Annotated in this window: 52 protein-coding genes (2 of these 52 running past the window's edge); 25 read left to right on the top strand and 27 right to left on the bottom strand. The window is 59.6% G+C overall.

The features are described 5' to 3' along the window. The 4 genes from WHX55_RS28335 to rpsU all read right to left on the bottom strand — a co-directional run. Positions 1-795, bottom strand: partial view of an EAL domain-containing protein gene (locus WHX55_RS28335; protein WP_353741684.1) — the 5' end (the start) only. It extends 2,952 nt beyond the left edge of the window; 795 of the gene's 3,747 nt are visible here — the first part of the coding sequence; the start codon lies at positions 793-795; its stop codon lies beyond the left edge, outside the window. Between the two features lie 122 nt (positions 796-917). After that, entirely contained in the window at positions 918-2,765 is a 1,848-nt protein-coding gene (gene rpoD, locus WHX55_RS28330) for an RNA polymerase sigma factor RpoD (protein WP_150725191.1), read from the bottom strand. Between the two features lie 67 nt (positions 2,766-2,832). After that, positions 2,833-4,800 (bottom strand): DNA primase, encoded by a 1,968-nt coding sequence (dnaG, locus tag WHX55_RS28325; protein ID WP_150725193.1) that lies wholly within the window; start codon positions 4,798-4,800, stop codon positions 2,833-2,835. 480 nt (positions 4,801-5,280) lie between these two features. Then, entirely contained in the window at positions 5,281-5,496 is a 216-nt protein-coding gene (gene rpsU, locus WHX55_RS28320) for a 30S ribosomal protein S21 (protein WP_002551877.1), read from the bottom strand. Between the two features lie 199 nt (positions 5,497-5,695). Here rpsU and tsaD point away from each other — a divergent pair, with 199 nt between their 5' ends. Next, complete coding sequence (tsaD, locus tag WHX55_RS28315; RefSeq protein ID WP_150756412.1) at positions 5,696-6,721, top strand: tRNA (adenosine(37)-N6)-threonylcarbamoyltransferase complex transferase subunit TsaD; 1,026 nt, start codon at positions 5,696-5,698, stop codon at positions 6,719-6,721. A gap of 23 nt (positions 6,722-6,744) precedes the next feature. Here tsaD and plsY read toward each other — a convergent pair whose 3' ends face one another. Next, a complete protein-coding gene (gene plsY, locus WHX55_RS28310; RefSeq protein ID WP_008051600.1) occupies positions 6,745-7,314 on the bottom strand; it encodes a glycerol-3-phosphate 1-O-acyltransferase PlsY in 570 nt (189 codons plus the stop codon). 74 nt (positions 7,315-7,388) lie between these two features. Here plsY and folB point away from each other — a divergent pair, with 74 nt between their 5' ends. Continuing rightward, the gene (gene folB, locus WHX55_RS28305) at positions 7,389-7,745 is read left to right on the top strand and encodes a dihydroneopterin aldolase (RefSeq protein WP_008051601.1); all 357 of its coding nucleotides are present in this window, start codon (positions 7,389-7,391) and stop codon (positions 7,743-7,745) included. Continuing rightward, entirely contained in the window at positions 7,736-8,254 is a 519-nt protein-coding gene (gene folK / locus WHX55_RS28300) for a 2-amino-4-hydroxy-6-hydroxymethyldihydropteridine diphosphokinase (RefSeq protein ID WP_150725195.1), read from the top strand. Before folB ends, folK begins: the two co-directional genes overlap by 10 nt. Positions 8,255-8,335: 81 nt before the next feature. On the opposite strand, the gene WHX55_RS28295 is transcribed toward folK, so the two are convergent. The 11 genes from WHX55_RS28295 to WHX55_RS28245 all read right to left on the bottom strand — a co-directional run bounded on the left by WHX55_RS28295 (position 8,336) and on the right by WHX55_RS28245 (position 22,520). After that, positions 8,336-9,565 carry a multifunctional CCA addition/repair protein gene (locus WHX55_RS28295; RefSeq protein WP_353741683.1) on the bottom strand — a complete coding sequence of 410 codons (1,230 nt, stop codon included), beginning with the start codon at positions 9,563-9,565 and terminating at the stop codon, positions 8,336-8,338. A gap of 63 nt (positions 9,566-9,628) precedes the next feature. After that, complete coding sequence (locus tag WHX55_RS28290) at positions 9,629-11,191, bottom strand: SpoVR family protein (protein ID WP_150756413.1); 1,563 nt, start codon at positions 11,189-11,191, stop codon at positions 9,629-9,631. Beyond that, entirely contained in the window at positions 11,188-12,459 is a 1,272-nt protein-coding gene (locus WHX55_RS28285; protein ID WP_007993202.1) for a YeaH/YhbH family protein, read from the bottom strand. Before WHX55_RS28285 ends, WHX55_RS28290 begins: the two co-directional genes overlap by 4 nt. Positions 12,460-12,663: 204 nt before the next feature. After that, complete coding sequence (locus WHX55_RS28280; RefSeq protein WP_007982655.1) at positions 12,664-14,586, bottom strand: PrkA family serine protein kinase; 1,923 nt, start codon at positions 14,584-14,586, stop codon at positions 12,664-12,666. Between the two features lie 297 nt (positions 14,587-14,883). Further along, a complete protein-coding gene (gene glpE, locus WHX55_RS28275; RefSeq protein WP_008051614.1) occupies positions 14,884-15,213 on the bottom strand; it encodes a thiosulfate sulfurtransferase GlpE in 330 nt (109 codons plus the stop codon). 33 nt (positions 15,214-15,246) lie between these two features. Then, positions 15,247-16,128 carry a symmetrical bis(5'-nucleosyl)-tetraphosphatase gene (locus WHX55_RS28270; protein ID WP_150725198.1) on the bottom strand — a complete coding sequence of 294 codons (882 nt, stop codon included), beginning with the start codon at positions 16,126-16,128 and terminating at the stop codon, positions 15,247-15,249. Then, the gene (gene apaG, locus WHX55_RS28265) at positions 16,128-16,508 is read right to left on the bottom strand and encodes a Co2+/Mg2+ efflux protein ApaG (RefSeq protein WP_353741682.1); all 381 of its coding nucleotides are present in this window, start codon (positions 16,506-16,508) and stop codon (positions 16,128-16,130) included. The genes WHX55_RS28270 and apaG overlap by 1 nt, the downstream gene beginning before the upstream one ends. A 115-nt stretch (positions 16,509-16,623) precedes the next feature. Then, positions 16,624-17,442, bottom strand: a complete 819-nt coding sequence (gene rsmA, locus WHX55_RS28260) for a 16S rRNA (adenine(1518)-N(6)/adenine(1519)-N(6))-dimethyltransferase RsmA (protein ID WP_353741681.1) — start codon at positions 17,440-17,442, stop codon at positions 16,624-16,626. After that, positions 17,439-18,428 carry a 4-hydroxythreonine-4-phosphate dehydrogenase PdxA gene (pdxA, locus tag WHX55_RS28255; protein WP_150756416.1) on the bottom strand — a complete coding sequence of 330 codons (990 nt, stop codon included), beginning with the start codon at positions 18,426-18,428 and terminating at the stop codon, positions 17,439-17,441. The genes rsmA and pdxA overlap by 4 nt, the downstream gene beginning before the upstream one ends. Beyond that, entirely contained in the window at positions 18,425-19,741 is a 1,317-nt protein-coding gene (gene surA, locus WHX55_RS28250; RefSeq protein WP_150725202.1) for a peptidylprolyl isomerase SurA, read from the bottom strand. The genes pdxA and surA overlap by 4 nt, the downstream gene beginning before the upstream one ends. Next, positions 19,722-22,520 carry an LPS-assembly protein LptD gene (locus tag WHX55_RS28245; RefSeq protein WP_353741680.1) on the bottom strand — a complete coding sequence of 933 codons (2,799 nt, stop codon included), beginning with the start codon at positions 22,518-22,520 and terminating at the stop codon, positions 19,722-19,724. The genes surA and WHX55_RS28245 overlap by 20 nt, the downstream gene beginning before the upstream one ends. A gap of 130 nt (positions 22,521-22,650) precedes the next feature. Between WHX55_RS28245 and WHX55_RS28240 the strand changes: the two genes are divergently transcribed. The 3 genes from WHX55_RS28240 to WHX55_RS28230 are packed head-to-tail and all read left to right on the top strand — an operon-like array spanning position 22,651 to position 25,107. Further along, entirely contained in the window at positions 22,651-23,670 is a 1,020-nt protein-coding gene (locus WHX55_RS28240; protein WP_353741679.1) for a phosphotransferase, read from the top strand. Further along, entirely contained in the window at positions 23,667-24,338 is a 672-nt protein-coding gene (gene murU, locus WHX55_RS28235) for an N-acetylmuramate alpha-1-phosphate uridylyltransferase MurU (protein ID WP_150756419.1), read from the top strand. Before WHX55_RS28240 ends, murU begins: the two co-directional genes overlap by 4 nt. Before the next feature lies 1 nt (position 24,339). Beyond that, positions 24,340-25,107: a TerB family tellurite resistance protein gene (locus tag WHX55_RS28230; protein WP_150756420.1), complete on the top strand. Its 768-nt coding sequence runs from the start codon at positions 24,340-24,342 to the stop codon at positions 25,105-25,107. A 138-nt stretch (positions 25,108-25,245) separates the two neighbouring features. On the opposite strand, the gene WHX55_RS28225 is transcribed toward WHX55_RS28230, so the two are convergent. Further along, positions 25,246-26,235, bottom strand: coding sequence for an alpha/beta hydrolase family protein (locus WHX55_RS28225; RefSeq protein ID WP_150756421.1), 990 nt, complete (start codon positions 26,233-26,235; stop codon positions 25,246-25,248). A 73-nt stretch (positions 26,236-26,308) separates the two neighbouring features. Here WHX55_RS28225 and WHX55_RS28220 point away from each other — a divergent pair, with 73 nt between their 5' ends. The 10 genes from WHX55_RS28220 to trpE all read left to right on the top strand — a co-directional run bounded on the left by WHX55_RS28220 (position 26,309) and on the right by trpE (position 38,821). Further along, complete coding sequence (locus WHX55_RS28220; RefSeq protein ID WP_353741678.1) at positions 26,309-28,705, top strand: transporter substrate-binding domain-containing protein; 2,397 nt, start codon at positions 26,309-26,311, stop codon at positions 28,703-28,705. 101 nt (positions 28,706-28,806) lie between these two features. Then, complete coding sequence (locus WHX55_RS28215; RefSeq protein WP_007993216.1) at positions 28,807-29,460, top strand: response regulator transcription factor; 654 nt, start codon at positions 28,807-28,809, stop codon at positions 29,458-29,460. Positions 29,461-29,818: 358 nt separating this feature from the next. Beyond that, positions 29,819-30,943: an ABC transporter ATP-binding protein gene (locus WHX55_RS28210; RefSeq protein ID WP_056726651.1), complete on the top strand. Its 1,125-nt coding sequence runs from the start codon at positions 29,819-29,821 to the stop codon at positions 30,941-30,943. 48 nt (positions 30,944-30,991) lie between these two features. After that, complete coding sequence (locus tag WHX55_RS28205) at positions 30,992-32,035, top strand: ABC transporter substrate-binding protein (RefSeq protein ID WP_150725209.1); 1,044 nt, start codon at positions 30,992-30,994, stop codon at positions 32,033-32,035. Between the two features lie 182 nt (positions 32,036-32,217). Further along, positions 32,218-33,465: an ABC transporter permease gene (locus WHX55_RS28200; RefSeq protein WP_353741677.1), complete on the top strand. Its 1,248-nt coding sequence runs from the start codon at positions 32,218-32,220 to the stop codon at positions 33,463-33,465. A gap of 12 nt (positions 33,466-33,477) precedes the next feature. Continuing rightward, positions 33,478-34,302, top strand: a complete 825-nt coding sequence (locus WHX55_RS28195; protein WP_007980200.1) for an ABC transporter permease — start codon at positions 33,478-33,480, stop codon at positions 34,300-34,302. Between the two features lie 214 nt (positions 34,303-34,516). Next, positions 34,517-35,665, top strand: a complete 1,149-nt coding sequence (locus WHX55_RS28190) for an iron-containing alcohol dehydrogenase (RefSeq protein ID WP_353741676.1) — start codon at positions 34,517-34,519, stop codon at positions 35,663-35,665. A gap of 115 nt (positions 35,666-35,780) precedes the next feature. Further along, positions 35,781-36,455 (top strand): ribulose-phosphate 3-epimerase, encoded by a 675-nt coding sequence (rpe, locus tag WHX55_RS28185; protein ID WP_150725211.1) that lies wholly within the window; start codon positions 35,781-35,783, stop codon positions 36,453-36,455. Further along, positions 36,452-37,270, top strand: a complete 819-nt coding sequence (locus tag WHX55_RS28180) for a phosphoglycolate phosphatase (protein ID WP_151214073.1) — start codon at positions 36,452-36,454, stop codon at positions 37,268-37,270. The genes rpe and WHX55_RS28180 overlap by 4 nt, the downstream gene beginning before the upstream one ends. Positions 37,271-37,339: 69 nt before the next feature. Beyond that, positions 37,340-38,821 (top strand): anthranilate synthase component I, encoded by a 1,482-nt coding sequence (gene trpE, locus WHX55_RS28175; RefSeq protein ID WP_353741675.1) that lies wholly within the window; start codon positions 37,340-37,342, stop codon positions 38,819-38,821. A gap of 168 nt (positions 38,822-38,989) precedes the next feature. On the opposite strand, the gene estP is transcribed toward trpE, so the two are convergent. Beyond that, positions 38,990-40,900: an esterase EstP gene (estP, locus tag WHX55_RS28170; protein WP_353741674.1), complete on the bottom strand. Its 1,911-nt coding sequence runs from the start codon at positions 40,898-40,900 to the stop codon at positions 38,990-38,992. Positions 40,901-41,308: 408 nt separating this feature from the next. Here estP and WHX55_RS28165 point away from each other — a divergent pair, with 408 nt between their 5' ends. From WHX55_RS28165 to WHX55_RS28150, 4 genes are all read left to right on the top strand, one after another. Further along, positions 41,309-41,902, top strand: a complete 594-nt coding sequence (locus tag WHX55_RS28165; protein ID WP_007906885.1) for an aminodeoxychorismate/anthranilate synthase component II — start codon at positions 41,309-41,311, stop codon at positions 41,900-41,902. A 9-nt stretch (positions 41,903-41,911) separates the two neighbouring features. After that, positions 41,912-42,961: an anthranilate phosphoribosyltransferase gene (gene trpD, locus WHX55_RS28160; protein WP_151214070.1), complete on the top strand. Its 1,050-nt coding sequence runs from the start codon at positions 41,912-41,914 to the stop codon at positions 42,959-42,961. After that, positions 42,958-43,794, top strand: coding sequence for an indole-3-glycerol phosphate synthase TrpC (gene trpC, locus WHX55_RS28155; protein ID WP_353741673.1), 837 nt, complete (start codon positions 42,958-42,960; stop codon positions 43,792-43,794). Before trpD ends, trpC begins: the two co-directional genes overlap by 4 nt. Positions 43,795-43,939: 145 nt before the next feature. Next, complete coding sequence (locus WHX55_RS28150) at positions 43,940-44,638, top strand: lipoate--protein ligase family protein (protein WP_151214068.1); 699 nt, start codon at positions 43,940-43,942, stop codon at positions 44,636-44,638. Here WHX55_RS28150 and crp read toward each other — a convergent pair. Next, positions 44,635-45,279, bottom strand: a complete 645-nt coding sequence (gene crp, locus WHX55_RS28145; protein WP_150756616.1) for a cAMP-activated global transcriptional regulator CRP — start codon at positions 45,277-45,279, stop codon at positions 44,635-44,637. The genes WHX55_RS28150 and crp overlap by 4 nt on opposite strands. Positions 45,280-45,508: 229 nt before the next feature. On the opposite strand from crp, the gene WHX55_RS28140 reads away from it, so the two are divergent. After that, positions 45,509-45,931, top strand: a complete 423-nt coding sequence (locus tag WHX55_RS28140) for an OsmC family protein (RefSeq protein ID WP_150725219.1) — start codon at positions 45,509-45,511, stop codon at positions 45,929-45,931. Positions 45,932-46,170: 239 nt separating this feature from the next. Continuing rightward, complete coding sequence (gene speD / locus WHX55_RS28135; RefSeq protein ID WP_007986012.1) at positions 46,171-46,962, top strand: adenosylmethionine decarboxylase; 792 nt, start codon at positions 46,171-46,173, stop codon at positions 46,960-46,962. 129 nt (positions 46,963-47,091) lie between these two features. Here the strand turns inward: speD and coq7 are convergent, their stop codons facing one another. The 6 genes from coq7 to hemJ all read right to left on the bottom strand — a co-directional run bounded on the left by coq7 (position 47,092) and on the right by hemJ (position 51,724). Further along, positions 47,092-47,739 (bottom strand): 2-polyprenyl-3-methyl-6-methoxy-1,4-benzoquinone monooxygenase, encoded by a 648-nt coding sequence (gene coq7, locus WHX55_RS28130; RefSeq protein WP_150725220.1) that lies wholly within the window; start codon positions 47,737-47,739, stop codon positions 47,092-47,094. Positions 47,740-47,965: 226 nt separating this feature from the next. Next, positions 47,966-48,304 carry a histidine triad nucleotide-binding protein gene (locus WHX55_RS28125; RefSeq protein ID WP_007986008.1) on the bottom strand — a complete coding sequence of 113 codons (339 nt, stop codon included), beginning with the start codon at positions 48,302-48,304 and terminating at the stop codon, positions 47,966-47,968. A gap of 80 nt (positions 48,305-48,384) precedes the next feature. Beyond that, positions 48,385-49,173, bottom strand: a complete 789-nt coding sequence (locus tag WHX55_RS28120; protein WP_353741672.1) for an SDR family oxidoreductase — start codon at positions 49,171-49,173, stop codon at positions 48,385-48,387. Between the two features lie 61 nt (positions 49,174-49,234). Then, positions 49,235-50,200 (bottom strand): DUF805 domain-containing protein, encoded by a 966-nt coding sequence (locus WHX55_RS28115; protein WP_150756618.1) that lies wholly within the window; start codon positions 50,198-50,200, stop codon positions 49,235-49,237. A 93-nt stretch (positions 50,201-50,293) separates the two neighbouring features. Then, complete coding sequence (locus WHX55_RS28110; RefSeq protein WP_353741671.1) at positions 50,294-51,262, bottom strand: nitronate monooxygenase family protein; 969 nt, start codon at positions 51,260-51,262, stop codon at positions 50,294-50,296. A 33-nt stretch (positions 51,263-51,295) separates the two neighbouring features. Then, positions 51,296-51,724: a protoporphyrinogen oxidase HemJ gene (hemJ, locus tag WHX55_RS28105; protein WP_353741670.1), complete on the bottom strand. Its 429-nt coding sequence runs from the start codon at positions 51,722-51,724 to the stop codon at positions 51,296-51,298. 135 nt (positions 51,725-51,859) lie between these two features. Between hemJ and argC the strand changes: the two genes are divergently transcribed. Both argC and erpA read left to right on the top strand, forming a co-directional pair. Next, the gene (gene argC, locus WHX55_RS28100) at positions 51,860-52,894 is read left to right on the top strand and encodes an N-acetyl-gamma-glutamyl-phosphate reductase (RefSeq protein WP_007980174.1); all 1,035 of its coding nucleotides are present in this window, start codon (positions 51,860-51,862) and stop codon (positions 52,892-52,894) included. Between the two features lie 167 nt (positions 52,895-53,061). Next, positions 53,062-53,412 (top strand): iron-sulfur cluster insertion protein ErpA, encoded by a 351-nt coding sequence (gene erpA / locus WHX55_RS28095; RefSeq protein WP_007906865.1) that lies wholly within the window; start codon positions 53,062-53,064, stop codon positions 53,410-53,412. Positions 53,413-53,480: 68 nt separating this feature from the next. Here erpA and WHX55_RS28090 read toward each other — a convergent pair whose 3' ends face one another. Together WHX55_RS28090 and WHX55_RS28085 are read right to left on the bottom strand one after the other, a co-directional pair. Further along, positions 53,481-54,572, bottom strand: a complete 1,092-nt coding sequence (locus WHX55_RS28090; RefSeq protein ID WP_353741669.1) for an anhydro-N-acetylmuramic acid kinase — start codon at positions 54,570-54,572, stop codon at positions 53,481-53,483. Between the two features lie 3 nt (positions 54,573-54,575). After that, positions 54,576-56,012 (bottom strand): peptidoglycan DD-metalloendopeptidase family protein, encoded by a 1,437-nt coding sequence (locus WHX55_RS28085; RefSeq protein ID WP_150725224.1) that lies wholly within the window; start codon positions 56,010-56,012, stop codon positions 54,576-54,578. Between the two features lie 213 nt (positions 56,013-56,225). Here WHX55_RS28085 and tyrS point away from each other — a divergent pair, with 213 nt between their 5' ends. Then, on the top strand, positions 56,226-56,827 hold the 5' portion of the coding sequence (gene tyrS, locus WHX55_RS28080) for a tyrosine--tRNA ligase (protein WP_110662979.1). It continues 598 nt past the right edge of the window; the window shows 602 of its 1,200 coding nt (coding positions 1-602); it begins with the start codon at positions 56,226-56,228; the stop codon falls past the right edge of the window.

Raw genomic sequence — 56,827 nt, 5'->3', positions numbered from 1 at the left:
CCAGAAAGTTCGATGATCGAGGACGTTGCCGACCCAATGCTCCTGAATGGCGCTGATTTCAGCGGGGCTCATGTCCGCCAGGACTTTGTCGAGAATGCCGACCAGCATCTTGTTGCCGCGGGGTACACCCATGGCCAGTTGATAGCGATAGGGGGTTTCACCGCTGACATACAACCCATCGAGCTTGAGTTGGCGCAGGCTCCAGACGCTGGAAGCCAGATCGCCTACCACGGCGTCTACTTCGTCGGTGGCCAGCGCCTGCAGCGCCGAACTGACGTTGGGCATCGCCACCAGGTTCAAGTCGGGATGGTGGGTGCGCAGCAGTTCGTGGGGGGCGTAGTTTTCCACCACGGCGATTTTCAGGCCGTACAGGTCTTTCAGGTTATGTGGCTGGGGGCCCCCGACATGGGCCAGGATGACAATCGGAAAATCCAGATAGGGGCGAGTGAACGACAGGTATTTCTGGCGTTCAGGGGTCGACATGATGCCCGGCAGCAGGTCCAGCTTGCCCTTTTTGGCTTGTTCCAGGACGGCGGTCCAGCTCACCGGCTCGATGGGCGTGAGCCGGGTTGCCAGCCTTTTGCGGATGACCTCGATGTAATCCGCGGCAAGGCCCTGGTAGCGGCCCTCATCGTCACGAAACTCGAAGGGCGGCCACGAAGCATCGACACCCAGGCGCAATTCCGGGTGAGCCGCCAGCCAGCTACGTTCATCGTCAGTGAGAGTCAGAGCGCCAGCCGTTGCGGTCCAGGTCATCAGCGACAGCAAAAAAAGCACGGTCGGCAGTCTGGGCATAACGGTCTCGTTATGGCTCGGGGGAATGTTTCGAGTGTAGACGGCTACTGGGCGGAGGGGGGAAACGGGGGGATTTAATCTGTACAAAGCAAAACCCCCGGCCTGGGCCGGGGGTTCTGTGATCACTCGTCGAGGAAGGAGCGCAGGTGCTCGCTTCTCGTCGGGTGGCGCAGCTTGCGCAGCGCCTTGGCTTCAATCTGACGAATCCGCTCACGGGTCACGTCGAACTGCTTACCAACCTCTTCGAGGGTGTGGTCGGTATTCATGTCGATACCGAAGCGCATGCGCAGTACCTTGGCTTCACGGGCAGTGAGGCCGGACAGTACTTCGCGAGTCGCTTCTTTAAGGCTCTCAACGGTTGCAACATCGATTGGCGACTGCATGGTCGAGTCTTCGATGAAGTCACCCAGGTGGGAGTCTTCGTCATCACCGATCGGGGTTTCCATGGAGATCGGCTCTTTAGCGATCTTCAATACCTTGCGGATCTTGTCCTCAGGCATTTCCATGCGTTCGCCCAGCTCTTCCGGGGTCGGTTCGCGACCCATTTCCTGCAGCATCTGGCGGGAAATGCGGTTGAGCTTGTTGATCGTCTCGATCATGTGCACCGGAATACGGATGGTGCGGGCCTGGTCGGCGATCGAGCGAGTGATCGCCTGACGGATCCACCAGGTGGCATAAGTCGAGAACTTGTAGCCGCGACGGTATTCGAACTTGTCTACCGCTTTCATCAAGCCGATGTTGCCTTCCTGGATCAGATCGAGGAATTGCAGGCCACGGTTGGTGTACTTCTTGGCGATCGAGATCACCAGACGCAAGTTGGCTTCAACCATCTCTTTCTTCGCGCGGCGGGCCTTGGCCTCACCGATCGACATGCGACGGTTGATGTCCTTGATTTCAGCGATGGTCAAGCCGGTTTCGGTTTCCAGCGCGGTCAGCTTCTGCTGGCAACGGATGATGTCCGGCTGCAGACGACCAATGGCTTCAGCGTATTTGCCTTTGCCTTTGGCCAGGGCGTCACTCCAGCTTTCGTCGACTTCGTTGCCCGGGAACTGGCGCAGGAAGTCGGCACGCGGCATGCGTGCATCACGAACGCAGAGCTGCATGATTGCGCGCTCTTGCTGACGCAGGCGATCCAGGGCACTGCGAACACGCTCGACCAGGCCTTCGAATTGCTTCGGCACCAGTTTGATCGGCATGAACAGCTCGGCCAGGGCCAACAGCTCGGCAATTGTTGCCTTGTTGTTGCGACCGTGCTTTTTCAGCGCCTTGCGGGTGATTTCCATCTGATCGGCGACAGCGCCGAAACGCTGGGCGGCGATGATCGGATCCGGACCGCTTTCGGCTTCTTCCTCGTCATCGGAGGCTTCGGCGTCATCGTCCTCGGAGTCGTCATCCGCTTTAGCGGCTTTCGCGTCGATCGGCGGCGGCACTTCTGCCGCAGGCGGCGCGATGCCGTCGTCCGGGTCGATATAACCGCTCAGGACGTCAGACAGGCGACCACCTTCGGTGGTGACGCGGGTGTACTCGGAGAGAATATGATCAACCGTGCCAGGGAAGTGCGCGATTGCGCTCATCACTTCACGGATGCCCTCTTCAATACGCTTGGCGATTTCAATTTCGCCTTCACGTGTGAGGAGCTCTACGGTTCCCATTTCGCGCATGTACATGCGCACCGGGTCGGTAGTGCGACCAATGTCGGTCTCGACCGCTGCCAACGCAGCAGCTGCCTCTTCGGCCGCGGCTTCGTCGGTATCGGCGTCGGCCAGCATAAGGGAATCCTTATCTGGCGCAACCTCGAATACGTTGATCCCCATGTCGTTAATCATGCGGATGATGTCTTCCACCTGTTCCGGATCTGAAATATCCTCCGGCAGGTGGTCGTTGACCTCCGCGTAAGTCAGGTAGCCCTGCTCACGACCAAGTGTGATCAACTCTTTGATACGAGACTGCTGTTGCGCTTTTCCGGACATAACACCCTATCCACTGAAGGTCTTGGCGGGCAAAAAACAAGCCGAGGATTATACCTGAGCTATGACCTCACGCGCCAGTTGAGGTCGGGTTTGATGCGGAAACATTGCGACTTAATAGGTCGCGCAGTTGATTTTTCTCGTCACTGCTCAGTTCGCTTTGACGTGCTTTCCTGAGAAGTTGTTCCAGGTTTCGCTCGCGTTGGCGCGCTGACAAGCTAGTTATGGTGTCGAAAAACTGTTGTTCAAGGTTGTCTCCCTCTATCAGCCATTCCTTTTCCGCCAGGGCCTTGAGCAAGCGACCTTGCTCCGTGCCATGCCAGCGCGCGATCAACTGAATTGAGTTTAGCTTGGGATTCTTTTGCACGGCTTCGAGCAGCGCCACCAGCAATTGCGTGTTGGTGTGATCCTCGGCGGCAAAGTGCCCGGCATCCTCGACTTTTTCGGCCAGCTGCGGGTGATGCAGCAGCGTGCGCAAAGCGGCGAGGGTTGGCGGCTCTACAGCGGCAGGCACCCGCGGGGCGCGAGGTTGATCGCGATCACCGCCACGTTTGCCATTTTTGTCCCAAGGTTTCTTGTCCCATTTCTTGCCTCCTGCACCGGGCTTCTTCGGCGTCCATTCCTGCTGCGGCACATACATTTCCTGCGCCTGCGGCTGATGATAGTCGCTGTAATCAGGCATCGCGTCGTAATCGATGCCCGGATCGTAGGCCGGTGGGGCTTCCTGTGGGGCGCTTTGGACCAGCTGACTCACGGCTTCGCCGCTCAGGCCGGTGATTTCGCTCAGGCGCTGACGCATCAGGATGCGCAGGTTGGCCCCGGGGACTTTATCGATCAACGGTGCGGCGAGGGTAGCCATGTGGGCCTTGCCTTCGAGCGAGCGCGGATCGGCTTCCTCGGTCAGCTGCTGGAAGAAATAATCCGCCAATGGCTGCGCGTGCTGGTTGATTCGGGCACGAAAGGCGTCGGTGCCTTCGGAGCGGACCAGAGTGTCCGGGTCCTCGCCTTCGGGCAGGAACAGAAAGCGTGCGCGACGACCGTCCTGCAGGCTCGAGAGTGTCGCCTCCAGTGCTCGCCATGCCGCATTGCGGCCAGCCTGGTCGCCGTCGAAGCAGAACAGCACGCTGGGCACGACGCGAAACAGCCGCTTGAGGTGTTCCTCGCTGGTAGCGGTGCCCAGGGTCGCGACGGCGTTGCGCAGGCCTTGCTGGGCCAGGGCAATGACGTCCATGTAACCCTCGACGACGATGATCTCGTCGAGGTTGCGGTTGGTTTTGCGCGCTTCGTACAGGCCGTAGAGTTCCTGGCCTTTATGGAAAACCGGAGTTTCCGGGGAGTTCAGGTATTTCGGCTTGTCGTCGCCCAATACCCGGCCGCCGAAGGCGATGACGCGCCCGCGACTGTCGCGGATCGGAAACATCACGCGGTCGCGGAAGCGGTCGTAGCGTTTACCGCTTTCGGCGTTTTCGATCAGCAGGCCGGCATCGATCATGGCTTTTTGTTGCAGGGTATCGCTGCTCAAGTGCTTGAACAGGTTGTCCCAGCCAGGCGGAGCGAAACCCAGGCCGAAGTCCCGGGCGATTTCGCCGGTCAGCCCGCGACCTTTCAGGTATTCCACGGCGGCCTTGCGCGATGGGTGGCTTTTCAGGGCCTGGCGATAAAAGTCGGCAGCGGCGCTGAGTAGCGGATACAGCGGCGAATCGGTTGGCTGTCGCGGTTTGTGCGGGCGGCCGCTTTCTTCGCGGGGGATTTCCATGCCCGCGGCTTTGGCCAGTTCTTCGACAGCCTGGACGAAATCCAGGTTGTCGTGGTCCATGATGAAGCCGAGGGCGTTGCCGCCAGCGCCGCAGCCGAAGCAGTAATAGAACTGCTTGTCGGGGCTGACGCTGAACGACGGAGTCTTTTCCTTGTGGAACGGGCAGCAGGCGGTGTGGTTCTTGCCGGCCTTTTTCAATTGCAAGCGCGAGCTGACCACATCGACGATGTCGGTGCGGTTCAGAAGGTCGTCAATGAAGCTCTGGGGAATTAGCCCGGCCATGGCGTTCTCGTCATCTGCGCTGAAAGGATCCCGTAACGTACGGTGATCGAACGCGGTCATTGTTTGAGGCGCGCAAAGTGTGCGGCTCGACCAGTGTCGTCTGCGTAATCGCTGTCGGGAAGTGTATCTGCCGAAAATCCACTGACGTTAATGCCAATCAGTATTCGGCTGTTTGAATGTGTTGCGCTGAATCCGCTATGGCCAATCATAGGCCCCGGATAGCTCATCATCTGGCACGCAAGCAGGTGCCTTGGGCTGATCGTCGTGAGAGGAATCAGTGGGTGTGCTCGTCAGTAGCCTTGAAAGGCTCGTCAGAAAAGACGTGCACCGCTGGCAAAAGAGCCAGGTCTGACGCGGTGAAGCAGATTTGTCTCGGTCGCGTCTGCGGCTTTGACAGTGAAGCATCAAGCGTTTTACGCAAATGCCATAAGCCCGGCTGAGGGCCGGGCTTGGCAGAAGCTTGCTACGATCGTCTGTGTATTAGTACAGACGAACGGCGCGGCGCTGTTCGCGCTGAACTTTCTTGGCGTGACGCTTAACAGCGGCTGCTGCTTTGCGCTTACGCTCAGAAGTTGGCTTCTCGTAAAATTCGCGGCTACGAACTTCAGCCAGTACACCGGCTTTTTCGCAGGAGCGCTTGAAACGACGCAGAGCTACGTCGAAGGGTTCGTTCTCTTTTACTTTGACGGCTGGCATCCAGAGCTACCTTCATTCATTACCGGGGTCAACATCCTCGCGGCAAAAGAGCACTTGAAGACGTCGGTTTTTAAGGGTTGCGGATGTTAACCCCTCAACGCTCGGAATGCAAAGCCTCTGATCGAAAACCGCTGGTCGGGGCATCACGCGACGACTATTATGCGCGCCTTCGAATTCAGCCTAAACAAGGCGCAAACCCATGCTAGTACTGGGATTAGAAACCTCCTGCGACGAAACCGGTGTCGCATTATATGACAGTGAACGCGGCCTGCTGGCCGACGCATTGTTCAGTCAGATCGACCTGCACCGTGCCTATGGTGGCGTGGTGCCGGAGCTGGCTTCGCGCGATCATGTCAAACGCATGCTGCCCTTGATTCGTCAGGTGTTGGCCGAGGCCGACTGCGTGCCGACCGAGATCGATGCGATCGCCTACACCGCGGGTCCTGGCCTGGTCGGTGCCTTGCTGGTAGGGGCTTCCTGCGCTCAGGCGCTGGCCTTTGCCTGGGGCATTCCGGCCCTCGGCGTGCATCACATGGAAGGCCATTTGCTGGCGCCGATGCTGGAGCCGCAACCGCCGGAATTTCCGTTCGTCGCTTTGTTGGTGTCGGGTGGTCATACGCAACTGGTTCAGGTCGACGGAATCGGTCAGTACACGCTCCTGGGCGAGACCCTGGATGACGCCGCTGGCGAGGCTTTCGACAAGACGGCCAAGATGATGGGCCTCAATTATCCGGGCGGACCGGAGATCGCTCGCCTTGCAGAACAGGGCGTTGCAGGGCGTTTCGTCTTCCCGCGTCCGATGTGCGACCGTCCGGGCCTGGATTTCAGCTTCAGTGGCCTGAAAACCTTTGCGTTGAACACCTGGCAGCAGTGCGTCAGCGCCGGGGACGACGGCGAACAAGCCCGTTGCGACATCGCGCTGGCGTTCCAGCAGGCCGTGGTGGAGACTTTGACCATCAAGTGCAAGCGTGCCCTCAAGCAGGCAGGAATGAGGCGCCTGGTGATCGCTGGAGGCGTCAGCGCCAACAAGGCGTTGCGCTCTTCTTTGGAGAAGATGCTCGGCGACATGAAGGGCGACGTGTTTTATGCGCGCCCTGAGTTCTGCACCGATAATGGCGCAATGATCGCCTTTGCCGGCTGCCAGCGATTGCAGGCCGGTCAGCAGGAAAGCCTGGCGATCAGCGTGCAGGCGCGCTGGCCGATGGAGCAGTTGTCGGCATTGTGATGAGCGGTGCTCATGTCCGGCTGCTAGAAATGCCGTTCGCGCCCGGCAAACAGGTCGCGTAGATTGCCTCGATGACGCCAGACGATCAGCCCGGTGAGTGCGCTCATGGGCAGCAGGGCGGCCGGTTCTTGCCAGGCCAGCAAAGGCAGGGTCAGCGGTGTGGCGATGAGGGCGGCCAGGGAGCTGGTGCGGGTCAGGTAGAACGTCAAGAGCCAGGCGCAGACCGCCAGAAGGGCTGCGGGCGGGTACAGTCCCAGCAACATGCCGGCAGCGGTGGCGACACCCTTGCCGCCGCGAAAGCGGAAATACAACGGAAACAGATGGCCGATGACGGCATAGACTCCGATCCAGGCCTGTTCCTGCTGCGAAAGGCCCGCAAGGCGCGCAATCAGTACCGGCAGCAGGCCTTTGCAAAGGTCGCCGAGCAGGGTCAGGATGGCGAGTTTCTTGCCGGCCAGGCGCAACATGTTGGTGGCACCGGCATTGCCCGAACCACTCATTCGCGGATCGGGGTTACCGGTCAGGCGGCTGAGCAAAATGGCAAAGGACAGAGAGCCGAGCAGGTAGGCGAGGATCGCCAATAACCAAAACATGCTAACTATTCCGGGCGAGGAAGCCCTGATTCTAACGGCGCATTGCGCCCTTGTCGTGTAGCGGAGAGAAGTGCTTGGACAGAGTGTTTATCGAGGGCCTGGAAGTCGACACGGTGATTGGTGCCTACGACTGGGAACGAGGCATCCGACAGTGCTTGCGTCTTGACCTGAGCTTCGCCTGGGATAATCGCCCGGCCGCAGCCGGTGATGACCTGACCCTGGCGCTCGACTACGCCAGTGTTTCCTCGCGCATCCAGGCGTTTGCCGAGCAGGCGCAATTCCAGCTGGTGGAAACCTTTGCCGAGCGCCTGGTTGAAGTGCTGATGAGCGAATTCAAGATCACCTGGATGCGCCTGAAGCTGACCAAGCCCGGCGCCGTTCCGGCTGCCACCGGCGGTGTGGGCGTGGAGATCGAGCGCGGATGTCGCTGACTCAGGTGTACCTCGGGCTCGGTAGCAATATCGAGCGTGAAGCCCATTTGCGGGCGGGGCTCGATGCATTGGCGGCATTCCTCGTCGATATCCGCTGTTCGGCGGTGTTCGAAAGCCAGCCGGTGGGCATCAAGAGCGGGCCGTTCTTCAATTTCGTGGTGTCGGCGTATACCGATCTGCCGCTGATGGAGCTTGATCGTCGACTTAAGTTCATCGAGGCGGATAATGGTCGTTACGCACCGGATCGCCGAGGTTTACCGCTGGATATCGACGTGTTGTTGTTCGGTGATCTGGTGGGCAACTTCGATGGCTTGATCTTGCCGCGGGCAGAAATTCTGAAAAATGCGTTCGTTTTGTGGCCGTTGTCGTTGATTGCGCCGGATCGAGTGCACCCGGGTGTGGGTAAAAGTTTCGCCACCTTGTGGGCGGAATCGCAGATCAATCAAGTGCTGGCACCGGTGGCTTTCGAATGGCGCGGTGAGCAGCTGACACCTTCAGATTTGTTGTGACCTTACTGACGTCTTCGCGAGCAGGCTCGCTCCCACAGGGTTGGCGTAAACCTGTGGGAGCGAGCCTGCTCGCGAAGCTTTTCAGATCGACGCGGTCTCTTTGTAGGCTTTCAAGGCTTTTAGCCGCTCGCGCTTGATCTCCTCCCCCAGTTCCGGCCCCTTGAAGCCTTTCTCCAGCAACGGCTGAACCGCCACGCTACGAGCAGCAGTTGCCGCGCCGCGCAAATAATCTGTCTGTGGATAACTTCTTTCTTCCAGCCCTTTGCGTCCTCGCGCATCCATCTCGCATGCCGCGATGAACTCCTCGAACCGCTGTGGGCGACGGTAAATGTCGAAGCTTTGCAGTAATTCCAGCAGTGTCGATGGCTTCAGCTCAAAGGCGCGATGCCCGTGGGTGTGATACTCGCCCACCAGCATCGCCAGTTCCTGGCAGTCTCTCGGCGCCTTGAAGCGTTCATTGACCGCTTTGATCAGCTTCAGGCCTTTGAACTCATGGGCAATGTGTCGCGGCCATTCTTCCTCTGGTGTCAGGCCTTTGCCCAGGTCATGCAGCAGACACGCCCAACGCACGGTCAGCGGCTGTTTGTGTTGTGCTGCTTGCTGCAACACGCTCAGGGTATGTGCGCCTGTATCGATTTCCGGGTGGTGGGCGGGTGGTTGCGGTACGCCAAATAGCGCGTCGACCTCGGGCATCAGCACCTTGAGTGCGCCACATGCGCGTAGAACCTCGACAAACACCTGTGGCTGATCCTCCATCAGGGCGCGGGAAATTTCCTTCCAGCTGCGCTCCGGGGTCAGTGCTTCAAGCTCGCCTGACTCGCTGAGTTGGCGCATCAGCGCCAGGGTTTCCGGGGCGACGGTAAAACCCAGCGTCGCGTAGCGCGCCGCGAAGCGGGCAACACGCAGGACCCGGAGCGGATCTTCGGCAAATGCCGGGGAAACGTGGCGAAGCAGGCGTGCTTCGAGGTCGCGCTGGCCGTGGTACGGGTCGGTCAGGTTCTGCTGATCGTCTTCGGCCATGGCATTGATGGTCAGGTCGCGACGGATCAGGTCTTCTTCGAGGGTGACTTCAGGGCTGGCGTGAAAAGTGAACCCGCCGTAACCGCGCCCGCTTTTGCGCTCGGTGCGGGCGAGGGCGTATTCCTCACCGCTTTTGGGATGAAGGAACACCGGGAAATCCGCGCCCACCGGGCGAAAGCCCTTGGCGAGCATCTCTTCGGTCGTCGCGCCGACCACGACCCAGTCGATATCGGTAACCGGTTTGCCCAGCAGGCGATCACGTACCGCACCACCGACTTTATAAATCCGCATAAAAAACCTCCGTTAGCTCGACAGGATAACCGTTGCATCGAGCTTTCGGAGGCACAAACCGGATCAAAGATGGATGACGGCCAAGTCCAGGCGGCCGTAATCGCCTTCGCTGTGCTCGCTTCTGGGCGGCACATGATGGGTTTTCATGACCTGATCGCCCTGCAGGGTTTCCAGGTGAATGTCGAAACCCCAGAGGCGGTGCAAGTGCTTGAGTACTTCCTCGGTGGACTCTCCCAGCGGTTTACGGTCGTGTTGCTGGTGGCGTAGGGTCAGGGAGCGGTCACCACGCCGGTCGATGCTGTAGATCTGCACGTTGGGCTCGCGATTGCCCAGGTTGTACTGTGCCGCGAGGGTTTCACGGATGATGCGGTAGCCTCCTTCGTCGTGAATGGCGGGCACCAGCAGGTCGTCCTTCTGGTCGTCATCGAGAATGCTGAACAGCTTCAGGTCGCGGATCACCTTGGGCGACAGGTACTGCAGGATGAAGCTCTCATCCTTGAAGCTGCTCATGGCGAACTTGATGGCTGCCAGCCAGTCGGTACCGGCGATGTCCGGGAACCAGCGGTAATCTTCTTCCGTAGGTTCTTCGCACATGCGCCGGATGTCCCGGTACATGGCAAACCCGAGAGTGTAGGGGTTGATTCCGCTGTAGTAAGGGCTGTCGAAGCCCGGCTGAAAGACCACGCTGGTGTGGGATGTCAGGAACTCCATCATGAAGCCGTCGGTGACCAGGCCTTCGTCGTACAGGTCGTTCATCAAGGTGTAGTGCCAGAACGTGGCCCAGCCCTCGTTCATCACCTGGGTCTGGCGCTGTGGATAAAAATACTGGGCGATCTTGCGCACGATGCGCACGATTTCCCGCTGCCATGGCTCCAGCAGCGGCGCGTGTTTTTCAATGAAATACAGGATATTTTCCTGAGGTTCGGCGGGGAAGCGTGCGTTGTCCTTGTCGCTGTACTTGTCCGCGCCCTTGGGAATGGTGCGCCACAGATCGTTTATCTGTTTCTGTAGGTGTTCTTCCCGGTCCTTTTGCCGGCGACGTTCTTCTTCCGCGGAGATCGGATAGGGGCGTTTGTAGCGGTCGACACCATAGTTCATCAGCGCATGGCAGGAGTCGAGCAGGTCCTCGACCGCGTCGATACCGTGGCGCTCTTCGCACTGCATGATGTACTGCTTGGCAAACACCAGGTAGTCGATGATCGAACTGGCGTCAGTCCAGGTGCGGAACAGGTAGTTGCCTTTGAAAAAGCTGTTGTGCCCGTAGCAGGCATGCGCCACCACCAGCGCCTGCATGCAGATGGTGTTTTCTTCCATCAGGTAGGCGATGCAGGGGTCGGAGTTGATCACGATCTCGTACGCCAGCCCCATCTGGCCGCGGGTGTAGGACTTTTCGGTGCTGAGGAAGTGCTTGCCGTAGGACCAGTGGTGATAACCCAGCGGCATACCGACCGAGGCGTAGGCGTCCATCATCTGTTCGGCGGTGATCACTTCGATCTGGTTGGGGTACGTATCGAGTGCGTAACCCGCCGCAATACGACTGATTTCGCGGTCGTAGGCCTGGATCAGCTCGAACGTCCATTCGGAGCCGGTGGAAATGGGTTGGCGTTTCTGCTCTTTGGCGGTCATGTCACTAACCTGCGCTGGAAGAGTTCACGGAAGACCGGATAGATATCCCCGGCCGAGACCAGTTGTTGCTGGGCAAAAGTGTCGGAAAAGGCTTCGGCGATGCGCTCGTACTCGAACCACAGGGCCTGGTGTTCGCGCGGGGTGATCTCAACGTAAGTGTAGTACTGCACGAATGGCATGATCTGGTTGATCAGGATGTCGCGGCAGATCGGAGAGTCGTCGTTCCAGTTGTCACCGTCGGAGGCCTGGGCGGCGTAGATGTTCCACTCGTTGCTCGGATAACGCTCGGCCATGATCTCCTGCATCAGTTTCAGGGCGCTGGAGACGATGGTGCCGCCGGTTTCCCGGGAATAGAAAAACTCCTCTTCATCCACTTCGCGGGCGCTGGTGTGATGGCGGATGAACACGACGTCGATCTTTTCGTAGTTACGCTTGAGAAACAGGTACAGCAGGATAAAGAAGCGCTTGGCGATGTCCTTGGTCGCCTGGGTCATCGAGCCGGACACATCCATCAGGCAGAACATCACGGCCTTGGAACTGGGGTTGGGTTGTTTGATGAGCAGGTTGTACTTGAGGTCGAATGTGTCGAGAAACGGAATGCGGTGAATGCGCGCGCTGAGTTTTTCGATTTCTGCTTCGATTTCCTGAATATCGCCGAAGTTGTCCGGTTCTTCCTGCTTGAGTCGCAGAAGTTCCTCTTTGGCTTCGCGCAGTTTTGCCCGGCTGCTGCCGGACAGGGCGATTCGCCGGGCGTGGGCTGAACGCAGGGTGCGGATGATGTTGATCCGCGATGGGTTGCCCTCGTTGCTGATCCCGGCGCGCACGGTCTTGAAGGTGTCGGTGCCGGTCAGGTTGCGCTTGACCAGGTTGGGCAGTTCGAGGTCCTCGAACATGAATTCGAGAAATTCTTCCTGGGTGATCTGGAAGACGAATTCGTCCATCCCTTCGCCGGAATTGCCAGCCTTGCCGGGGCCTCGACCACCACCGCCTCCCGGTGGACGGGCGATATGTTCGCCGCTGGTGAATTCCTTGTTGCCCGGGTGCACGACCGTCTGCTTGCCACCGCGACCGTGGTGAAGCACCGGCTCGTCGATGTCGCGACCGGGAATGCTGATTTGTTCGCCGTGTTCCATATCGGTAATGGAGCGCCGGCTGACCGCCTCTTCGACAGCCTTTTTGATGTGATCACGGTAGCGCCGCAGAAACCGCTGGCGGTTCACCGTGCTCTTGTTCTTGCCATTGAGACGTCGGTCGATCACATAGCTCATGACTGCTCCTTAGAAGCTGTCCTGAAAGGGGCGAGCGGTGATGCAGCATAGGACTGAGAGCCAAGGGATGTACGACGCTCCCCCAAGCGCTGTGGATGCTGCTTGAACTCGCTACCGACTTTCGAACACCTTCCAGAGGCTTGTGTAACAGAAAATGCATACACAGGCCTCTGGCTGACGACAACCGGTCTGACCGGCAGCGGGTTATTGTGATTTTCTGACCCGCAGGTACCACTCGGACAGCAGTCGTACCTGTTTGTCGGTGTAGCCCCGCTCGACCATTCGTGTGACGAAGTCGTTGTGTTTCTGCTGGTCCTCTTTGCTGGCCTTGGCATTGAAGCTGATGACTGGCAGCAGGTCCTCGGTGTTGGAGAACATTTTCTTCTCGATGACCACCCGCAGTTTTTCGTAGCTGAGCCAGGTCGGGTTCTTGCCGTTGTTGTTGGCCCGGGCGCGCAGGACGAAGTTGACGATTTCGTTGCGGAAGTCCTTCGGATTGCTGATGCCGGCCGGTTTTTCGATTTTCTCCAGTTCTTCGTTCAACGCTACGCGGTTGAGGATCTCGCCGGTCTCCGGGTCGCGATATTCCTGGTCCTGGATCCAGAAGTCGGCGTACAGCACATAACGATCGAAAATGTTCTGGCCGTACTCGCTGTAGGACTCGAGGTAGGCAGTCTGGATCTCCTTGCCGATGAATTCGATGTAACGCGGTGCCAGGTACTCCTTGAGGAAGCGCAGATAGCGTTCGCGGGTCTCGGCCTGGAACTGTTCCTGCTCGATCTGTTGTTCCAGCACGTAGAGCAAGTGCACCGGGTTGGCGGCAATTTCATGCGGATCGAAGTTGAACACCTTCGACAGGATCTTGAACGCGAAGCGGGTCGAGAGGCCGTTCATGCCTTCGTCGACGCCCGCATTGTCGCGGTATTCCTGGATCGACTTGGCTTTCGGATCGGTGTCCTTGAGGTTCTCGCCGTCGTACACGCGCATCTTCGAGTAGATGTTGGAGTTTTCCGGTTCCTTGAGGCGCGAGAGCACGGTGAACTGGGCCAGCATCTTCAGGGTATCCGGCGCGCAATGCGCCTTGGCCAGCGAACTGTTGAACAGCAGCTTGTCGTAGATCTTCACTTCGTCACTGACCCGCAGGCAGTACGGCACTTTGACGATGTAGATCCGGTCGATGAAGGCTTCGTTGTTCTTGTTGTTGCGGAAGGTGTGCCACTCCGATTCGTTGGAGTGCGCCAGCAGGATCCCGGTGAACGGAATCGCGCCGAGGCCTTCGGTACTGTTGTAGTTGCCTTCCTGGGTGGCGGTCAGCAGTGGGTGCAGCACCTTGATCGGTGCCTTGAACATTTCGACGAATTCCATCAGGCCCTGGTTGGACCGGCACAGTGCGCCCGAGTAGCTGTATGCATCAGCGTCGTTCTGTGGGAATTCTTCCAGTTTGCGGATATCGACCTTACCCACCAGTGCCGAGATGTCCTGGTTGTTTTCATCGCCTGGTTCGGTCTTGGCCACGGCGATCTGGTTGAGGATCGAGGGATAGAGTTTCACCACGCGGAACTGACTGATGTCGCCACCGAATTCGGCCAGGCGCTTGGTCGCCCATGGCGACATGATGGTGTTGAGGTAGCGCCGTGGAATGCCGAAGTCTTCCTCGAGGATCGCTCCATCTTCAGTGGAGTTGAACAGACCCAGGGGCGACTCGAAAACCGGCGAGCCCTTGATGGCATAGAAGGGCACTTTTTCCATCAGTTGCTTGAGCTTCTCGGCCAGGGACGATTTACCACCACCGACAGGGCCGAGCAGGTAAAGGATCTGTTTCTTCTCTTCCAGGCCCTGAGCGGCATGGCGGAAATACGACACGATCTGGTCGATGCATTCTTCCATCCCGTGGAAGTCTTCAAAGGCCGGATAGCGGCGGATGACCTTGTTGGAGAAGATGCGCGACAGTCTCGAGTTGGTCGAGGTGTCGAGCAGTTCCGGTTCACCGATGGCCAGTAGCAGACGCTCGGCGGCGGAAGCGTAGGCGCTGCGGTCTTTTTTGCACAGTTCCAGATACTCTTGCAGAGAGAGTTCTTCCTGGCGTGTGGACTCGAAGCGTTGTTGGAAGTGGCTAAAGATACTCATGACGTCACCTCGCTCGATACGTGGAGCCGACGCCGGATCACTCAGTCGATGCTGGCAGCAACCGAACAGGCGATTGCTGTTTACCCCCCAGAACTCTCCCGGAGCTGACTACTCCGAAAGCTACTCCCGATGACCCGTGCGCCGGTGTACCGGCTCTCCCCTGTTTTGGATGGCCTGGGCTTAAGGATAGTTGGGAATTCGGCAGGTAAAGGCGAGATACGTAATTAGTTGTGGCAGACCGTTCGTCTGCCACCGCGCCAGCCCGCGGGAGCCGGGGCCTGCAACGTTACAAAAAAATTATTCAGTGGTGCCTTGCGCCGTTTCCGCAGGATACGTCGTACGCCACAACTCGAATCCGCCATCCATGCTGTAGACGTCGGAGAAGCCCTGGCTGATCAGGTAAGCGGCCGCGCCCTGGCTGGAATTGCCGTGATAGCAGACCACCACGGTCGGTGCATCGAGGTCGGCGCCCTGGATGAAGGCGTGCAGGGAATGGTTGTCCAGATGCTTCGAGCCTGCGATGTGCAGGGCGGCAAATGTGGCCGGGTCGCGGACGTCGACCACCACTGCGCCTTGTTCGCGCAGGGCCTGGGCCTGTTCCGGGGGGATACGTTTGAATTCGCTCATGGCGGGCTCCTGTGGCTCGGCTGAATGGGCAGTCTAGCGCGGGGCGCTGACTGGCGATGTTTGGAGAATGGATGAGGCGACTGGCGGCACGGCATGGCCGTGTTCGTCGCATTTGCAGGACAGGCGCTCAAAGCTGTCGACGTTCATCAGGGTCAGGGCGCCGCCCCAGACACAGCCTGTATCGAGCGCCGAAATACCCGGCTCTTCGACGTTGCCTTCCAGTGCTGCCCAGTGACCGAAGATGATTTTCAGATCCTTGGTCTTGCGTTCCTTGTGCTGGAACCAGGGCTTGTAGCCAGGCGGTGCGGTATCGAGGCCTTCCTTGCTCTTGAGGTCGAGTTTGCCTTCGGCGGTGCAAAAGCGCATGCGCGTGAAATAGTTGGTGATCACCCGCAGGCGCGTCACGCCTTTGAGGTCGCTGTCCCATTTCGCCGGATCGTTGCCGTACATGCCATCGAGGTAGGGCGGCAACAGGTTGTCGTCGCGCAAGGCAGTCTCGACTTCGGCAGCATATTTCAAGGCTTTGCGCAGCGACCATTGGGGTGGAATGCCGGCATGGACCAGTGCAACGTTGCGCTGTTCGTCATAGTGCATGAGCTTTTGCTGGCGCACCCATTCGAGCAGTTCGGCGCAATCCGGCGCTTCAATGATCTCGCGCAGGGTATCGGCCTTCTTCAGGCGTTCGATGTTGCGTCCGGCCGCCAGCAGGTGCAGGTCGTGGTTGCCGAGCACGCACACCAGCGATTCGCGGATGCTGTAGAGAAAGCGCAAGGTTTCCAGAGACTGCGGCCCACGGTTGACCAGGTCGCCCACCAGCCACAGACGATCGCGTTGTGGGTCGAACGCCACTTGCTTGAGCAGGCATTGCAGGGCTTGAAGGCAGCCTTGCAGGTCACCGACAGCGTACGTTGCCATCAGTGCAGGGCTCCGGGCACCGCCAGGCGGAAGGGCGCGATGATGGCATCGAAATGTTTGCCGTCGTCGGACAGCATTTGATAGGTGCCTTGCATAGTGCCGACCTTGGTGGTCATGACCGTGCCGCTGCTGTAAGTGTGGCTTTTGCCGGGGTCGATCAAGGGCTGCAGGCCTACCACGCCTGCGCCGCGCACTTCTTCGACATGCCCGTCACCATCGGTGATGACCCAGTGCCGTGAAAGCAGTTTGGCGGGCATTTCGCCATTGTTTTGCACGGTGATGGTATAGGCGAAGGCAAAGCGGTCGTGCTCGGGTTGCGATTGTTCTGACAGATAGCGGGTGACGACGCTGACGTCGATCTGATAACGAGGATCGGACATGCAAGGGGCCTTAAAAACGAAGCGGGACGCGGGGCGTAGCTGATGGAGTTCAGTCTAGGCCAAGTATCGGGTAGTAGACCAGAGTGGCGTCCTACCCGATAGCGCTCATCGCCTGTCAGTCAGCGGCAGGCTCTTGTGGCGCTTGCTCGCAGAGTTTGTCGGCCAGGCGCACGAACGCAGCCAGGTCGAGTTGCTCGGGACGCAGGCTGCCATCGACGCCGGCGGCTTCGATTTCGGCGTTGCTCAGCAGCAGCTTGAGGGTATTGCGCAGGGTTTTGCGGCGCTGGTTGAAGGCTTCGCGCACGACGCGCTCCAGCAAGCGGTGATCCTTGGCCGGGTGCGGCAGTACCGCGTGGGGTACCAGGCGCACGATGGCCGAATCGACTTTCGGCGGCGGGTTGAACGCGCCCGGGCCGACGTTGAACAGGTGCTCGACCCGGCAATGGTACTGAACCATGATCGACAAGCGACCCCAGTCACCACCACCAGGGCCGGCCGCCAGGCGCTCGACCACTTCCTTTTGCAGCATGAAGTGCATGTCGCGGATCAGGTGCGAGTTGTGCAGCAGGTGAAAAATCAGCGGCGTGGAGATGTTGTACGGCAGGTTGCCGACCACTCGCAGGCTGCCTGGTGCGGCATTCAGGCTGTTGAAGTCGAACTTCAGTGCATCGCCCTGATGCAGGTTGAAGTTGCTCTTGCCGGCAAACTGCTGGTTGAGGATCGGGATCAGGTCTTTATCCAGTTCCACCACGTCGAGTTGCGCGCCGCTGCTGAGCAGGCCTTGGGTCAGTGCACCCTGGCCCGGGCCGATTTCCAGCAGGCGGTCTTCTGCCTTGGCATGAATGGAACGCAGGATGCGGTCGATAACGCCGGCGTCGTGCAGGAAGTTCTGGCCAAAGCGTTTGCGCGCCTTGTGTTGGTAGTGCTCGGTCATAAACGGGTCTCGGCCATCTGGTAGGCGGTTTCCAGGGCGACTTGCAGGCTGCCGGTGTCGATCTTGCCGCTGCCGGCCAGGTCCAGGGCGGTGCCGTGGTCGACCGAGGTGCGGATAATCGGCAAGCCAAGGGTCACGTTGACTGCCGCGCCGAAGCCTTTGTACTTCAGCACCGGCAGGCCCTGGTCGTGGTACATCGCCAGCACCGCATCGCAGTGCTCCAGATATTTGGGGGTAAACAGAGTGTCGGCGGGCAGGGGGCCACGAAGGTCCATGCCCTCGCCGCGCAGGCGCTCTAATGTGGGTTCGATGATATCGATTTCTTCATGGCCCAGGTGTCCGCCCTCGCCGGCGTGGGGGTTGAGCCCGCAGACCAGGATGCGTGGCTGGGCGATGCCGAACTTGTTTTGCAGGTCGGCGTGCAGGATTCTAGTGACGCGTTCCAGGCGCTCCGGCGTGATTGCATCGGCAATCTCGCGAAGGGGCAGGTGAGTGGTCACCAGGGCCACGCGCAAACCGCGTGTGGCCAGCATCATCACCACTTGCGCGGTGTGGGTCAGGTCGGCGAGAAATTCCGTGTGCCCGGAAAAGGCGATCCCGGATTCGTTGATCACACCTTTGTGCACCGGCGCGGTAATCATGCCGGCAAAATCTCCGCTCAGGCAGCCTTGACCGGCGCGGGTCAGGGTTTCCAGAACGAAGGCAGCGTTGGCCTTGTCCAGTTGCCCGGCGACGACCTTGGCATTGAGCGGTGTATCCCAGACATACAGGCTGTTGGCTGGCGCGGGTGCATCCGGCCAGTTGTCCGGTGTGACCGGCAGCAAGTCGACAGCCACGCCCAGTTGCGCGGCCCGCTCTATGAGCAGGTCGCGGCTGGTAATGGCAATCAGGGGATGGGGCTGGGCTTGCGAGGCGAGCAGCAGGCACAGGTCGGGACCTATGCCGGCCGGTTCACCGGGTGTCAGCGCGAAACGTTGGGGTTTCACTGCGCAGCCTGGTCGGCGCCAGGGAGTTTGATTTCCACGTACGCTTCGTCACGGATCTGACGCAGCCAGGTTTGCAGCTCTTCGTCGTATTTGCGGTTACGCAAAACGGTCATTGCTTGCTGCTCGCGAGCCTGTGAGGTGCTGTCGGTGGCGCGACGGCCAAGGACTTCCAGGACATGCCAGCCGTATTGAGTCTGGAACGGCTTGGACAGCTGACCTTGCGGGGTCGTGGCCATCACTTCGCGGAACTCGGGCACCAGTGCGTTCGGGTCGATCCAGTTCAGGTCGCCGCCGTTGAGGGCAGAACCCGGGTCTTCCGAGTAGCTTTTCGCCAACTCGCCGAAATCTTCGCCAGCCTCGATACGGCTGTAGAGCGACTCAGCCAGGGCCTTGGTTTTCGCTTCGTCGCGGATCGGGCTCGGTTTGACCAGGATGTGGCGCACATGCACTTCGTCGCGCATCTGGGTCTGGCCGCCACGCTTTTCGAGGACCTTCAGGATGATGAAGCCGCCCGGTGTGCGCATTGGCTGGGTGACATCACCCACCGGCATGGTGCTCAGCAGGCGATCGAACGGCGGAGGCAGTTGAGCGGCTTTACGCCAGCCCATGTCACCACCTTCCAGTGCGGTTTCGCTGGCGGACTTGGCGATTGCCAACTGACCGAAGTCAGCGCCTTGCTTGAGCTGCTGGTAAATTGCATCGGCCTGTTTGGCTGCATTCTGAATCGCGTCGGAGTTGGCGCTTTCCGGCGTAGGAATCAGGATGTTGGCCAGGTGGAACTCTTCGGACAGCTGCATTTTGCCCAGGTCGGACGCCAGGAAGTTCTTCACTTCCTGCTCGGAGACCTGAATGCGTTCTGCGACCCGACGCTGGCGCACACGGCTGATGACCATTTCGCGACGAATCTGCTCACGCGCGTCGTCGTAGGACAGGCCGTCGCGAGTCAGGGCGGCGCGGAACTGCTCGACCGACATGTTGTTGCGCTGGGCAATGGTGCCGACAGCCTGGTTCAACTCTTCGTCGGTAATGCGGATGCCGGAGCGCTCGCCGATCTGCAATTGCAGGTTTTCGACGATCAGGCGCTCAAGTACCTGCTGCTCCAGCACGCTGGCCGGCGGCACGGCAGAGCCGCGCTTGGCAATGGTTTGCTGAACTTCATGAACGCGTTGGTCCAGTTGGCTCTGCATGACCACGTCGTTGTCGACGATGGCCACCACTTTATCGATGGACTGTACGGCGGCACTGGCCGCCGTACTCAGGAACAGCGCGCCCAGCATCAGCGGGCGCAAACAATCAGAAAGCTTGGTCTTCACGTTCACGATAACCTTGAATGCCTTTGTCGAGGAAGCTCTCTGCCTTGGAGCCGGTGAGGCCGCCGAGTCCCTTCAGAACAATTTGGAGGAAGACGCCATGGTCGCCTTTTTCGTTTTGCGGTGCTTCCTGACTGAACTCGTCATAGGAGACCCAGTAACGGTTGATCAGGCGCAGTTTCCAGCAGCAGCTGTCGTACTCGAAACCACCGAAGGCTTCCAGGGTACGGTTGCGGTTGTAGTCATACTGCCAACGGCTGATAGCGCTCCATTGCGGCACGATCGGCCAGATCACCGAGAAGTCGTGCTGTTCGATCTTGTAGTAATCCTTCACATAGCCAGGAGTGCCAGGGGTGCCGTAGTCACCACCACCCACAGTCCATTTACCGGTGTTCTGGTCGTAACGTACCTGGTCATTGCGATAGCGATAGCCGGCGTTGATGACCTTGTTCGGGTTGTCTTCAGGCTGGTAATGGAACATCGCACTGCCCGAGCGAGGGCTGCGGCTGTCCGGGTCCCAGTTGTAATCGGCCGTGGTACGCCAGTCGCGGTTCCAGCGATACTCGTATTCCAGCGCATATGGGGAAACGCTGGCTTTGGCGTCGTCGCGATCGTTGAAGTCCACACCTGGCAACTGGACTTTACGGTCCTTGAAGTACAGCGCCTGGCCGACGCTGAGACGTTGACGTTCGAAGCCGTTGTCTTCAATCCAGCGGCTGGTCACGCCCAGGGACAGTTTGTTCTCGTCGCCGACACGGTCGGAGCCGGAGAAGCGGTTGTCACGGAACAGCGACGCATAGTTGAAGGTGTATTCGCTGGTATCGAATACCGGGATGTCTTCCTGGTCGACCTCAGGCACGTACAGGTAGAACAGACGCGGTTCGAGGGTCTGGCGGTAGTTCTTGCCGAAATACTGGGTATTGCGATCGAAGTACAGGCCGCTGTCGATGCTCGCGATCGGCACGCCGCGGTTCTGGTTGCTGTCGAAGGTGCCGCTGAGTTGGTCCTGCTGTGGGGTTTGTGCAGCAATCTGTGCTTTGCCGATGCTGTCCAGATCCAGTTGGTACTGGGTGTACTGGTACTTGAGCTTTGGTGTCAGGAAGCCGTATGTCGTGTTCATCGGCAAGCTGATGGCGGGCGCGAGATTCAGACGGTCACCAGTGGCGCGTGCCAGGCCTACAACGTTGGTGTCCAGGCGTGGAGTTACATTACCGTCTTCATCGGAGTAATTGCCGTTCAGCAGATCACGGTCAAACCGCACGATTTCGGTGTTGTACGAAAAATTCAGACCGTTCGGATGATATGGCAGCGCACCATCAAAGGTGATCTCCGGCAAGCGATCATACGGCGTAATGTTCGATACGCTCGCCAGTTGGTATGCCTGGGCATTCACGCGAGCGGTATAGCTGTCGCCGCGATAGGTGACAGAGCCCTGCTGGTTCACGTAGTCCTGGCTTTTCACGCCAATCTGGTCGGTCTGCAGATCCTGGAAGTAATACGGATCGCTGATCTTGGTGTAGTCGACTTGCGTGAGCGTTCGCGAGTCGAGACCGCCCTTGTGCTGCCAGTTGTACATGTAGCGGGTTGTTTCGGCGTCGGTCTGCTTGTCGCGTTCGTCGCTTTCGTCGTTGAGGTATGCCGCGCCGAACTGGCCTTCGCTGGACTTGGTCAGGTAGCGGAATTCGCCTTCCATCAACAAGCCGTGCTTTTCCATGTAGCGCGGGTACAACGTGGCATCGTAGTTCGGCGCCAGGTTGAAGTAGTACGGGGTGACCAGCATGAAACCGGTATCGCTGCCGGTGCCGATGGTCGGCGGCAGGAAGCCGGACTGGCGACGGTCGTCGATCGGGAAATAGATGTACGGCGTGTACAGGACCGGAATGTCCTTGACCCGCAGCGTCACGTTGGTCGCCGTGCCGAAACCGGTGGCCGGGTTCAGGGTGATGTTGTTGCCCTTGAGCTGCCAGGCGTTGCTGTTCGGTTCGCACGTGGTGTACGTACCATCCTTGAGGCGGATGATCGCGTTCTCGGCACGTTTGGCGTACAGCGCATTACCGCGGATGCGGGATTTGTGCATCACGTATTCGGCGTTGTCGACCTTGGCTTCACCGGTGTCGAGCTGCACGTCGGCGTGGTCGCCGACGATCAGTGCGCCGTTGTCGCGAATGCGCACGTTACCGTTCAGCTCGCCACGGCTCTCGGCCTGGTACAGGTTGGCTTCGTCGGCTTCGACCTGCATGCTGCCCTGACGCATGACAACGTCGCCTGCCAGGGTCGCAACTTGCTCATCCTGCTTATAGCGGGAGGCTTTTGCGCCGATAAAGGTTGGAGCGTCACTTTGATTCGTCTTGTCATCCATGCCAGGACGAATCGGTTCGATATAGGAACCGGAGCAATAAGGACCGGTTTCGGCCAATTGTGCGGCGGTAAGCTGCTCGCGGGGAACCCAGTCGAGGTGGCTGTAGTCTGCGCTACGCGACTTCAGGCCACGGCCTTTGGATTCGGTGACCAGCACCGGCTTGGCGCCGGTATCTTCGCTGGAGCCGTTCTCGGCCGGGGCTTCGCCGGTGGCGGAAACTGCGCTGCCATCATGAACGGGACGCGGTGGCAATGCAGCCGCCGGCGACTTTGGTGCACAGTCCCAGGAACCCGAAGCAGAGACTGAGCAGTCAAACTGTTCCGCGGCGACCACGTAGGAAGTGGCAAGGGGTTGCAGCGCCAGCAAACTGCCGGTAACCAACAACGGAAATTTTTTACGAAACGCGGGGGATTTCAATGCCATCTTATTAGTCCGGGCTTCCTGCGTGCCATCTGCCCGCGGTGTGGGCCGCACGCCTCTCGATGGTCTGAAAAAGATGCTGGATAATAAAGCATGACCCGCTTGACGGCTAGCGCCGTCGGAGACCCTTGCAATGCCTGATCAAGATGTACGCTTGCAACACCTGAAAGTTTGGCTCGATGAACAATTGGCGACCCTTTTTGCCGAGCAGGGCTGGGGCGTCGTACCCCCGGCCACGTTGACTGCGGCCAGCAGCGACGCGAGTTTTCGGCGGTATTTCCGTTGGGAAGGGGATGGCAAAAGTTTCATCGTGATGGATGCGCCGCCGCCCCAGGAAAACTGCAAACCCTTCGTGGATATCGCCTTTTTGCTGGCGAAATCCGGAATAAATGTGCCGAAAATTTATGCCGAAGACCTCGAGCGCGGTTTTCTTTTGCTCAATGACCTGGGCAACAAGACCTATCTGGACGTCATCGACAGCGAAAACGCTGACGATTTGTTCAAGGACGCCCTGCAAGCGTTGCTGGCTTTCCAGCAGTTGCCGATGGTTGCGCCTTTGCCGAGCTATGACGTGGCCTTGTTGCGTCGCGAGCTGGAACTGTTCCCCGAGTGGTACGTGAAGCGCGAATTGGGCATCGAATTCGACGCGGCGCAGCAAGTGCTCTGGCAGCAGGTCAGCGAACTGTTGATCGACAGCGCCCTGGCACAGCCAAAAGTCCTGGTGCATCGCGACTACATGCCGCGCAACCTGATGCTCAGCGAGCCCAATCCCGGTGTGCTGGATTTCCAGGATGCGGTGTATGGCCCGGTGACCTACGACGTGACCTGCCTGTTCAAGGACGCGTTCCTCAGCTGGCCCGAGGAGCGCGTGCACGGCTGGCTCGAAAGCTACTGGCAGCAAGCGGGTGCCCTCGCAATTCCGGTTCAGCCCGACTTCGAGGACTTCCTGCGTGCCAGCGACTTGATGGGCGTGCAACGTCACCTGAAAGTCATCGGCATTTTCGCGCGCATCTGCCATCGCGACGGCAAGCCGCGTTATCTGGGTGATGTGCCGCGTTTCTTTGCGTACATAGAAGCGGTGATCGCTCGTCGCCCTGAACTGGCCGGGCTGGATGTGTTGCTGGCCAGTTTGCGTGCCGGAGTGAAAGCATGAAGGCAATGATTCTGGCCGCAGGCAAAGGCGAGCGCATGCGCCCGTTGACCCTGACCACGCCAAAACCGCTGGTGCGTGCTGGCGGCGTGCCGCTGATCGAGTATCACTTGCGAGCACTGGCTGCTGCCGGGTTCACCGAGATCGTGATCAATCACGCCTGGCTCGGTCAGCAGATCGAAGACTATCTGGGCGATGGTTCGCGCTATGGCGTGAGCATTCAGTACTCGGCGGAAGGTGAGCCCCTGGAAACCGGCGGCGGGATTTTCCACGCGTTGCCGTTGTTGGGGGATGAAGCGTTTGTCGTGGTCAACGGCGACATCTGGACCGATTACGACTTCAGCGTGCTGCATCAGCCCATCAACGGCCTGGCGCACCTGGTGCTGGCCGGCAACCCGCCCCATCATCCGGCCGGGGACTTCAGCCTGGTCGAAACGCAGGTGCGCGACGGTCAGCCAGAGGTTGGCACCCTGACCTATAGCGGCATCGCCGTGTTGCATCCGCAGCTGTTCGACGGTTGCACTGCGGGGGCCTTCAAGCTCGCGCCGCTGTTGCGCAAAGCTATGGCTGACGGTCAGGTGACCGGCGAGCAATTGAGGGGGCACTGGGTCGATGTCGGCACTCACGAGCGTCTGGCCGAAGTTGAAACATTGATAGAAGCGAGCCGCTGACATGCTGTGGCCAGGGACTCTGATCGGAGCCGGAGCTGGCTTTGCCATAGCCAGCATTCCGGGGGCCATGCTCGGCGCGTTGTTGGGGCAGGCGCTGGACCGGCGCTTGCACCTGCAGAGCTGGGGGCACTTGCGGGAAAAACTGGGCGGTCGCCCGGTGCTGCGTAACGATGAATTGCTATTTGTTCTGTTGGGGCGCCTGGCCAAGTGCGACGGCCAGGTGATGGCCGGGCACATCGAACAGGCCCGAGCGGAAATGCGCTCGCTGGACATGTCCGAATCGGCCCGGTGTCGTGCGATTGCCGCGTTCAATCGCGGCAAGTCGGGCCGCGACCGGCTACACGGATATCTGCGTCGCCTGAGTGCCCAGCCCCATGCGGCAGAAGGCGTGTTGCGCGCCTGCTGGCGAATGGTGTGGGCCGATGGTCGTGCTGGCAGCAGTGAACGTCAATTGATTGGCCAATGGGGCAAGTGGCTGGGCTGGACGCCCCATCAGGTACAAGCGTTGGCCCACGACTATGAGCCGCAGAAGCGGCCATTGGGCAGCAGCGTGCCAAGTTATCAGGACGCGTTAAGGCTTTTGGGGGTGTCGGCCACCACTGAACCGGCGCAGATCAAGCGTGCTTATCGGCGCCTGCTCAGTCGTCATCATCCGGACAAGATTGCCGGCAGTGGCGCGACGGCGATGCAGGTTCGTGAGGCCACCGAGCGAACGCGTGAACTGCATAGCGCCTATACGCTGATTCGGGAGCGGCGGGATTTTCGCTAGCCCGGAAAATTTGCGTCGCCAGTGATACCGCTATCGCGAGCAAGCTCGCTCCCACAGGTTTTGTGTCGTACCCAATTTTGTGATCGGCATAAAACCTGTGGGAGCGTGGCTTGTTCGCGAAGAGGGCGACGCGATCGGTCAGCCCGCCGGGTTCTGTGGATTCAACCAGCCCCGCACCCGACGGAACAGTTGCTCCTGTTCGGCATTGGTATCCGGCAACGCCTTGAGTGCGACCTGACTGAATGCCGATGATTTCTGGCGTTTGCTGGCCTGCAGGCGCTCCAGTGCTGCGTTGCGATCCCGCGCTTTGTCCTTGTAGAAAATATCCGCGGTCGGCAGTTTCAGGGTCGGGGTCAGCTCTGCCAGCCCGGGCGTGGCCGCCGCAGGTGTCCGGGCGGCGACCATCACCAGTTTTTCGACCTGCGATGGCTGTTTCTCGCTTAGGTAACGCGCGACCCAATAGGCGCCGGAACCATGCCCCAACACCACGATACTGCGGGCGCTTTGCTGTTCGGCGAACGCGATCGCGGCGTCGATCCGGGCGAAAATGCGCTCGGCATCTGCCTTGGACTGTTCTCCGGTGGTTTCGGCGATGGCCTTGTCAGCCACATCGGCCTCGCCACCGGCCACCTGTTCGATAGGGGCCGCGGTGGTCGAGTCTTTATTGCCGGTTTCGGGGGGCTTGGGAGCTGGCGCTGCTTCGACGATTCGTGGCGCAATGGCATCGCTTTGCAGGTCCGGCAAGGTGATACTCAGGCTGCTCCACTCGGCATCTGGCAATTTGCGCCGCAAAGGGCCGATCGCTTGCGGCCAGTCAACGGTTTCGCCGGCGCCCGGGATGATAATCACCGCGCCTTTGGGTTCGGCGCTATTGGCCGGTTTCCACAAGGCCAGAAAGGTGTCGGTGCCTGCTTGCAGTTGTTGCTGTTCCTGAGCCGGGATCTTTCGCTCAAGTGCCGTCGCTTCTTCCTGACTACGCTCAGGCAGTGGCTGACGTTCGAGTGGCTTTTCTTCGGCGGTTTTTTCCTCCGCGACGGGCGCCGGGTCGGCCGCCTTGACGGAAAAAGCGCAAGGCAGGATCAGCGACAGGCACAATGCTGGCAGTGCCAGGCGGTAGACAAGGGGCATTGGATATTCCAGGCCAGAATTGGTTCCGGCAGCCTAATGGGTTGGTCAGTATTTGTCAGTGTGTGAGAGTTCAATGATGCGTTTTCGCTGCCTGTGGGTTATCGGCTGTTTGTGGTTTCCCTTGATGGGTTGGGCGGCCGCCACGCCTCCGGCGCCCGTTGCCCAACTGTCCCCGGAACAGCAGCACTGGCTGGCGCAGCAGGGCGAGTTGCGGGTCGGCGTGGTGTTGCAGGCGCCCTATGCGCAATACGATCGTCGCTTGCAGCGCCTGTCCGGGGTGAACGTCGAGTTGATGAAGTGGCTCGCAAAAAACCTCAATGTCGAACTGAGCTGGCGCAATTTCCCCGATCTTGAACAATTGGAAGCCGCGGCCCGCGAAGGCGAAATCGACATCGCCCCGGGGCTGACCCAGACCCCTGGCGGGCTGCGCCTCTGGCAGTTTTCCGACCCCTACATGCGGGTGCCGCAATTGGTGGTCAGCGATCAGAAAAGCGCCGGCGCGGTCGAGCTGGAAAAACTCGACAGCCAGACCCGTGTCGCTGTGCGCATGCCCAGTGCCATCGCCGATTACCTGCGCGGCAACTACCCGCACCTGAATCTGCAAGGCGTACCGATGGAGCGCCAGGCATTGCAATTATTGGTTGGCCAGCAGGCAACTTATGCGGTGATCGATGAGGCGCAGCTGGGACGCTTGTCGGTCGAGACGGAGTTCGCCGGGTTGGTGGTGGTGGGGGATGTCGGCCTGCCGCAGTTGCTGCGGGTGGCCACGCTCCGCGACAAGCCGGAACTGGCGGGCATCGTCGAAGGTGCATTGCGGGCGATCCCGGCCAAGGATCTGGAGCAACTGCATAATCAATGGCTGCAACCCAAGTATCCGCGCCTCACCGAGTCGCCGGGGTTTTGGCAAAACCTCTGCCTGTTGCTGGCCGTGCTGGCGTTGAGTTGCATGGCCATCGTGGTCTGGCAGCGTCGCCAGCAGCACAACCTGGAACAGCGCCTGCTGGCTGCGCAGGAAGACATCGCCTTGCGCGCCGCCAGCGAAGAGGCCTTGCGGCTTACCCAGTTTTCCATCGACCAGAGCACCGTCGGCATCCTCTGGGTCAACTGGGACAGCCATGTGCGCTACGCCAACCGCGCGGCGGAAAGCATGCTGGGCTATCCGGCGGGAGGGATCATCGATCGACCCCTGATCGACTTCGAGCCAGGCCTGCACATGGACCGTTGGCTGAACCTGTGGAAGCGCGCCCGTGCCAGTGAAGAAGGCCCGCAAAGTTTCGAATCCAATTGCGTGCGGGCCGATGGCAGCATCCTGCCGGCCGATGTTTCGTTGAGCTTTTTGCGCTTTCGCGATGGCGAATACCTGGTGGTTTACCTCAACGATGTCACCGAGCGGCGTCGCGCCCTGGCGGCCCTGCAGGAAAGCGAGGCGCGGCTGCAAGGTATCGCCGCCAACGTTCCGGGACTGGTTTTCCGGCTGGAGCGGGCGCCGGTGACCGGTCAGATCGACTTTGCCTACATCAGCGAAGGCAGCGAAAGCCTGGTGGGTTACTCGCCGGCCACGCTGGCGCATCGCGATAAAGGCCTGCGCAGCATTGTGCATCCGGATGACAAGGCCAGCTATCACCAGACCCAGGATCATGCGCTGGATACCGACAGCGACTGGTCGTGGCAGGGGCGAATCCTCACGCGTCAGGGCGAGCAGCGCTGGGCGGAAATCAAGGCCATCACCCGCCGGCTGGAAGACGGCGCCTATGTCTGGGACGGGATCGTCTGGGACATCAGTGAGAGCAAGCGCATCGAACTTGAACTGGCCAGCTCCCGGGAGCAGCTGCGTGAGTTGTCCGCGCACCTGGAAAGCGTGCGCGAAGAAGAAAAGGCGCGCATCGCACGGGAAGTTCACGACGAGTTGGGTCAGATGCTCACCGTGTTGAAGCTGGAAACGTCCATGTGCGAACTGGCCTACGCCCAGCTCGACCCTGGTCTGAACGAGCGCTTGAACAGCATGAAGCGCTTGATCGCTCAGTTGTTTCAGTTGGTCCGTGATGTGGCCACGGCATTGCGCCCGCCGATTCTCGATGCTGGCATTGCCTCGGCCATAGAGTGGCAGGCCCGTCGATTCGAGGCGCGCACGCAGATCCCGTGTCTGGTGCAGGTGCCGGACAATTTGCCAGTGCTAAGCGATGCGAAGGCAATCGGCCTGTTTCGAATCCTTCAGGAGGCGCTGACCAATGTCATGCGGCACGCCCAGGCGCATACTGTTGAACTGACACTGACCCTTGAAGGCGACGAGTTGTGTCTGACGGTCAGCGATGATGGCGTAGGATTTGTTGCCGCGCCTGGCAGGCCAACGTCCTTTGGGATCGTCGGCATGCGTGAGCGGGTGTTGATTATGGGTGGTGAGTTGTTGCTTGAGAGTGAGCCGGGTGAGGGCACGACGTTAGAAGTGCGAGTGCCTCTTGACGAAGCCTGAAGAATTTGTGGTGTCTGTGCTGACGCTTTCGCGAGCAGGCTCGCTCCCACATTGGCTTTGAGTCGTTCACAAATCCCCTGTAGGAGCGGGCTTGCTCGCGAATGATCTTGAATCTGGAGAAGAACGTGATCCGTGTACTGGTAGCCGAAGACCACACCATTGTCCGCGAAGGCATCAAGCAGTTGATCGGCCTGGCCAAGGACTTGCTGGTAGTGGGGGAGGCGAGCAATGGCGAGCAGTTGCTCGACACCTTGCGTCATGTGCCCTGCGAAGTGGTGTTGCTGGACATCTCCATGCCGGGCGTCAACGGCCTGGAAGCGATTCCGCGGATTCGCGCCCTGAACAATCCACCAGCGATCCTGGTGCTGTCGATGCACGACGAAGCGCAAATGGCCGCCCGGGCGTTGAAGGTCGGGGCTGCGGGTTATGCGACCAAGGACAGCGACCCGGCACTGTTGCTGACAGCCATTCGCAAGGTGGCGTCAGGCGGGCGTTACATCGATCCGGAACTGGCCGACCGCATGGTTTTCGAGGTCGGTCTTACCGACTCGCGTCCATTGCACTCGTTGCTCTCCGAACGCGAATTCTCCGTGTTCGAACGCCTGGCCCAGGGCGCCAACGTCAATGACATCGCCCAGCAACTGGCGCTGAGCAGCAAGACCATCAGCACCCACAAGGCGCGGCTGATGCAAAAGCTCAACATCACCTCGCTGGCGGAACTGGTGAAGTACGCGATGGAACATAAACTCCTCTAAAGCGCTCCGCTGTTCCTGTGGGAGCGAGCTTGCTCGCGATGAGGCCCTATCAGTCAATACTGATGTCGACTGACAGTCCGCCATCGCGAGCAAGCTCGCTCCCACAGGGATCTCCATCGACTGTTCGATTTCCGGCATATCCAAAAGCGACATGTTTTTGCAGCGGCTTTGCCAATTCTTGCGGCTTGCAGCTTGAGGCGTGTTGCTGTCCTATCCATCCCCGCCATCCTTGTAGGGCAATCCCTACCCCCAACCTTCCATCCGGCTGAGGCGAATCTCTCTTGCGCCCCGATTTGCGCGGTCCCCAGCGTCCACTAGGCTTAGTCCCACAGCAGTCATCAATAACAAAGGTGTGGGTATGAGCCAGGTCGATTCAAGCGCAGGGGCCAATGATGTTCTGGTCAGCTTTCGTGGAGTGCAGAAGAGCTACGACGGCGAGAACCTGATCGTCAAGGACCTCAACCTGGACATTCGCAAAGGCGAATTCCTCACGTTGCTCGGGCCGTCCGGCTCCGGCAAGACCACCAGCCTGATGATGCTCGCCGGCTTCGAAACGCCGACCGCGGGCGAAATCCTGTTGGGCGGGCGCGCCATCAACAACGTGCCGCCGCACAAGCGCGACATCGGCATGGTGTTCCAGAACTACGCATTGTTCCCGCACATGACGGTGGCCGAGAACCTGGCGTTCCCGCTGACCGTGCGCGGCATGAACAAGAGCGACGTGAGTGCCCGGGTCAAGCGCGTGCTGAGCATGGTCCAGCTCGATGCCTTCGCCCAGCGCTACCCGGCGCAGCTCTCCGGTGGTCAGCAACAGCGTGTGGCATTGGCCCGTGCGCTGGTGTTCGAGCCGCAACTGGTGCTGATGGACGAACCTCTCGGTGCACTCGACAAACAGCTGCGTGAACACATGCAGATGGAGATCAAGCACCTGCACCAGCGCCTGGGCGTCACCGTGGTCTACGTGACCCACGATCAGGGCGAAGCCTTGACCATGTCCGACCGTGTGGCGGTGTTCCATCAGGGCGAAATCCAGCAGATCGCTCCGCCGCGCACCCTCTACGAAGAACCGAAGAACACCTTCGTCGCAAACTTCATCGGCGAGAACAACCGCCTCAATGGCCGACTGCACAGCCAAACCGGCGACCGTTGCATTGTGGAACTCGGGCGCGGTGAGAAGGTGGAAGCCTTGGCGGTCAACGTTGGCCAGACCGGCGAGCCGGTGACCCTGTCCATTCGTCCGGAGCGAGTGAGCCTCAATGGCTCCAGCGACCAATGCGTCAACCGCTTCTCCGGGCGAGTCGAGGAATTCATCTATCTGGGCGACCACGTCCGGGTTCGCATGGAAGTCTGCGGCAAGACCGACTTCTTCGTGAAACAGCCGATTGCCGAGCTTGATCCCTCGCTCGCTGTCGGCGACGTGGTACCGCTTGGCTGGCAGGTCGAGCACGTTCGCGCGCTCGACCCACTTTTAGAGGCGCATTGATCGCCCCGGCAACACCAACACCAACCCTGCACGTGGAGAGAACAATAAATGTTGAGATCCCTGAAATTCACCGCTTTGGCACTGGGCATGATGGGCGCGGCACACGCAATGGCGGCCGGCCCGGACCTGACCGTGGTGTCCTTTGGCGGGGCGAACAAGGCGGCTCAGGTCAAAGCCTTCTACGCACCGTGGGAAGCGGCAGGTAACGGCAAGATCGTGGCCGGTGAGTACAACGGCGAAATGGCCAAGGTCAAGGCCATGGTCGACACCAAGAGCGTGTCTTGGGATCTGGTAGAGGTTGAATCGCCGGAACTGTCCCGTGGTTGCGACGAAGACATGTTCGAGCAGCTTGATCCTAAGTTGTTCGGCAAGACCGAAGACTACGTCAAGGGCGCCATCCAGCCTTGCGGCGTGGGTTTCTTCGTGTGGTCGACCGTGCTGGCCTACAACGCCGACAAACTGAAAACCGCACCGACCAGTTGGGTGGATTTCTGGGACACCAAGCAGTTCCCGGGCAAGCGTGGCCTGCGTAAGGGCGCCAAGTACACCCTGGAATTCGCACTGATGGCCGACGGCGTTGCGCCGAAAGACGTCTACAAAGTGCTGGCCGGCAAGGACGGTCAGGACCGTGCGTTCAAGAAACTCGATGAGCTCAAGCCGAACATCCAGTGGTGGGAAGCCGGCGCACAACCGCCGCAATACCTCGCTTCCGGTGACGTGGTCATGAGTTCGGCCTACAACGGTCGCATCGCTGCCGTGCAGAAAGAAAGCAACCTGAAAGTCGTGTGGAACGGCGGTATCTACGACTTCGACGCATGGGCCATTCCAAAAGGTCTGGATGCCAAACGCGCTGAAGCGGCGAAGAAGTTCATCGCCTACTCGGTGATGCCACAGCAGCAGAAGACCTACTCGGAAAACATCGCCTACGGCCCGGCCAACACCCAGGCCGTACCCTTGCTGGCCAAGGAAGTCCTGAAAGACATGCCGACCACCCCGGAAAACATCGCCAACCAGGTGCAGATCGACGTCAGCTTCTGGGCTGACAACGGCGAGCAACTGGAACAGCGCTTCAATTCCTGGGCTGCCAAGTAAGACCGCACCGCGGGCTTACGCTGTAGGAGCGAGCTTGCTCGCGAAAGCGGTGGGTCAATCAACATAGATGTTGAATGTGATGGCCTCATCGCGAGCAAGCTCGCTCCCACAGATTGCGGTGTTTCAACACAACAGAGGTGGTTCTCCGCCTCTGTAACGATCAAAGATTCCCGGAGTACGTCATGGCTATCGCCGTTCCCCTGAACGAGGGCACCAGCCCCACCTTGAAGCAGCGGCTCAAGCACGCCGAGCGGGTCAACCGCTGGAAGGCCCAGGCGTTGATCGCGCCGCTGGTGCTGTTTCTGTTGCTGGTGTTCCTGGTGCCGATCGTGGCGCTGCTCTACAAAAGCGTTGGCAACCCGGAAGTGGTCGGCGGCATGCCGCGCACCGTGACCGCCATCGCCAGCTGGGATGGCCGCGGCCTGCCCGCTGAACCGGTTTACAAAGCAGCGGCCGAAGACCTCGCCGAGGCTCGCAAGAATCAGACCCTGGGCGATCTGTCCAAGCGCCTGAACATGGAACTGGCGGGCTACCGCAGCTTGCTGACCAAAACCGCCCGCGCCTTGCCGCTCGCTACTGAGCCGGCTTCTTATAAAGTAGCGCTGGAAGGCCTCGACGAGCGTTGGGGCGACCCGGCCTACTGGCAAGCGGTGCGCCGCAACACCAGCAGCATCACCCCGTATTACCTGCTGGCGGCTGTCGATCACCGCATCGACGACCTCGGCGAAATCGCCCCGGCCACCCCGGACCAGGCGATCTACCTCGACATCTTCGCCCGCACCTTCTGGATGGGCCTGATCATCACCGTGATCTGCCTGGTGCTGGCATACCCCCTGGCTTACCTGCTGGCGAACCTGCCGTCGCGCCAGAGCAACCTGCTGATGATTCTGGTGCTGTTGCCGTTCTGGACCTCGATCCTGGTACGGGTCGCGGCGTGGATCGTATTGCTGCAATCGGGTGGCCTGATCAACAGCGGCCTGATGGCCATGGGCATCATCGATAAGCCGATCGAACTGGTGTTCAATCGCGTCGGTGTCTACATCTCCATGGTGCACATCCTGCTGCCGTTCATGATCCTGCCGATCTACAGCGTGATGAAAGGCATCTCGCCGACCTACATGCGCGCCGCGATTTCCCTCGGCTGCCATCCGTTCGCCAGCTTCTGGCGGGTGTACTTCCCGCAGACCTATGCCGGTGTCGGCGCCGGTTGCCTGTTGGTGTTCATCCTCGCCATCGGCTACTACATCACCCCGGCATTGCTGGGCAGCCCGAACGATCAGATGGTCAGCTACTTTGTCGCCTTCTACACCAACACCAGCATCAACTGGGGCATGGCGACCGCACTCGGTGGGCTGCTGTTGCTCGCGACGGTCGTGCTTTATCTGATTTACAGCTGGCTGGTGGGCGCAAGCCGCCTGCGTCTGAGCTAAGGGGAGAACGAAATGCTGAGTCCTTATATGTCGCCCATCGAACGGGTGTGGTTCTACAGCTTGCGGATTCTCTGCGGCTTGATTCTGTTGTTCCTGATCTTGCCGGTGCTGGTGATCATTCCACTGTCGTTCAACTCCGGCAGCTTCCTGGTGTACCCGCTGCAGGGCTTCTCATTGCAGTGGTATCACGACTTCTTCGCCTCGGCGGAATGGATGCGCGCCCTGAAGAACAGCATCATCGTCGCCCCGGCGGCCACGGTGCTGGCCATGGTCTTCGGTACGCTGGCGGCCATCGGCCTGACCCGGGGCGACTTCCCCGGCAAGGCGCTGGTGATGGCGCTGGTGATTTCACCGATGGTGGTGCCGGTGGTGATCATCGGTGTGGCCAGTTATCTGTTCTTTGCTCCGTTGGGATTGGGTAACAGCTTCTTCTCGCTGATCGTGGTGCATGCGGTATTGGGTGTGCCGTTCGTGATCATTACCGTGTCGGCGACCTTGCAGGGGTTCAACCACAACCTGGTGCGGGCCGCTGCGAGCCTGGGCGCTTCGCCGCTGACCACGTTCCGCCGGGTGACCTTGCCGCTGATTGCGCCGGGCGTGATCTCCGGAGCGCTGTTTGCCTTCGCGACTTCGTTCGATGAAGTGGTGGTGACGCTGTTCCTCGCCGGCCCTGAACAAGCGACCTTGCCACGACAGATGTTCAGCGGCATCCGCGAAAACCTCAGCCCGACCATCGCCGCCGCCGCGACGCTGTTGATTGCCTTCTCGGTGATCCTGCTGCTGACCCTGGAATGGCTGCGTGGGCGTAGCGAGAAACTGCGTACCGCGCAGGTCTGACTAATCACCCCGATCAACTGTGGGAGCGAGCCTGCTCGCGAATGCGGAGTGTCAGTCGACTAAAATGTCGAATGCTCAACCGTCTTCGCGAGCAGGCTCGCTCCCACTTTTGATCTCCAGTGGCTGTCCGGTCATTCACCGCCTGAATAGAAGACAACCCGCAATCCCCAGCTACTATTGTGCCCAGCTCCCCTACCTATAAGAGGCTGCGCACATGAGTCTTTCCTCTTTCAAAATCGCTCACAAACTGATCACCGGCGCAGGTGCCATCGAGCAGCTGTCTGCCGAGCTGACACGCCTGGACATCGACAACCCGCTGATCGTCACCGATGCCGCTCTGGTCAAGTCCGGTACGGTAGAGCTGGCACTGGCGCAGCTGGGCGAACGCAGTTACGAGATTTTCGACCGGGTACTGCCGGACCCGGAAATCGCCATCGTCGAAGATTGCATGCAGGCCTATCGCGAAGGCGGGCATGACGGCTTGATCGGTCTGGGCGGCGGCAGTGCCATCGACATTGCCAAGAGTGTGGCGGCCTACGCCGGGTACCACGGTGCGCTGGAGGATCTGTTCGGTATCGATCAGGTCCCACGCAAAGGTCCGCCGCTGATCGCCATCCCGACCACCGCCGGCACCGGCTCGGAAGTGACCAATGTCGCCATCCTTTCCGACAAGCTCGCGCAACTGAAGAAGGGCATTGTCAGCGACTACCTGTTGCCGGATGTGGCGCTGGTCAGTCCACAAATGACCCTGACCTGTCCGCGCAGCGTCACGGCGGCCAGCGGTGTCGATGCGCTGGTGCATGCCATCGAGTCCTATCTGTCGGTCAACGCCTCGCCCATTACCGATGCCCTGGCCATAGGTGCCATCAAGTTGATCGCCAAGGCTTTGCCCAAGGCCTACGCCAACCCGTCGAACCTGCAAGCCCGGGAAGACATGGCCACTGCCAGCCTGATGGCCGGCATGGTGTTCGGAAATGCCGGGGTTGGCGCCGTGCATGCGCTGGCGTATCCGCTGGGCGGGCGTTTCAACATTGCCCATGGCGTCAGTAATGCCTTGCTACTGCCCCATGTCATGACCTGGAACAAGATGGCCTGCATCGAACGCATGCAGGATATCGCCGAGGCCATGGGTGTGAAGACCGCTCATTTGAGCATCAACGAAGCGGCCGACAAAGCCGTGCAAGCCATGTCCGAACTGTGTGCCGCCGTGGAAATTCCCCAGGGCCTGCGCAGCTTCGGTGTGCCCGAGGACGCCATCCCGTCCATGGCCGTGGAAGCGGCGGGGATCGAGCGCTTGATGCGCAACAATCCGCGTAAGTTGAGTGCCGTCGATATCGAAAAGATCTATCGCGCGGCGTACTAGGGCCCCTGCCGTCGATGGATGATGGCAAGGTCCAATCATCGCGCTCACGGTGCGCGCGTCAAAGCATGAGGTATACAATGCGCGCCATCGTGATTCTGCTCAGAAAAGGTGCGTCATGCAGCCCTTCGTAATTGCTCCGTCGATTCTCTCCGCCGACTTCGCCCGCCTGGGTGAAGAAGTGGACAACGTCCTGGCCGCTGGCGCCGACTTCGTGCACTTCGATGTCATGGACAATCACTACGTGCCCAACCTGACCATCGGCCCGATGGTCTGCGCGGCGCTGCGCAAGTACGGCGTGACCGCGCCGATCGATGCGCACCTGATGGTCAGCCCGGTGGACCGCATCGTCGGCGACTTCATCGAAGCCGGCGCTACTTACATCACCTTCCACCCGGAAGCCACGCAGCACATCGACCGCTCCCTGCAATTGATCCGCGAAGGCGGCTGCAAGTCGGGCCTGGTGTTCAACCCGGCGACCCCGCTGGATGTGCTCAAGCACGTCATGGACAAGGTCGACATGATCCTGTTGATGAGCGTCAACCCGGGCTTCGGCGGGCAGAAGTTCATCCCCGGCACCCTCGACAAGCTGCGTGAAGTGCGGGCGCTGATCGATGCGTCGGGCCGTGACATCCGCCTGGAAATCGACGGTGGCGTGAACGTGAACAACATTCGCGAAATCGCAGCGGCAGGCGCTGACACCTTCGTCGCCGGCTCGGCCATTTTCAATGCGCCGAACTATCAGGAAGTCATCGACAAGATGCGTTCCGAACTGGCACTGGCTCGCCCATGAGTGGATTTGAGCAGTTGTTCCCGGGGCAACTGCCGCGGCTGGTGATGTTCGATCTGGACGGTACCTTGATCGACTCGGTCCCGGACCTGGCAGTGGCTGTGGACAAGATGCTGCTCAAACTCGGTCGCAAGCCCGCCGGTCTGGACTCGGTACGCGAATGGGTCGGCAACGGCGCGCCGGTGCTGGTGCGTCGTGCGCTGGCTGGCGCTATCGATCATTCGGCGGTCGATGACCACGAGGCCGAACGGGCGCTGGAGCATTTCATGCAGGCTTATGGCGAGAGCCATGAGTTGACCGTGGTTTACCCCGGTGTGCGCGACACCCTCAAATGGCTGCAAAAGCAGGGCGTCGAGATGGCGCTGATCACCAACAAGCCGGAGCGTTTCGTCGCGCCGCTGCTGGATCAGATGAAAATCGGTCGTTACTTCCGCTGGATCATCGGCGGCGACACCCTGCCACAGAAAAAACCCGATCCGGCCGCGCTGTTTTTCGTGATGAAAATGGCCAACATTCCGGCTTCGCAGTCGTTGTTCGTCGGCGATTCGCGCAGCGATGTGCTGGCGGCGAAAGCGGCGGGGGTCAAGTGCGTGGCCCTGAGCTACGGCTATAACCACGGTCGGCCAATTGCCGAAGAATCGCCGGCACTGGTGATCGACGACCTGCGCAAACTAATTCCCGGTTGCCTGGATCCGGCCGCTGAGATAACGTTGGCCGACGCTGTCAAACCCCCTTCTGGAAACGCCATCGTGGTGGTCACTCGCAAACTCTGGATGAAAGTCATCAAGGCCCTGGCCCGCTGGCGTTGGCGCGCCTGACTTGATCCTGGCCGGTTTCCGGTGCGTTTGCATACCTGACTGTTCGACCCTCAAGCCACGAGGCACCTCATGATCCGCGAAGAATTCCTGCGTTTGGCCGCTGCCGGCTACAACCGCATCCCGCTTGCCTGCGAAACCCTGGCCGACTTCGACACGCCGCTGTCGATCTACCTGAAGCTGGCCGACGAGCCCAACTCCTACTTGCTGGAGTCCGTACAGGGCGGCGAGAAATGGGGCCGTTACTCGATCATCGGCTTGCCGTGCCGCACCGTGCTGCGGGTTCACGATCATCACGTCAGCGTGACCGTCGATGGCGTCGAAACTGAAAGCCACGATGTGGAAGACCCGCTGGCCTTCGTCGAAGCCTTCAAGGCTCGCTACAACGTGCCGACCATTGCCGGCTTGCCGCGCTTCAACGGCGGCCTGGTGGGTTACTTCGGCTATGACTGCGTGCGTTATGTCGAGAAGCGCCTGGGCAAATGCCCGAACCCGGACCCACTGGGCGTGCCGGACATTCTGCTGATGGTGTCCGACGCCGTGGTGGTGTTCGACAACCTGGCGGGCAAGATGCACGCCATCGTCCTGGCCGACCCGGCGCAGGAAGACGCCTTCGAACAAGGTCGCGCGCGCCTGGAAGAGTTGCTGGAAAAACTCCGTCAGCCGATCACCCCACGCCGTGGCCTGGACTTCAGCAAGCAACAATCGGCCGATCCGATATTCCGCTCCAGTTTCACCCAGGACGATTACGAAAAAGCCGTCGACACCATCAAGGAATACATCCTGGCCGGTGACTGCATGCAGGTCGTGCCGTCCCAGCGCATGTCGATCGACTTCAAGGCGGCGCCGATCGATCTGTACCGCGCGCTGCGCTGCTTCAACCCGACGCCTTACATGTACTTCTTCAACTTCGGCGACTTCCACGTCGTCGGCAGTTCGCCGGAAGTGCTGGTGCGGGTCGAGGACAACCTGATCACCGTGCGCCCGATTGCAGGTACCCGTCCACGGGGCGCCAACGAAGAGGCTGACCTGGCGCTGGAAAAAGACCTGCTGTCGGACGACAAGGAAATCGCCGAACACTTGATGCTGATCGACCTCGGTCGCAACGACACCGGTCGCGTATCGGAAATCGGTTCGGTGAAACTCACCGAGAAAATGGTCATCGAGCGTTACTCCAACGTGATGCACATCGTGTCCAACGTCACCGGGCAACTAAAAGCCGGGCTGACGGCCATGGACGCACTGCGGGCGATTCTGCCGGCGGGCACCTTGTCCGGTGCACCGAAGATTCGCGCAATGGAAATCATCGACGAACTGGAGCCGGTCAAGCGTGGCGTCTACGGCGGTGCGGTCGGTTACTTCGCCTGGAACGGCAACATGGACACCGCCATTGCGATCCGCACGGCGGTGATCAAGAACGGCGAACTGCATGTGCAGGCCGGTGGCGGCATCGTCGCCGACTCGGTGCCGGCGCTGGAATGGGAAGAAACCCTGAACAAGCGCCGCGCGATGTTCCGCGCCGTTGCCCTGGCCGAGCAAACCCCGAACGCCTGAGTTTGCGAAAAATCCTGTGGGAGCGAGCTTGCTCGCGATGGGGCCATCACTGCCACATTGATGTTGTCTGACCCACCGCTATCGCGAGCAAGCTCGCTCCCACAATGATTTCATCGCCAAAAAAAACGCGGCGCCTGTGAGGGCGCCGCGTTTTTTATTGGCTGCACATCAGAAGTCCAGCGCAACACCTACGTTGATGCCCTGTTGGGTGAAGTCGTCGTCCTTGCGAATGTTGTAGCTGGCGCGCAGTGCCAGGTCCTTGGTGAGGTTGTGGCTCACCCCAAGGTTCACACGTTGCAAATGACTTTGCGGGGTGTAGCCCTCCAGAGTGAACTGATTGTTCGGCAGGCTGTTGAGGTTGATGTCTACGTCCTGGGTATCGTCGTTGTACTCGCGCTCGATTGCCGCTTCGCCGAACACCTGGGTTTGCGGGGTGATCTGGTATTTGCCCTGCAGGCCAGCGCCCAGGCGCCGGGAAATCCGCTCCTGATCAGCGAAGGTCAGCGCCGTGGAGTCGTTGCCGTCCTCCGAGTAACCATCGACTTGTACCTTGGAGAAGTCGGCGCTGACAAACGGCGACAGGTGCCAGGGGCTGCTGGCTTGTTGCGCAATGTCGTAACCCACGCGTGCGCTGAAGGCTTCGACGTAGCCGCTGGTATCGCCTTTTTCGCCGCGTTCGTTGACGCCCAGCTGGAATTTACGCTTGAGGCTGTCGTAATCCAGATGCCCGGCCGTCAACGCCGCATCAGCCCACACACGGTTTTGCTGGTACTGGGCGAATGCCGTGCCCAGGTAAGTGTTGAGCTTGTAGTCGGAGTCGTTGTTGCCGGCTTCGAGTTTCTGGTTATAGAAACCGGCCACCAGGCCGACACGCCAGGCATCGTCGAGACGGTAGCTACCACCGATGTTCAGGTTGGCTCCGTTACCGTCGGCGCTTGCCACGCTGTCCTGACTGTCAAAGTCCTGATGCTGTCCGCCGCCGGAAACAATGGCTCGCCATTGGCCGACGCCTTGCCAGTTTTCCCAATCGGCCAGCCACTGATTGCGCAATTCATCCTGATGTGCGCGCACGGTGCCCTGGGCCATTTCCGGCAACAGGGTCAGCTCCCACGGCGCTGCCAGCAGGGAATAGGCGTAATCGGCAATCAGGCGCTGCCCGGCTTCGGTGGGGTGCACCGAATCGTTGTAGATCAGCTTGGTCGGGTCCGGCGTGGCGCTGTTGATGCCGTAGCGGGCGTTCTCGGTGCAACCACTGCCGCTGAAGCAGGTGGCGATGAGGTTCTGGTCGGTGGCCAGGCCAAACTGTGCCGGGTTGGCGAACGTCTCTTTGAGCAGTACCGGAATGTTGAGCGGAATGACTTCGGCATTGATGTTTTGCAGTCGGCTTACCAGTTCAGTGTTGAACTGGGCGCTGAGTTGGGACGTGAACGCTTGCAGCGGGGTGCCGTTGAACGCCGGGGTAAAGCCGATATCGGGCAGCAACCAGACCATGACGTATTTGGCGCCGGCGGTTTGCAGCGTCTGTACGCTGTCGGCCAGGCGGTCGGCGGCGGCACTGGCCTGGGGCAGGCTGGTGACGCGACCTTGCAGGAAGTCGTTACCGCCACCCGACAGGTAATACAGTGCGTTCGGGTCGGCACGGAAGTTATTGGATGGAAGATAGCCGGCCCGGGTGCGTTCGCCGGTGGCGGAGGTGCTGGTAATCGAATCAAGAATCTGGTCGGTACGGTATCCGCCTACAGCCCAGTTGTTACCATCGGGTTGGCCGTTGCTGACGCGCACCGCCGAAGATGATGAAGCGGTCTGGTCTACCGAGTACCCCAGTTTTCCGCCCAGAATCTGTGTGGAGTTGAGCGAGCGGACTTCGCCGCTGCCATCCAGGTACACCGGTCCTGTCCGGTTGGTGAAACGCTGTGTCGCCCCGGCAGGCCCGCCCGTGTCGGCAAAGGTCCCTGCATCGTTGAGGCTGTCCCCGAAGACAACGAAATTTGTATAAGGATTGGGTGCGGCGTTCGCCTGGGCGCATGCGATCGCGAGCAAGCATCCTGCGAGCGGTACAAACAACGACTGTTTGATCATGAGCAAGTCCGTTTATTTATTGTTTTAGTGAACGAAACGACAGTACCAAAAACTTCCGGCCTTTTGCCATCTGTCGCGAAGCCTTTGATAGTTTCGCGGGCAGCACCCCCGGCGATATTGCGCGCTCTGCCCAGCTAAGTTACTGTGCCGGGACGTACGAACGAGACCTTCCCCGTGTTGATCATCAGTAAACTCCTGGATCAAGTCATCAAGGCACACGCCCGCTGGCGTTGGCGCGCCTGAATTCTTTTGCCGGCCTCGCCGGACCTGTATCGCTTCGCCTTCTTTACCTGTTTGAAATGCCGCTTTGCTGGCGCTACACCGGCACCTGACAAAGCGCAGCACCCTGCGGGTAAATCATTCGAAGGCCATCTTTAAAGTCAGTGAATTCAAGAGGTTCTATACGCCATGTTGCTGATGATCGATAACTACGACTCCTTTACCTACAACGTTGTGCAGTACCTGGGCGAGCTCGGCTCCCAGGTCAAGGTCGTGCGCAACGATGAACTGACCATCGCCGAAATCGAAGCCCTCAACCCTGAGCGCATCGTTGTGTCCCCCGGTCCTTGCACGCCGACCGAAGCCGGCATCTCGATTGAAGCGATCAAGCATTTCGCCGGCAAACTGCCGATTCTTGGCGTCTGCCTCGGCCACCAGTCCATCGGCCAGGCTTTTGGCGGTGATGTGGTGCGCGCCCGCCAAGTGATGCACGGTAAGACTAGCCCGGTATTTCACGAGGACAAGGGTGTATTCGAAGGCCTGAATCGTCCGCTGACGGTGACCCGCTATCATTCATTGATCGTCAAGCGCGAAACCCTGCCCGATTGCCTGGAGTTGACTGCCTGGACCCAGCTCGAAGATGGCTCGGTCGACGAGATCATGGGCCTGCGTCACAAGACTCTTAACATCGAAGGCGTGCAGTTCCACCCTGAGTCGATCCTCACCGAACAGGGTCACGAACTGTTCGCCAACTTCCTCAAACAAACCGGCGGCACGCGCTAAGGACTTTTCATGAATATCAAGACAGCCCTGAGCCGAATCGTCGATCACCTCGACCTCAGCACCGATGAAATGCGCGATGTGATGCGCGAAATCATGACCGGGCAATGCTCGGATGCGCAGATTGGCGCGTTCATGATGGCCATGCGCATGAAGAGCGAAAGCATCGACGAAATCGTCGGTGCAGTGTCGGTGATGCGCGAACTGGCGGACAAGGTCGAACTCAAGACCCTCGACGGTGTGGTCGATGTGGTGGGCACCGGCGGCGACGGTGCCAATATCTTCAACGTGTCGACCGCTGCTGCGTTCGTGGTTTCCGCTGCTGGCTGCACCGTGGCCAAGCATGGCAACCGTGCAGTCTCGGGCAAGAGCGGCAGTGCCGACCTGCTGGAAGCAGCCGGTATCTACCTGAACCTGACGCCGGTGCAAGTGGCACGCTGCATTGAAAACGTTGGTATTGGTTTCATGTTTGCCCAGACCCATCACTCTGCGATGAAATACGCTGCAAGCCCGCGCCGCGAACTGGGTCTGCGGACCCTGTTCAACATGCTCGGCCCGCTTACGAATCCGGCCGGTGTGAAACATCAGGTGGTGGGCGTGTTCACCCAGGCCTTGTGCCGGCCGCTGGCGGAAGTGTTGCAGCGTCTGGGCAGCAAGCATGTGCTGGTGGTGCATTCGAAGGATGGCCTGGATGAGTTCAGCCTGGCAGCACCGACCTTCGTGGCAGAGCTGAAAAACGACCAGATCACCGAGTATTGGGTCGAGCCGGAAGACCTGGGCATGAAGAGCCAGAGCCTGCATGGGCTGGCAGTAGAAAGCCCGGCGGCATCTCTTGAGCTGATTCGCGATGCCCTGGGCAAGCGCAAGACCGAAAACGGTCAGAAAGCGGCCGAGATGATCATGCTCAATGCCGGTGCCGCGCTGTACGCCGCCGATCATGCCAGCAGTTTAAAAGAGGGAGTTGCACTTGCGCACGATGCGCTGCACACCGGCCTCGCTCGAGAAAAGCTCGAGGAGCTGGGTGCGTTTACCGCGGTATTCAGAGTGGAGAATGAGGGATGAGTGTACCGACGGTTCTGGAAAAGATTCTGGCGCGCAAAGTCGAGGAAGTGGCCGAGCGCAGCGCTCGAGTCAGCCTCGCCGAGCTGGAAAGCCTGGCCAAGGTGGCCGATGCACCCCGTGGTTTTGCCAAGGCCTTGCTGGCTCAGGCCAAGCTGAAGCAGCCCGCAGTCATTGCCGAAATCAAGAAAGCCTCGCCGAGCAAAGGCGTGATCCGCGAGAACTTCATTCCCGCCGACATCGCCAGAAGCTACGAGAAGGGCGGCGCGACCTGCCTGTCGGTACTCACCGATATCGATTACTTCCAGGGCGCTGACGCTTACCTGCAGCAGGCCCGCGCAGCGTGCCAGCTGCCGGTGATCCGCAAGGACTTCATGATCGACCCGTACCAGGTCGTCGAAGCCCGTGCCTTGGGTGCCGACTGCGTGCTGTTGATCGTTTCCGCAATGGATGACGTGAAAATGGCCGAACTGGCAGCCGTGGCCAAAAGCGTCAACCTCGATGTGTTGGTGGAAGTCCACGACGGCGACGAACTGGAGCGGGCCTTGAAAACCCTCGACACTCCGCTGGTTGGCGTGAACAACCGCAATCTGCACACCTTCGATGTCAGCCTGGAAACCACCCTCGACCTGTTGCCGCGTATCCCGCGTGATCGTCTGGTCATCACCGAGAGCGGCATTCTCAACCGCGCCGATGTCGAACTGATGGAAATCAGCGACGTCTACGCATTCCTGGTCGGCGAAGCGTTCATGCGTGCCGAAAGCCCGGGCAGCGAGTTGCAGCGTCTGTTCTTCCCTGAGCGCGGCGTGCCTGTCAGCGGCTCGACACTCGACTGATTACTCGCAGATCGAGTCGACCCCATCGCGAGCAGGCTCGCTCCTACAAGGGATTTGCTAATGTCAAAGATCCAATGTGGGAGCGAGCCTGCTCGCGATGACGGCATAAGATGCACCACAGGCTGAATGTCTTACGGATTACCTCATGACCCCAATCTCCCTGACCATCGAAGCCGGCCTGCAAGCCGAACAGGATCTGTTGGCCTCGGTCTGCGCCGGCGACGCGGAGTTCGGCCTGCTGTTCTGGCAGCCGAGTGATCGGGCGCTGGTCATGCCGCGCCGTTTGAATCGCTTGCCAGGCTTCGAAGCTGCATGTGAGGTATCGGCAGCGGCAGGTTGGCCAGTACTGTTGCGTGAAACCGGTGGCGAACCGGTGCCGCAATCGGCCTCAACGATCAACATCGCACTGGTTTACGCGCCGCCGCGTAGCGAAGGGGATCTGAACCGTATCGAGACCGGTTACCGGCGCTTGTGCGATCCGATCTGTCAGTTGCTCGATGAGCTGGGTGGCACATCGTCGCTGGGTGAAATCGAAGGCGCTTTCTGTGACGGTCGCTTCAACGTCAACCTCGATGGACGCAAAATGGTCGGTACCGCCCAGCGCTGGCGCCAGAGTCAGGGCGGGCAGCGTCCGGTGGGACTGGTACATGGGGCGATGCTGCTGGATAACGAGCGAGTGTCGATGGTCGCGGCGGTCAATCGTTTCAACGAGGCCTGCGGGCTGGAGCAACGCGTACGCTCCGAAAGCCACATCGCGCTGCATGAGAAGTTCACCGCACCCAATGCTCTGGCACGTCTGGACGAACTCTATCGGCTGATGCTGGCACAGATGTTCAGCGCTTAACGCGTACCAAAGACCACCATGGTCTTTCCTTTGACGCCCACCAGATTGCGTTCTTCCAGATCCTTGAGCACGCGACCGACCATCTCCCGGGAACAACCGACAATCCGCCCGATTTCCTGACGGGTCACCTTGATTTGCATGCCATCGGGGTGAGTCATGGCGTCTGGCTGTTTACACAGTTCCAGCAGGCAGCGGGCAACGCGGCCGGTCACGTCAAAAAATGCCAGGTCACCGACCTTGCGCGTGGTGTTGCGCAGGCGCTGTGCGATTTGTCCGCTGAGCACGTAAAGAATGTCCGGGTCCAGCAGGGACAACTCGCGGAATTTTGCGTAGCTGATTTCCGCGACTTCGCATTCAACCTTGGCCCGCACCCAGGCGCTGCGCTCCTGCTCCAGGCCAGCTTGCTCAAACAGGCCCAGCTCGCCGAAAAAGTCCCCGGTGTTCAGGTAGGAAATGATCATTTCCCGACCGTCGTCATCTTCGATCAGGATGGTGACTGAGCCTTTGATGATGAAGAACAGCGTTTCCGAGCGGTCGCCGGCACAAATGATGTTGCTCTTGGCCTGATAGCGGCGGCGCTGGCAATGCATCAACAGCTTGTCGAGGTTCTTGATCTTGGGGTTGGGGGCAATCGCAACCATGGTTGTATCCCGAAAAGACTGCACGGTGTGTTTGATTTTTTATGAATAGCGAACGCTGGGGAAAAGCTGGCCATGCGCCATTGATTTGGCGTCAGCTTAACAGACACTTCCTGAAATATTCGAGCATTTACCTACAAGGCGGCGGGATATGTCCTAGGACGCCGGGCGCCGTCAATCACGGGGCCTGTGCTAAGCTGGCGACCCTTTTTTATACAGTGGAGTCTTGGCGATGAAGGCACGCATCCAATGGGCTGGCGAAGCCATGTTCCTCGGCGAATCCGGTAGTGGTCATGTCGTGGTCATGGACGGTCCGCCCGATGCCGGCGGACGTAACCTGGGTGTCCGGCCGATGGAAATGCTGCTGCTGGGTGTCGGCGGTTGCAGCAATTTCGATGTGGTCAGCATCCTCAAGAAGTCCCGCCAGGCGGTCGAAAGCTGTGAAGCGTTCCTTGAAGCCGAGCGTGCGACCGAAGATCCAAAGGTGTTCACCAAGATCCACATGCATTTTGTGGTCAAGGGCCGCGGGCTGAAAGAAGCCCAGGTCAAACGCGCCATCGAGCTGTCTGCCGAGAAGTATTGCTCGGCCTCGATCATGCTCGGCGCGGCCGGCGTGGCCATTACCCACGACTACAAGATCATCGAGCTCGGTTGAATCGACATTCAACTATCATAAAAGCAGTGCAGACTCTGGCGAACACAAGCGGACGTCTGCATAATGCGCCACTTTTTTCAGGGTAGTGGCCGGTCAGCCGACAGGCCTCGCACCCGAACAGACAACCAAAATCGCCATCGCGAAGAGGTGTTAACCGTCCTACGCAGATGCGTTGTTCGCATTTGACGGGCATGCTTGATCACGCGGCCGGGCCGCAAACACATAGAGAGTTTTTAACGGTGAAAAGCAAACTCAAGCTCCACGGGTTCAATAACCTGACAAAGACCTTGAGCTTCAACATCTATGACATCTGCTACGCGGAAACCCCGCAAGACCAGCAGGCTTACGTCGAGTACATCAATAAAGAGTACAACGCGAAACGCCTGACGCAGATCCTCACGGAAGTTGTCGATATCATTGGTGCCAACATCCTGAATATTGCCAGTCAGGACTATGAGCCGCAGGGCGCCAGCGTCACGATCCTGATCTCGGAAGAGCCGGTAACCCCGACCGACAGTCAGATCGAAGAATCCCCGGGCCCGCTGCCTGAAATCATTCTGGCTCACCTCGACAAGAGCCACATCACGGTGCACACCTACCCGGAAATCCATCCGGTCAGCGGTATTGCAACCTTCCGTGTGGACATCGACGTGTCGACTTGCGGGGTCATTTCACCGCTTAAAGCGCTCAACTTCCTGATTCACCAGTTCGATTCGGACATCGTGACCGTGGATTACCGTGTGCGCGGCTTCACCCGTGACGTTGAAGGCAAAAAGCACTTCATCGACCACGAGATCAATTCGATCCAGAACTACCTGTCCGACGACACTTACGACGCGTACCAGATGACCGACGTGAACGTGTACCAGGAAAACCTGTTCCACACCAAGATGCTGCTGAAGAACTTCGAACTGGATAACTACCTGTTCGGCGACGCCACCAGCAACCTGTCTTCTGAGCAGCGCGCCCAGGTGACCGAGCGGGTGAAACACGAAATGCTCGAAATCTTCTACGCGCGCAATATGGCGTAAGGTTATCGAATACAAAAAAGGCGACTCCCTTGCGGCAGTCGCCTTTTTTATTGTTACCGGCGGCCCTTGTGGGAGCGAGCCGGCTCCGGGCGGCGATCCGACGATGGCGTCCTGTCGGCCAACCACAGATCAGATCCGATAAGTACTCTTGGTCATCACCTTGGCCATCAGACTCATCCCGAACTTCACCGGTGCCGGAAAGCGGAACCCGCCAGCATCCAGCGCACTTTCGGCATGCTGTTCTTCATCGATGCGCATCTGCTCAAGAATCGCCCGGGACTTTTCATCCTCGGCCGGCAATTGCTCCAGATGTTCGTTCAGGTGTTTGCACACCTGGTCTTCCGTCGCCGCAACGAACCCCAGGCTGACTTTATCGCTGATCAGGCCGGCCACTGCGCCAATCCCGAACGACATGCCATAGAACAGCGGATTGAGGATGCTGGTGTGGCTACCCAGTTGATGGATGCGTTGTTCGCACCAGACCAGGTGATCGATTTCTTCTTCGGCGGCATGTTCCATCGCAGCCCGCACTTGCGGCAGCTTGGCGGTCAGCGCCTGCCCCTGATACAGCGCCTGGGCGCAGACTTCGCCGGTATGGTTGATGCGCATCAGGCCGGCAACGTGGCGTGTGTCTTCGTCGCTCATTTTCGCATCCGGCTGCACGATGGCGGGCGACGGACGGTACGGCTGGCCGCTGGAGGGCAGCAGGGTACGCATCGCGGCATCGGCTTGCAGCAGAAGGCGGTCAATCGGCGAGTAGTGACGTTGGGTAGTCATGCTGACCTCCGGGGGGGATTTCGGCGGCCAGTTTAACCCAATCGGCCGGGGAAGGTTTGCGCTGGGTCATTGTGCTGCAGAGGCTGTGACAGTGTTGTGATGCTCTTGTGGGAGCGGCGATGCGGCGATCCGACTTGCTCGCGAAGAGGGTCAGACATTCAGCATTTATGCTAGCTGATACTCCGTCTTCGCGAGCAAGTGCGCTCCCACAGGGGGGAGGCAGTAATCAGCCCGGCGGCCAGTGCATCTGGCGCTGACCCAGCACGTGCATATGAATGTGGTAGACGGTTTGTCCGCCTTCTTCATTGCAGTTCATGACGACGCGGAAACCTTTTTCGCAGCCCAGTTCCAGTGCCAGGCGCTGGGCGGTGAACAGGATGTGCCCGGCCAATGCCTTGTCGTCCTCGGTCAGGTCGTTCAAGGTGCGAACCGGTTTCTTCGGGACCACCAGGAAATGTACCGGTGCCTGTGGGGCAATGTCGTGGAAGGCCAGTACCTGGTCGTCCTCGTAAATGATCTTCGCCGGGATTTCCCGGTTGATGATCTTGGTGAACAGAGTATCCACAGCTGTTTTCTCCGTTATTTGGGCTGGCCTGAGTGTACTCATGGCGTATGCCAGCGCCCAGCTTTTTACCTTGAATTGGATCAGCGCGGGCAGTAAGCCTTGTTGATCATGCCGGCGATTGTGCGAGTCAGCCAGCGCGAGCCGAGCCGCGGCAGGAAGGCGAACCAGCGGTTGCGCCGCCCGGGAATGATGATCGCCTTATTCTTTTCCAGTGCGCGCACGGTGTAGAGCGCCACTTCCTCGGGACTCATCAGCAGTTTGCTGTTAGTCAGTTTTTCGCTGTCGAGTTGTGCGGTACGGAAAAACGCTGTGCGGGTCGGCCCGGGGCAGAGCACCGAAACCTTGATCGCACATTTTTTCAGTTCGACGCGCAATCCTTCGGAAAAGTGCAGCACATACGCCTTGCTGGCGTAATAGGTGCTCATCCACGGCCCGGGTTGAAACGCCGCCACCGAGGCCACATTCAGAATCTGCCCGCCGCCTTGCAGGGCCATGCTGTTGCCGATGGCATGGCACAGGCGGGTGAGGGCGAGGATGTTCACTTCGATCAGGTCTTGCTCGGTCATCCAGTCCTGGGCCAGAAACGGGCCACATGTACCGATACCGGCGCAGTTGACCAGCAGATCGATGTGCCGGTCACCTTCTTCCAGCTCCAGCAGGAATCCGGACAGGCGCAGCGGTTCACCCAGGTCACAGGCACGGAACAACACTTCCACGCCGAACCTTTGGGTCAGTTCAATCGCAATACTTTCCAGCTGATCACGTTGTCGGGCCACCAGAATCAGGCTGCGGCCGCGCCGGGCCAGCGCTTCGGCCATTGCCAGGCCGATGCCGCTGGAGGCGCCAGTGATCAGAGCGTAACGGGTCATGCAGTTCTCCATCGCAACAGCTCCGCGCCGCGACGCAGGTGTCACGGGCCAGGAGCGCTGTTCATTCTTTCGCAGAGTCTACAGGGGGCTGGGCCTCTTCGGCTGCATCGTCGGCGGAATTTGGCACCGGTTCGACCTCGACTTCGATTTCATCGGTGGTGACCGAACTGCTTTCGTAGCTGCTCTGGGCGGCGCTTTTGTATTCTTCCCGTATCGCCGTGAGACCACCGGCCAGCGAGCCGAACAGAACCAGCGCGATAACGATCAGCCACAGCGAAGACAATACCTTGACCGCGGTACTGTTCGGCGGAGGTGGTGGACCGTAGCGGTTGGCGGTGTCGTTGCCCGGTACGACCATGATCACGAACGGAAAGAAACTGCCAACGAACGGCACCAGGTTCAGCAGCCACAGCCAGCCGGACCAGCCGACATCGTGCAAGCGTTGAACAGTGATCTGGATGCTGACGAATACAAACCCGACGAACAGGATCAAGGCCAGCAAGCTGCCCAATATCAGGCCGGCGGACGAATCCGCGCCGATCAGAGCCAGGGCGACCAAGGCAAACACCCCGCAAACGGCCAGGAGTACAGTTGACAGCACCAGCGTCCAGGCGAGGTAACGCAAGCGGCCGATACGGCCATCGAAACTGAATGGCTTGAGCGTTGCGAATTCCGCCACGGCTTCGCCGACCGGCGCGCGAGGCGGCGCGTAAGGGGACTGCGGATCTGCCAAAGGCTCCTGGCTGCTGGCCGGCGCATGGTCATGAACGTCGGCGAGGTTCAGTTCAATCGGCGTTTCGGCTTCGATGCGGGCGTCGATACCGGTTTTGCTCAGCGCCTGGAGATAGGTCTGGGCATCGGCTTGCGACAGGTTGCGTTTGAGCGCTACCGGACGCCCGGTGAACAAGCGCTCGATGGCCGTGACATCGCTTTTGAACAAATCGGCGAGATTGAGCTTTGCCGTGGTGATGTCGACACCGGGCAGCAAGGCGCCCTCGAATACGATTTTGAAATGATTTTCGCCCATGTGCGAAGCATCCTTGTCGCGAGAGGTTGAAAGAAGAATGTTGTGCCCAAGCGGGTGTAAGGCCAGCCGGGCAAGACTAGCCAAGGTTTGCTGTCAGCTCGGCCAGCGTTTGGTCAACTGGGCAGCCTGCTCCAGGGCCTTGCGGTACTCCGCGTCGAGACGTGCAATCAACTGCTCGACACTCGGCAAGTCCTCGATTTCTCCCACGCCCTGGCCGGCAGACCAAACGGTTTTCCAGGCTTTGGCCTCATCGCTCACGGGTTTGAGCTTGGAACCGAAGTTGATCTCGCCCTTGCCTTGCAAGGCGGCCATGTCGAAACCGGCGGCCTCCAGGCTCTGGCGCATGAAGCTCGCGGGGACACCTGACACGGCTGGAGTATGGATGATGTCTGCCGCTTTGGATGTCAGCAGCATTTCTTTGTAGGCGTCAGGCGCGTGACTTTCGGCCGTGCCGATAAATCGTGTACCAAAGTAGGCCAAATCCGCGCCGAGCAATTGAGCGGCAAGAATTTCGTGGCCGTGGTTCAAGCAGCCGGCCAGCAACAGGGTCTTGTCGAAGAACTGGCGGATTTCGGCAATCAGCGAGAACGGGCTCCAGGTTCCGGCGTGTCCACCAGCACCGGCAGCCACGGCGATCAAGCCATCCACGCCTGCTTCGGCCGCTTTCTCGGCATGACGACGAGTTGTCACATCATGGAACACCAGGCCGCCGTAGCTGTGCACCGCGTCGACCAGTTCTTTCACGGCACCGAGGCTGGTGATCACGATCGGCACTTTGTATTCGACGCAGATCTCAAGATCCGCCTGTAAACGAGGATTGCTGTTATGGACGATCAGGTTCACGGCATAAGGCGCGGGGTTTTCCAGTGTCGCCAGCCCGGCTTCGATTTCTTCCAGCCAGGCCTTGAAGCCGCTGCTTTCGCGCTGGTTCAGCGCCGGGAAGCTGCCGACCACGCCCTGGCGACAGCAAGCGAGTACCAATTGCGGATTGGAAATCAGGAACATCGGCGCCGCCACCACGGGCAGACGCAAACGTTCTTCGAGCAGAGCGGGCAGCGACATTGGAAGTACCCCTGTAAGTTGTGCCTGGTGGATTTAGAACGGCCGAACGACGACCAGAATTACGATAGCCAGCAATATCAGAACCGGCACTTCATTGAACCAGCGATAAAAGACATGGCTGCGGGTGTTCTCGCCACGGGCAAAACGTTTTACCTGGGCGCCGCACATGTGGTGGTAGCCGATCAGCAACACGACCAGGGTCAGTTTGGCGTGTATCCAGCCACCCTGGCTGAAGATGCCTGGATTGAGGTAGATGAGCCAGCCGCCGAAGATCAGCGTGGCGATCATCGCCGGGCCCATGATGCCGCGGTACAGCTTGCGCTCCATGACGCTGAAGCGTTCCTTGCTGATCGTGTCTTCACTTTGTGCGTGATAAACGAACAGTCGTGGCAGGTAGAACAGGCCGGCAAACCAGCAAACGACGCTGATGATGTGAAAAGCTTTTAGCCACAGATAGAGCATTTTTAGTTATTCCCCAATTCACGGTACTGGGAATAGTAGAGGCTTGAGCGTCCGCACGTCACCTTGACGGTTGTCGCAGGGGCGCGCGGCCCCTATTATCGACGGCTTTCCAGTGGGTTCGTTGAGGGCAGGTTTATGGTCAAGGTCGGTATCGTCGGCGGCACGGGTTACACCGGTGTCGAACTGCTGCGTCTGTTGGCGCAACATCCGCAAGCTGAGGTGGTTGTCATCACTTCCCGATCCGAGGCTGGCCTGGCCGTGGCCGACATGTACCCGAACCTGCGAGGCCATTACGACGGCCTGGCGTTCAGCGTTCCGGACATCAAGACCCTGGGTGCCTGTGATGTGGTGTTCTTCGCCACACCGCATGGTGTTGCCCATGCCTTGGCGGGCGAACTGCTGGCGGCCGGGACCAAGGTCATCGACCTGTCGGCCGACTTCCGTCTGCAAGACGCGGATGAATGGGCCAAGTGGTACGGCCAGCCGCACGGTGCACCGGAGTTGCTGGACGAGGCGGTCTATGGTTTGCCGGAAGTCAATCGCGAGCAGATCAAGAAAGCTCGCCTGATTGCCGTGCCGGGTTGCTACCCGACTGCAACGCAATTGGGCTTCCTGCCATTGCTCGAAGCCGGCCTGGCCGATGCCGCGCATCTGATCGCTGACTGCAAGTCCGGCGTCAGCGGTGCCGGTCGTGGTGCTTCCGTAGGCTCGTTGTACTCCGAGACGTCGGAAAGCATGAAGGCCTATGCGGTCAAAGGTCACCGTCACCTGCCGGAGATTCGCCAGGGGCTGCGTCGCGCAGCAGGCAAGGACGTCGGCCTGACCTTCGTTCCGCACCTGACACCGATGATTCGTGGCATTCACTCCACGCTCTACGCCACCGTTGTTGATCGCTCGGTGGACCTGCAGGCGTTGTTTGAAAAACGTTACGCCAACGAACCGTTCGTCGATGTGATGCCGGCCGGCAGCCATCCGGAGACTCGTAGCGTACGGGGTGCCAACGTCTGCCGTATCGCGGTGCATCGCCCTCAGGATGGCGATCTGGTGGTTGTGCTGTCGGTGATCGACAACCTGGTCAAAGGCGCTTCGGGTCAGGCCGTGCAGAACATGAACATTCTGTTCGGGCTGGATGAGCGTCTGGGCCTGTCCCACGCCGGCATGCTGCCGTAAGCTTTATCACGTACAGGAAAAAGGCCCGTTTGACGGGCCTTTTTGCATTCCGGGCCGGCGACTGGATTGGTTGATATACCATAACAATAGTTGACCGCTTTTCTAGGAGAAGCGGATAATGCGCGTCATCACGCAATATGACGGCGTAACGCCGGGAGATAGTCAGCATGAGCGTCGAATCCTTCACCCCCACGGCTTTGCAATTCACCCACGGTGCCGCGCACAAGGTGAAGAGCCTGGTCGATGAAGAGGGGAATGATCGCTTGAAGCTGCGCGTATTCGTTACGGGCGGCGGTTGTTCAGGTTTTCAGTACGGCTTCACCTTCGATGAAGAAGTGGCCGATGACGACACCATCGTCGAGCGCGAAGGTGTGAGTCTGGTTGTCGATCCGATGAGCTTCCAGTACCTGGCAGGTGCCGAGGTGGACTACCAGGAAGGTCTTGAAGGATCGCGTTTCGTCATCAAGAACCCGAATGCGACCACCACTTGTGGCTGCGGTTCTTCGTTCTCGATCTGATCAGCGCACCTGTTTCACAGAACGCCGCACGACCCCAGGGCCTTGCGGCGTTTTGCTGTGTGGAGGATTTATGCGGGGTAGATGGCGCCGAGTACGCGCAAACCACGGGCACCGGTAACGCTCGGACGGTTGGCCGCGATGCCTTCGAGGCAGCAATGAGCCAGCCACGCGAAGGCCATGGCTTCGACCCAGTCGGGGTCTACACCGTAGGTAGCGGTGCTGCTGACGCTGGCGTTTGGCAGCAGGCTGGCCAGGCGATTCATCAAGGCAGTGTTGTGGGCGCCGCCGCCGCAGACCAGCAGCTCCTGCGTGTCTGCCTGGGCGCTTTGCAGTGATTCGATGATGGTCAGCGCGGTCAGTTCAAGCAGCGTCGCCTGAACATCTTCGGCGGCGAAGGCTGGCAGTTGTGCCAGATGCCGTGTCAGCCATGGCAGGTTGAACACTTCCCGGCCGGTACTCTTCGGGCCTTTGGTCACAAAGAACGGATCACTGAGCAGTGCATTCAACAGCACCGGTTCTACGTTGCCGCTGGCAGCCCATTGGCCGTCACGGTCAAAGTGGTCGCCGCGTTGCTGGTAAATCCAGGCGTCCAGCAGCACATTACCCGGGCCACAGTCGAAACCGGCGACCGGCTTGCCGGGCCCGATAAGGCTGAGGTTGCTGAAGCCGCCAACGTTCAGCACTGCGCGATTACCAGCCCGCTCTTCAAACAGGGCTTCGTGAAAGGCGGGAACCAGCGGTGCGCCTTGTCCGCCGGCAGCGACATCGCGGCTGCGGAAATCGCTGACCACGGTGATGCCGGTCAGCTCCGTCAGAAGGGCCGGGTTGCCAATCTGCACTGTGAAACCGCGTGCCGGTTCGTGGCGGATGGTCTGGCCATGACTGCCAATCGCACGAATGCTCTCAGGCTTGAGCTGCTGTTGGGTCAGGAGGGTATTAATGCCCTGCGCGGCCAGTTTTACCCAGTTCTGCTGGGCGATGGCGGAGCGGGCAATCTCGTCCGGCCCACTGGCGCACAAGCCAAGCAGCTCGGCGCGCAGTGAATCGGGCATCGGGATGTAATGGGTGGCGATCAGCTTGATCGCCGGGGCTTGCTCGATCAGCGCGATATCCAGGCCATCAAGGCTGGTCCCGGACATCACGCCTATATAGAGCGCCATGGCTTAGCGCTTGGCCGAAGCTAGCTGGGTAGATTTTTCCTGATCCATACGCGCCATCAGCGGTTGGCTCTGCGCGAGGAAGCGTGCGCGTTCACCTTTGGAGATCGGATCGGCCATCGCTACTTTCTGGCCCAGCGGATCGACGTGCACGCCATTGACCTGGAATTCGTAGTGCAAGTGCGGGCCGGTGGAGAGACCGGTGGTGCCGATATAGCCAATCACCTGGCCCTGTTTCACCGTGCCGCCAGTCTTCACGCCTTTGGCGAAGCCTTGCATGTGGCCGTAGAGCGTGGTGTAGGTATTGCCGTGCTGGAGGACCACGGTATTGCCGTAGCCACCACGGCGGCCGGCCAGCAAGACCTTGCCATCACCGGCTGCCTTGATCGGCGTGCCGCGCGGTGCTGCGTAGTCGACGCCTTTGTGAGCGCGGATCTTGTTCAGGATCGGGTGTTTGCGGCCCATGGAAAACTTGGAGCTGATGCGGGCGAAGTCTACCGGAGTGCGGATGAACGCCTTGCGCATGCTGTTGCCGTCAGCGGTGTAGTAGCTGCTGTTGCCTTGTTTGTTGGTGTAACGCACGGCAGTGTAAGTCTTGCCGCGGTTGGTGAAGCGTGCGGACAGGATCGGACCATTGCCGACAGCCTTGCCGTTCACCACTTTCTGCTCGTAGATCACGTCAAATTCGTCACCCTGGCGAATATCCTGGGCGAAATCGACGTCGTAGCCAAACACGCTTGCCATGTCCATGGTCAGGCTGTGGGACAGGCCGGCGCGAGCGGCGGACTGAGATAACGAACTGTTGATCACACCATGCACGTAGGCTGAGCGCACAGTCGGTTTAGCCGTAATGCGGTTGAATGTGTAACCCTTGTCGTTCTTGGACAGGGTGATGGTTTCCAGGTCGCTGACTTTGCTATGCAGGCTGGTCAGTTGGCCATCCGGACCCAGTTCGAACTCAAGTTTCTGCCCGCGCTTGAGCTGGGTGAACTGTTTGGCTTGTTTATCGCTGGCCAGAATGTCAGTCACTGAAGTGGCAGGTAGACCAACTTTCTCGAAGAGCGTAGAGAGCGTGTCGCCTTTGGCAACGGTCACTTCCCTGTGGCTATCCGGCTTCTTTTCTTCAGCGACCACTGCTACTGCGGGGGCGGGCGCAGGCGCGGCTTCTGCGGTTTCCTGTGGCTCTTCTGCGGTGTTTTCAATCTGCGCAAAGGGAGAAGGTGCTGCCTCATTTGTGGCTTCGACGGCTTCGGCGGCGTCTTGATCTTGTGTCAGTTGTTCAGCGGGGCTTTCCAGTTCAAGACTTAGGGTCGTCTTTTTGGCTTCTACATCACTGGAAGGGAATACCAGAAGCGCCAGGCTCAGAAGGGCGGCGATGCCACTCGCTGCGAGCAGGTGGGTCTTCGGGTAAAGCGGAGGCGCTTTAGACGATTCTTTGGTCATAAGTAGTGTTTTGACTTTGAAAAAGATGAATTGGAAAAGATGAATGACATGATGAAGATGAAATAACTGTATAAAATATAACCAAATCATCTCTGAAGCAAGTCCACAGGCGCTCTGTCTGCGGATTGGCGTCCGTGCGCCGGGCAAACCTTGTATTTGACGCGCGATCTTGTATGGTTGGTTCCCTTTGAATCTGAGCCTTGCGGGTCTGTTATGAAGTCGGTTGAAGAGCAGCTAGCGCTGATCAAACGTGGTGCGGAAGAACTGTTGGTCGAGTCCGAGCTGATTGAAAAGCTCAAGCGTGGCCAGCCGCTGCGTATTAAGGCGGGCTTCGATCCAACGGCTCCGGATCTGCACTTGGGTCACACCGTGCTTATTAATAAGCTGCGCCAGTTCCAGGAGCTGGGGCATCAGGTGATCTTCCTTATAGGTGACTTCACCGGGATGATCGGCGATCCGAGCGGCAAGAGCGCCACGCGCCCACCGCTCACTCGCGAGCAAGTCCTCGAGAATGCCGAGACCTACAAGACTCAGGTGTTCAAGATTCTCGATCCGGCAAAAACCGAAGTGGCATTCAACTCCACCTGGATGGATCAGATGGGGCCGGCCGACTTCATTCGCCTGACTTCGCAGTACACCGTGGCTCGCATGCTCGAGCGCGATGACTTCGACAAGCGCTATACAACCAATCAGCCAATCGCCATTCATGAGTTCCTTTATCCGCTGGTTCAGGGGTATGACTCTGTGGCTCTGCGCGCAGACGTGGAGCTCGGCGGCACCGATCAGAAGTTCAACTTGCTGATGGGGCGTGAGCT

It is taken from the genome of Pseudomonas fluorescens, from assembly GCF_040448305.1.
GTDB lineage: Bacteria > Pseudomonadota > Gammaproteobacteria > Pseudomonadales > Pseudomonadaceae > Aquipseudomonas > Aquipseudomonas fluorescens_BH.
This window is presented reverse-complemented; position numbering and strand designations above follow the sequence as displayed.

Excerpts from the sequence above, each read along its gene's own strand:
- rpoD (WP_150725191.1), bottom strand. The coding sequence starts at position 2,765 with ATGTCCGGAAAAGCGCAACAGCAGTCTCGTATCAAAGAGTTGATCACA.
- dnaG (WP_150725193.1), bottom strand. The coding sequence starts at position 4,800 with ATGGCCGGGCTAATTCCCCAGAGCTTCATTGACGACCTTCTGAACCGC.
- rpsU (WP_002551877.1), bottom strand. The coding sequence starts at position 5,496 with ATGCCAGCCGTCAAAGTAAAAGAGAACGAACCCTTCGACGTAGCTCTG.
- tsaD (WP_150756412.1), top strand. The coding sequence starts at position 5,696 with ATGCTAGTACTGGGATTAGAAACCTCCTGCGACGAAACCGGTGTCGCA.
- plsY (WP_008051600.1), bottom strand. The coding sequence starts at position 7,314 with ATGTTTTGGTTATTGGCGATCCTCGCCTACCTGCTCGGCTCTCTGTCC.
- folK (WP_150725195.1), top strand. The coding sequence starts at position 7,736 with ATGTCGCTGACTCAGGTGTACCTCGGGCTCGGTAGCAATATCGAGCGT.
- WHX55_RS28295 (WP_353741683.1), bottom strand. The coding sequence starts at position 9,565 with ATGCGGATTTATAAAGTCGGTGGTGCGGTACGTGATCGCCTGCTGGGC.
- WHX55_RS28290 (WP_150756413.1), bottom strand. The coding sequence starts at position 11,191 with ATGACCGCCAAAGAGCAGAAACGCCAACCCATTTCCACCGGCTCCGAA.
- WHX55_RS28285 (WP_007993202.1), bottom strand. The coding sequence starts at position 12,459 with ATGAGCTATGTGATCGACCGACGTCTCAATGGCAAGAACAAGAGCACG.
- WHX55_RS28280 (WP_007982655.1), bottom strand. The coding sequence starts at position 14,586 with ATGAGTATCTTTAGCCACTTCCAACAACGCTTCGAGTCCACACGCCAG.
- glpE (WP_008051614.1), bottom strand. The coding sequence starts at position 15,213 with ATGAGCGAATTCAAACGTATCCCCCCGGAACAGGCCCAGGCCCTGCGC.
- WHX55_RS28270 (WP_150725198.1), bottom strand. The coding sequence starts at position 16,128 with ATGGCAACGTACGCTGTCGGTGACCTGCAAGGCTGCCTTCAAGCCCTG.
- apaG (WP_353741682.1), bottom strand. The coding sequence starts at position 16,508 with ATGTCCGATCCTCGTTATCAGATCGACGTCAGCGTCGTCACCCGCTAT.
- rsmA (WP_353741681.1), bottom strand. The coding sequence starts at position 17,442 with ATGACCGAGCACTACCAACACAAGGCGCGCAAACGCTTTGGCCAGAAC.
- WHX55_RS28245 (WP_353741680.1), bottom strand. The coding sequence starts at position 22,520 with ATGGCATTGAAATCCCCCGCGTTTCGTAAAAAATTTCCGTTGTTGGTT.
- WHX55_RS28240 (WP_353741679.1), top strand. The coding sequence starts at position 22,651 with ATGCCTGATCAAGATGTACGCTTGCAACACCTGAAAGTTTGGCTCGAT.
- murU (WP_150756419.1), top strand. The coding sequence starts at position 23,667 with ATGAAGGCAATGATTCTGGCCGCAGGCAAAGGCGAGCGCATGCGCCCG.
- WHX55_RS28230 (WP_150756420.1), top strand. The coding sequence starts at position 24,340 with ATGCTGTGGCCAGGGACTCTGATCGGAGCCGGAGCTGGCTTTGCCATA.
- WHX55_RS28225 (WP_150756421.1), bottom strand. The coding sequence starts at position 26,235 with ATGCCCCTTGTCTACCGCCTGGCACTGCCAGCATTGTGCCTGTCGCTG.
- WHX55_RS28220 (WP_353741678.1), top strand. The coding sequence starts at position 26,309 with ATGATGCGTTTTCGCTGCCTGTGGGTTATCGGCTGTTTGTGGTTTCCC.
- WHX55_RS28215 (WP_007993216.1), top strand. The coding sequence starts at position 28,807 with ATGATCTTGAATCTGGAGAAGAACGTGATCCGTGTACTGGTAGCCGAA.
- WHX55_RS28210 (WP_056726651.1), top strand. The coding sequence starts at position 29,819 with ATGAGCCAGGTCGATTCAAGCGCAGGGGCCAATGATGTTCTGGTCAGC.
- WHX55_RS28205 (WP_150725209.1), top strand. The coding sequence starts at position 30,992 with ATGTTGAGATCCCTGAAATTCACCGCTTTGGCACTGGGCATGATGGGC.
- WHX55_RS28200 (WP_353741677.1), top strand. The coding sequence starts at position 32,218 with ATGGCTATCGCCGTTCCCCTGAACGAGGGCACCAGCCCCACCTTGAAG.
- WHX55_RS28195 (WP_007980200.1), top strand. The coding sequence starts at position 33,478 with ATGCTGAGTCCTTATATGTCGCCCATCGAACGGGTGTGGTTCTACAGC.
- WHX55_RS28190 (WP_353741676.1), top strand. The coding sequence starts at position 34,517 with ATGAGTCTTTCCTCTTTCAAAATCGCTCACAAACTGATCACCGGCGCA.
- rpe (WP_150725211.1), top strand. The coding sequence starts at position 35,781 with ATGCAGCCCTTCGTAATTGCTCCGTCGATTCTCTCCGCCGACTTCGCC.
- WHX55_RS28180 (WP_151214073.1), top strand. The coding sequence starts at position 36,452 with ATGAGTGGATTTGAGCAGTTGTTCCCGGGGCAACTGCCGCGGCTGGTG.
- trpE (WP_353741675.1), top strand. The coding sequence starts at position 37,340 with ATGATCCGCGAAGAATTCCTGCGTTTGGCCGCTGCCGGCTACAACCGC.
- estP (WP_353741674.1), bottom strand. The coding sequence starts at position 40,900 with ATGATCAAACAGTCGTTGTTTGTACCGCTCGCAGGATGCTTGCTCGCG.
- WHX55_RS28165 (WP_007906885.1), top strand. The coding sequence starts at position 41,309 with ATGTTGCTGATGATCGATAACTACGACTCCTTTACCTACAACGTTGTG.
- trpD (WP_151214070.1), top strand. The coding sequence starts at position 41,912 with ATGAATATCAAGACAGCCCTGAGCCGAATCGTCGATCACCTCGACCTC.
- trpC (WP_353741673.1), top strand. The coding sequence starts at position 42,958 with ATGAGTGTACCGACGGTTCTGGAAAAGATTCTGGCGCGCAAAGTCGAG.
- WHX55_RS28150 (WP_151214068.1), top strand. The coding sequence starts at position 43,940 with ATGACCCCAATCTCCCTGACCATCGAAGCCGGCCTGCAAGCCGAACAG.
- crp (WP_150756616.1), bottom strand. The coding sequence starts at position 45,279 with ATGGTTGCGATTGCCCCCAACCCCAAGATCAAGAACCTCGACAAGCTG.
- WHX55_RS28140 (WP_150725219.1), top strand. The coding sequence starts at position 45,509 with ATGAAGGCACGCATCCAATGGGCTGGCGAAGCCATGTTCCTCGGCGAA.
- coq7 (WP_150725220.1), bottom strand. The coding sequence starts at position 47,739 with ATGACTACCCAACGTCACTACTCGCCGATTGACCGCCTTCTGCTGCAA.
- WHX55_RS28120 (WP_353741672.1), bottom strand. The coding sequence starts at position 49,173 with ATGACCCGTTACGCTCTGATCACTGGCGCCTCCAGCGGCATCGGCCTG.
- WHX55_RS28115 (WP_150756618.1), bottom strand. The coding sequence starts at position 50,200 with ATGGGCGAAAATCATTTCAAAATCGTATTCGAGGGCGCCTTGCTGCCC.
- WHX55_RS28110 (WP_353741671.1), bottom strand. The coding sequence starts at position 51,262 with ATGTCGCTGCCCGCTCTGCTCGAAGAACGTTTGCGTCTGCCCGTGGTG.
- hemJ (WP_353741670.1), bottom strand. The coding sequence starts at position 51,724 with ATGCTCTATCTGTGGCTAAAAGCTTTTCACATCATCAGCGTCGTTTGC.
- argC (WP_007980174.1), top strand. The coding sequence starts at position 51,860 with ATGGTCAAGGTCGGTATCGTCGGCGGCACGGGTTACACCGGTGTCGAA.
- erpA (WP_007906865.1), top strand. The coding sequence starts at position 53,062 with ATGAGCGTCGAATCCTTCACCCCCACGGCTTTGCAATTCACCCACGGT.
- WHX55_RS28090 (WP_353741669.1), bottom strand. The coding sequence starts at position 54,572 with ATGGCGCTCTATATAGGCGTGATGTCCGGGACCAGCCTTGATGGCCTG.
- WHX55_RS28085 (WP_150725224.1), bottom strand. The coding sequence starts at position 56,012 with ATGACCAAAGAATCGTCTAAAGCGCCTCCGCTTTACCCGAAGACCCAC.